The sequence below is a fragment of the Actinophytocola oryzae genome, from assembly GCF_004364325.1.
Lineage (GTDB): Bacteria > Actinomycetota > Actinomycetes > Mycobacteriales > Pseudonocardiaceae > Actinophytocola > Actinophytocola oryzae.
On sequence record NZ_SOCP01000009.1, the window covers coordinates 1 to 57671 of the forward strand.

At 71.5% G+C, this 57671-nt stretch carries 44 protein-coding genes (1 of these 44 running past the window's edge); 16 read left to right on the plus strand and 28 right to left on the minus strand.

What is annotated here, in order from left to right; genetic code table 11:
• Positions 1-185: 185 nt before the first annotated feature.
• Positions 186-629 carry a hypothetical protein gene (locus tag CLV71_RS23780; protein WP_133905073.1) on the minus strand — a complete coding sequence of 148 codons (444 nt, stop codon included), beginning with the start codon at positions 627-629 and terminating at the stop codon, positions 186-188.
• Between the two features lie 287 nt (positions 630-916).
• Here CLV71_RS23780 and helR point away from each other — a divergent pair, with 287 nt between their 5' ends.
• Entirely contained in the window at positions 917-3112 is a 2196-nt protein-coding gene (gene helR / locus CLV71_RS23785; RefSeq protein ID WP_208297721.1) for an RNA polymerase recycling motor ATPase HelR, read from the plus strand.
• A 49-nt stretch (positions 3113-3161) separates the two neighbouring features.
• Here helR and CLV71_RS23790 read toward each other — a convergent pair whose 3' ends face one another.
• Together CLV71_RS23790 and CLV71_RS23795 are read right to left on the minus strand one after the other, a co-directional pair.
• Positions 3162-4367 (minus strand): sialidase family protein, encoded by a 1206-nt coding sequence (locus CLV71_RS23790; protein ID WP_133905074.1) that lies wholly within the window; start codon positions 4365-4367, stop codon positions 3162-3164.
• Between the two features lie 100 nt (positions 4368-4467).
• Entirely contained in the window at positions 4468-6081 is a 1614-nt protein-coding gene (locus CLV71_RS23795) for a peroxidase family protein (protein ID WP_243866670.1), read from the minus strand.
• A gap of 198 nt (positions 6082-6279) precedes the next feature.
• On the opposite strand from CLV71_RS23795, the gene CLV71_RS23800 reads away from it, so the two are divergent.
• Positions 6280-6540, plus strand: a complete 261-nt coding sequence (locus CLV71_RS23800; RefSeq protein WP_133905076.1) for an amphi-Trp domain-containing protein — start codon at positions 6280-6282, stop codon at positions 6538-6540.
• 4 nt (positions 6541-6544) lie between these two features.
• Here the strand turns inward: CLV71_RS23800 and CLV71_RS23805 are convergent, their stop codons facing one another.
• The 3 genes from CLV71_RS23805 to CLV71_RS23815 are packed head-to-tail and all read right to left on the minus strand — an operon-like array spanning position 6545 to position 8065.
• Positions 6545-7489, minus strand: a complete 945-nt coding sequence (locus CLV71_RS23805) for an NAD(P)-dependent alcohol dehydrogenase (RefSeq protein ID WP_133905077.1) — start codon at positions 7487-7489, stop codon at positions 6545-6547.
• 1 nt (position 7490) lies between these two features.
• A complete protein-coding gene (locus tag CLV71_RS23810) occupies positions 7491-7751 on the minus strand; it encodes a hypothetical protein (protein WP_243866671.1) in 261 nt (86 codons plus the stop codon).
• The gene (locus CLV71_RS23815; RefSeq protein WP_133905078.1) at positions 7748-8065 is read right to left on the minus strand and encodes an ArsR/SmtB family transcription factor; all 318 of its coding nucleotides are present in this window, start codon (positions 8063-8065) and stop codon (positions 7748-7750) included. Before CLV71_RS23815 ends, CLV71_RS23810 begins: the two co-directional genes overlap by 4 nt.
• Positions 8066-8181: 116 nt before the next feature.
• On the opposite strand from CLV71_RS23815, the gene CLV71_RS23820 reads away from it, so the two are divergent.
• The 3 genes from CLV71_RS23820 to CLV71_RS23830 all read left to right on the plus strand — a co-directional run bounded on the left by CLV71_RS23820 (position 8182) and on the right by CLV71_RS23830 (position 11233).
• The gene (locus CLV71_RS23820; RefSeq protein ID WP_133905079.1) at positions 8182-9075 is read left to right on the plus strand and encodes a hypothetical protein; all 894 of its coding nucleotides are present in this window, start codon (positions 8182-8184) and stop codon (positions 9073-9075) included.
• A 122-nt stretch (positions 9076-9197) separates the two neighbouring features.
• Positions 9198-10703, plus strand: coding sequence for a glycoside hydrolase family 76 protein (locus tag CLV71_RS23825; protein ID WP_133905080.1), 1506 nt, complete (start codon positions 9198-9200; stop codon positions 10701-10703).
• A 254-nt stretch (positions 10704-10957) separates the two neighbouring features.
• On the plus strand, positions 10958-11233 hold the full coding sequence (locus CLV71_RS23830; protein WP_424923902.1) for a WhiB family transcriptional regulator: 276 nt from the start codon (positions 10958-10960) through the stop codon (positions 11231-11233).
• A gap of 52 nt (positions 11234-11285) precedes the next feature.
• Here the strand turns inward: CLV71_RS23830 and CLV71_RS23835 are convergent, their stop codons facing one another.
• The gene (locus tag CLV71_RS23835) at positions 11286-14336 is read right to left on the minus strand and encodes a glycosyl hydrolase 115 family protein (protein WP_133905081.1); all 3051 of its coding nucleotides are present in this window, start codon (positions 14334-14336) and stop codon (positions 11286-11288) included.
• A 128-nt stretch (positions 14337-14464) separates the two neighbouring features.
• Entirely contained in the window at positions 14465-15091 is a 627-nt protein-coding gene (locus CLV71_RS23840) for a class I SAM-dependent methyltransferase (protein WP_133905082.1), read from the minus strand.
• Between the two features lie 87 nt (positions 15092-15178).
• Between CLV71_RS23840 and CLV71_RS23845 the strand changes: the two genes are divergently transcribed.
• Both CLV71_RS23845 and CLV71_RS23850 read left to right on the plus strand, forming a co-directional pair.
• On the plus strand, positions 15179-15847 hold the full coding sequence (locus tag CLV71_RS23845) for an HAD family hydrolase (protein ID WP_133905083.1): 669 nt from the start codon (positions 15179-15181) through the stop codon (positions 15845-15847).
• 53 nt (positions 15848-15900) lie between these two features.
• Positions 15901-19647 carry a glycoside hydrolase family 2 TIM barrel-domain containing protein gene (locus CLV71_RS23850; RefSeq protein WP_133905084.1) on the plus strand — a complete coding sequence of 1249 codons (3747 nt, stop codon included), beginning with the start codon at positions 15901-15903 and terminating at the stop codon, positions 19645-19647.
• A 2-nt stretch (positions 19648-19649) separates the two neighbouring features.
• Here CLV71_RS23850 and CLV71_RS23855 read toward each other — a convergent pair whose 3' ends face one another.
• Entirely contained in the window at positions 19650-20540 is an 891-nt protein-coding gene (locus tag CLV71_RS23855; protein ID WP_133905085.1) for a LysR family transcriptional regulator, read from the minus strand.
• Positions 20541-20601: 61 nt separating this feature from the next.
• On the opposite strand from CLV71_RS23855, the gene CLV71_RS23860 reads away from it, so the two are divergent.
• Complete coding sequence (locus CLV71_RS23860) at positions 20602-21453, plus strand: SDR family NAD(P)-dependent oxidoreductase (protein WP_133905086.1); 852 nt, start codon at positions 20602-20604, stop codon at positions 21451-21453.
• Here CLV71_RS23860 and CLV71_RS23865 read toward each other — a convergent pair whose 3' ends face one another.
• Positions 21454-24270, minus strand: coding sequence for a helix-turn-helix transcriptional regulator (locus tag CLV71_RS23865; RefSeq protein ID WP_133905087.1), 2817 nt, complete (start codon positions 24268-24270; stop codon positions 21454-21456).
• Between the two features lie 242 nt (positions 24271-24512).
• Here CLV71_RS23865 and CLV71_RS47885 point away from each other — a divergent pair, with 242 nt between their 5' ends.
• Positions 24513-24656: a hypothetical protein gene (locus CLV71_RS47885; RefSeq protein ID WP_166664231.1), complete on the plus strand. Its 144-nt coding sequence runs from the start codon at positions 24513-24515 to the stop codon at positions 24654-24656.
• An 18-nt stretch (positions 24657-24674) separates the two neighbouring features.
• Here the strand turns inward: CLV71_RS47885 and CLV71_RS23870 are convergent, their stop codons facing one another.
• Positions 24675-24974 (minus strand): hypothetical protein, encoded by a 300-nt coding sequence (locus CLV71_RS23870; protein ID WP_133905088.1) that lies wholly within the window; start codon positions 24972-24974, stop codon positions 24675-24677.
• Between the two features lie 660 nt (positions 24975-25634).
• Here CLV71_RS23870 and CLV71_RS23875 point away from each other — a divergent pair.
• Entirely contained in the window at positions 25635-27716 is a 2082-nt protein-coding gene (locus CLV71_RS23875) for a helix-turn-helix domain-containing protein (RefSeq protein ID WP_133905089.1), read from the plus strand.
• Here CLV71_RS23875 and CLV71_RS50165 read toward each other — a convergent pair.
• From CLV71_RS50165 to CLV71_RS23900, 5 genes are all read right to left on the minus strand, one after another.
• Positions 27713-29212: a dynamin family protein gene (locus tag CLV71_RS50165; protein ID WP_133905090.1), complete on the minus strand. Its 1500-nt coding sequence runs from the start codon at positions 29210-29212 to the stop codon at positions 27713-27715. The two genes, CLV71_RS23875 and CLV71_RS50165, sit on opposite strands and share 4 nt — an antisense overlap.
• Complete coding sequence (locus CLV71_RS23885) at positions 29209-31053, minus strand: dynamin family protein (RefSeq protein WP_133905091.1); 1845 nt, start codon at positions 31051-31053, stop codon at positions 29209-29211. The genes CLV71_RS50165 and CLV71_RS23885 overlap by 4 nt, the downstream gene beginning before the upstream one ends.
• Positions 31054-31130: 77 nt before the next feature.
• Entirely contained in the window at positions 31131-31913 is a 783-nt protein-coding gene (locus CLV71_RS23890) for an IniB N-terminal domain-containing protein (RefSeq protein ID WP_133905092.1), read from the minus strand.
• Positions 31914-31915: 2 nt separating this feature from the next.
• Complete coding sequence (locus CLV71_RS23895) at positions 31916-32737, minus strand: hypothetical protein (protein WP_133905093.1); 822 nt, start codon at positions 32735-32737, stop codon at positions 31916-31918.
• A 196-nt stretch (positions 32738-32933) separates the two neighbouring features.
• Positions 32934-33434: a DUF3558 domain-containing protein gene (locus tag CLV71_RS23900; RefSeq protein ID WP_166664232.1), complete on the minus strand. Its 501-nt coding sequence runs from the start codon at positions 33432-33434 to the stop codon at positions 32934-32936.
• A gap of 102 nt (positions 33435-33536) precedes the next feature.
• Here CLV71_RS23900 and CLV71_RS23905 point away from each other — a divergent pair, with 102 nt between their 5' ends.
• The 3 genes from CLV71_RS23905 to CLV71_RS23915 all read left to right on the plus strand — a co-directional run bounded on the left by CLV71_RS23905 (position 33537) and on the right by CLV71_RS23915 (position 36970).
• Positions 33537-35267 carry an Hsp70 family protein gene (locus tag CLV71_RS23905; protein ID WP_133905095.1) on the plus strand — a complete coding sequence of 577 codons (1731 nt, stop codon included), beginning with the start codon at positions 33537-33539 and terminating at the stop codon, positions 35265-35267.
• Between the two features lie 202 nt (positions 35268-35469).
• Positions 35470-35970, plus strand: coding sequence for a hypothetical protein (locus CLV71_RS23910; protein WP_133905096.1), 501 nt, complete (start codon positions 35470-35472; stop codon positions 35968-35970).
• 13 nt (positions 35971-35983) lie between these two features.
• Positions 35984-36970 carry an aldo/keto reductase gene (locus CLV71_RS23915; protein WP_133905097.1) on the plus strand — a complete coding sequence of 329 codons (987 nt, stop codon included), beginning with the start codon at positions 35984-35986 and terminating at the stop codon, positions 36968-36970.
• A 1-nt stretch (position 36971) separates the two neighbouring features.
• Here CLV71_RS23915 and CLV71_RS23920 read toward each other — a convergent pair whose 3' ends face one another.
• On the minus strand, positions 36972-38066 hold the full coding sequence (locus tag CLV71_RS23920; protein WP_133905098.1) for an endo-1,4-beta-xylanase: 1095 nt from the start codon (positions 38064-38066) through the stop codon (positions 36972-36974).
• Between the two features lie 175 nt (positions 38067-38241).
• Between CLV71_RS23920 and CLV71_RS23925 the strand changes: the two genes are divergently transcribed.
• Positions 38242-39291 carry an IS701 family transposase gene (locus tag CLV71_RS23925; protein ID WP_166664233.1) on the plus strand — a complete coding sequence of 350 codons (1050 nt, stop codon included), beginning with the start codon at positions 38242-38244 and terminating at the stop codon, positions 39289-39291.
• A 6-nt stretch (positions 39292-39297) separates the two neighbouring features.
• Here the strand turns inward: CLV71_RS23925 and CLV71_RS23930 are convergent, their stop codons facing one another.
• Both CLV71_RS23930 and CLV71_RS23935 read right to left on the minus strand, forming a co-directional pair.
• On the minus strand, positions 39298-39666 hold the full coding sequence (locus CLV71_RS23930; protein WP_166664234.1) for an RCC1 domain-containing protein: 369 nt from the start codon (positions 39664-39666) through the stop codon (positions 39298-39300).
• 189 nt (positions 39667-39855) lie between these two features.
• On the minus strand, positions 39856-40734 hold the full coding sequence (locus CLV71_RS23935) for an alpha/beta fold hydrolase (protein WP_133905100.1): 879 nt from the start codon (positions 40732-40734) through the stop codon (positions 39856-39858).
• A gap of 68 nt (positions 40735-40802) precedes the next feature.
• On the opposite strand from CLV71_RS23935, the gene CLV71_RS23945 reads away from it, so the two are divergent.
• A complete protein-coding gene (locus CLV71_RS23945; RefSeq protein WP_424923903.1) occupies positions 40803-44174 on the plus strand; it encodes an ATP-binding protein in 3372 nt (1123 codons plus the stop codon).
• On the opposite strand, the gene CLV71_RS23950 is transcribed toward CLV71_RS23945, so the two are convergent.
• From CLV71_RS23950 to CLV71_RS23975, 6 genes are all read right to left on the minus strand, one after another.
• A complete protein-coding gene (locus CLV71_RS23950; protein ID WP_243866673.1) occupies positions 44128-44718 on the minus strand; it encodes an SGNH/GDSL hydrolase family protein in 591 nt (196 codons plus the stop codon). The genes CLV71_RS23945 and CLV71_RS23950 overlap by 47 nt on opposite strands.
• 116 nt (positions 44719-44834) lie before the next feature.
• The gene (locus tag CLV71_RS23955) at positions 44835-47564 is read right to left on the minus strand and encodes an AbfB domain-containing protein (protein ID WP_133905101.1); all 2730 of its coding nucleotides are present in this window, start codon (positions 47562-47564) and stop codon (positions 44835-44837) included.
• Between the two features lie 23 nt (positions 47565-47587).
• Positions 47588-49390, minus strand: a complete 1803-nt coding sequence (locus CLV71_RS23960; protein WP_208297723.1) for a glycoside hydrolase family 76 protein — start codon at positions 49388-49390, stop codon at positions 47588-47590.
• Positions 49387-52170 carry an RICIN domain-containing protein gene (locus CLV71_RS23965; protein ID WP_133905102.1) on the minus strand — a complete coding sequence of 928 codons (2784 nt, stop codon included), beginning with the start codon at positions 52168-52170 and terminating at the stop codon, positions 49387-49389. Before CLV71_RS23965 ends, CLV71_RS23960 begins: the two co-directional genes overlap by 4 nt.
• A 40-nt stretch (positions 52171-52210) precedes the next feature.
• The gene (locus tag CLV71_RS23970; RefSeq protein ID WP_133905103.1) at positions 52211-53194 is read right to left on the minus strand and encodes a LacI family DNA-binding transcriptional regulator; all 984 of its coding nucleotides are present in this window, start codon (positions 53192-53194) and stop codon (positions 52211-52213) included.
• A 74-nt stretch (positions 53195-53268) separates the two neighbouring features.
• The gene (locus CLV71_RS23975; RefSeq protein WP_243866674.1) at positions 53269-54462 is read right to left on the minus strand and encodes a cytochrome P450 family protein; all 1194 of its coding nucleotides are present in this window, start codon (positions 54460-54462) and stop codon (positions 53269-53271) included.
• A gap of 166 nt (positions 54463-54628) precedes the next feature.
• Between CLV71_RS23975 and CLV71_RS23980 the strand changes: the two genes are divergently transcribed.
• On the plus strand, positions 54629-55654 hold the full coding sequence (locus tag CLV71_RS23980; protein WP_133905105.1) for a chromosome segregation protein: 1026 nt from the start codon (positions 54629-54631) through the stop codon (positions 55652-55654).
• 30 nt (positions 55655-55684) lie between these two features.
• On the opposite strand, the gene CLV71_RS23985 is transcribed toward CLV71_RS23980, so the two are convergent.
• The 3 genes in view from CLV71_RS23985 to CLV71_RS23995 are tightly spaced (at most 31 nt apart) and all read right to left on the minus strand, a layout consistent with a single transcriptional unit that may run on beyond the window.
• Positions 55685-56668 (minus strand): hypothetical protein, encoded by a 984-nt coding sequence (locus CLV71_RS23985; protein WP_133905106.1) that lies wholly within the window; start codon positions 56666-56668, stop codon positions 55685-55687.
• A complete protein-coding gene (locus CLV71_RS23990; RefSeq protein ID WP_133905107.1) occupies positions 56668-56883 on the minus strand; it encodes a hypothetical protein in 216 nt (71 codons plus the stop codon). Before CLV71_RS23990 ends, CLV71_RS23985 begins: the two co-directional genes overlap by 1 nt.
• Before the next feature lie 31 nt (positions 56884-56914).
• Positions 56915-57671, minus strand: partial view of an HpcH/HpaI aldolase/citrate lyase family protein gene (locus tag CLV71_RS23995; protein WP_133905108.1) — the 3' portion only. The gene runs 50 nt beyond the window's last position; the window shows 757 of its 807 coding nt (coding positions 51-807); its start codon lies beyond the right edge, outside the window; the stop codon is at positions 56915-56917.

The following is a 57671-nucleotide window of genomic DNA, read 5'->3' on the forward strand; positions in this document are numbered from 1 at the left end:
CCGGCCATCACGTTCAGCTGTCACCATCACTCCACCCAGCAAGCCCAGACCCACCCGCCGACCAGCCAGGACCACCTAACCGACCGGCATTGGGCCTAGCCGCCGGATTCGCCCTCGGTGGACCCGATCGCGGGACGCGGCGGCGTGACCGTGTCGGACCGCCGCCCGCGTCCGCGCGAGGACTACTACTCGTCGTCGCCCGACTGGGCCTCGTCGATGGGCTGCGTCTCGTCGGCCTCGTCGACGGGCTGGGCCTCGTCGGCCGGTGCCGTCTCGTCCGCGGGTGCCTCCTCGGCAGGCGGTGTCGGCTCGGTCTTGTCGCAGGAGTGCGCGGTCACGATGCGTCCGTGGTGGAACCTGGACTGGCAGGTGTACACCGGCTCGCTGGAGCTCGTGAAGATAAACACCTCACCGTCGACGAAGGCGTACTGCTGCTCGTCCGAGTCACAGCCCAGGGCGTCGATGCTGTCCGGCAGGTTCGAGTCGTCCACGTAGTCGCACTGAAGGGTCTGGACCTCGGGGGCGGGTGCTGCCGATGCGGACAACGGTGCGGCCACGGCCATTGCCACCGCGGCGCCCAGTACCGCGGCGTGGGAAACGATCCGACGAGTCAGTCGACGAGTGGTCATCCTCTGTCTCCTCTTGTTGTGCTGGAACGACAGGGCGCGTCCGGCAGTCGCCGAACGCGCCCGTCCCAGCACAACATCACCTCGGTGGCGCCACCACCGGGACAGCCGGAGTCCACCTGACCGGATGACACAGCCATCCGGAGGTTCGCGGATCGTGGTGTTGTCATTCAGCGGCGTTTCACAGGAGCCACTTGACAAAGGGGAGACAATAAAAATTCGGCGCGCCCTCCGGAAACCATTGGAGAACTCGCCGTTCTTGAAGCCAGATTAACTGCTGTGAGGGGCATGTGTCAACTCAGGGGTACGAAGAGGAACTGCGGTCCGAGCGGGGTTACGTGGCCGGGCTCTACACGCGGCTCGACGCCGAGCGCGTGCGGGTGAAGGGCGAGTACGACGCGGCGCTGCTGGGGACCGGCGGGACACCGATGGAGCGGGACGACCACGTGCGTGCGTCGGCCAGGGAGATGAGGCGGCTGTCCGTCGCGGACAACGGGCTGTGCTTCGGCCGGTTGGACACCCTTTCCGGTGAACATTCCTACATCGGCCGGATCGGCCTGTTCGACGAGGAGAACGAGTACGAGCCGGTGCTGCTCGACTGGCGGGCACCCGCGGCGCGTCCCTTCTACGTCGCCACCGCCGTGACCCCGGAGAACATGCGCAGGCGCCGCCAGTTCCACACCCGGGGCCGTCAGGTCGTCGACTTCACCGACGAGGTGCTCGGCAGGCCCGGCGGCGAGGAGCGGGGGGACGCGGCCCTGCTCGCGGCGGTCAACGCGCCGCGCGGCGAGGGCATGCGCGACATCGTGGCGACGATCCAGGCCGAGCAGGACGAGATCATCCGGCTCGACCACCCCGGCGTGCTGGTGATCGAGGGCGGCCCCGGCACGGGCAAGACCGTGGTGGCGCTGCACCGCGTCGCGTACCTGCTCTACACGCACCGGGAGCGGATGGAACGCCACGGCGTGCTCGTGGTCGGGCCCAACCCGTCGTTCCTGAACCACATCGGCCGCGTCCTGCCGTCGCTGGGCGAGTCCGACGTGGTGTTCGTGACCACCGGCGACCTCGTGCCGGGCATGCGCGTCACCGCCGAGGACACGCCGGAGGTCGCGCGGCTCAAGGGATCGCTGCGGATCCTCGACGTGCTCGCCGCCGCGGTCGCCGACCGCCAGCGGCTGCCGGAGCGACCGGTGGAGCTCGACCTGGCGGGCGCCGCGGTGAGGATCGACGCCGAGACCGCGCAGTGGGCCCGGGAGGAGGCACGCGACAGCGGGTTGCCGCACAACGAGGCCCGCGCGGTGTTCACCGAGATCGTCACGTACGTGCTCACCGAGCGGGCGCTGGGGCGGATCGGCCGTGGCTGGCTGTCCCGCAGGGACCGTGACGCGTGGGAGCGGATGCGTGCCGACCTGGTCAAGGAGCTGGCCGAGGACGACACGTTCACCGCCGCCCTCGACGAGCTGTGGCCGATCCTGCCGCCGGAGAAGCTGTTGGCGCAGCTGTACACGTCCCCGGAGCGGCTGCGTGCGGCGGGCGGTGACCAGGCGCTGCTGCGTGCCGACGGCGACGCGTGGACGGTGTCGGACGTGCCGCTGCTCGACGAGCTGGTCGACCTGCTGGGTCGCCACGAGCCCGTCGACCAGACGGCGGAGCGCCGGCGCAGGGCGGAGGCCGAGTACGCGGCCAGGGTCCTGGACAGCCTCGTCAGCCGCCAGGACTCGATGGACGACGAGGACCACCTGTTCGCCACGGACCTGCTCTACGCCGAGGACCTCGGGGACCGCTTCGTCGAACACGACACCAGGGGCCTTGCCGAACGTGCCGCCGCGGACCGCGACTGGACCTACCGCCACGTCGTGGTCGACGAGGCACAGGAACTGTCCGAAATGGACTGGCGGCTGCTGATGCGGCGCTGCCCGGGCAAGTCGTTCACGGTCGTCGGCGATCTCGCGCAGCGCCGCTCGGAGGCGGGTGCGACGGAGTGGGCCACGATGCTGGAGCCGTACGTGCCCGGCCGCTGGGTGTACCGGTCGCTGTCGGTCAACTACCGCACCCCCGCGGAGATCATGACCGTCGCCGCCGCGCTGCTGGCCGAGTTCGCACCGGGGGTGACGCCGCCGGACTCGGTTCGCGCGTGCGGTGTCGCGCCGTGGTCGCGCCGGGTCTCCGAGGACGAGCTGCCTGCCGCGATCGAGGAGTTCGTCCGGGACGAGGCGGGCCGCGAGGGCACCAGCGTCGTGATCGGGCCGCCCGGTGTGCCCGGCGCGGTGGCGGCGTCGGAGACCAAGGGGCTCGAGTTCGACGCCGTCCTGGTCGTGGCGCCGGACCGGATCCTCGCCGACGGCCCGCGTGGCGCGGCCGAGCTGTACGTGGCGCTCACCCGTGCCACCCAGCGCCTGGGCGTCCTGCACGAGGGGCCGCTGCCCGCCGCTCTCTCCGGACTGGTCGAGAGGGGGACACCGGCCGAGGTCCAGCGGTCGGCGTAGCGGCCGGCGTGCGGCCGGTCCCGACCGGGACCGGCCGCGACACGCCGTCCTAGCCGGCGCAGCCCGCGTCGGTCACGCCGCCCTGCACCCAGGCGAGGTTGACCTTGCGGAACGCGATCGACCGGTGGGAGGTCGAGTTGCTCGCGGTGTTCTCGTTCACCTCGACCAGGGCGCCGATGGTGAAGTCGGCGGTCTTCGCGATGCTGGAGTAGCCGCCTTCCTCGTACGTGGCGCTCTCACCGGGGAGCGGGGCGTCCGACAGCGGGCGGCTGTAGCCCCACGTGCGGCCCTCGTCCTCGCTCACGCGGATGCGCATCTTCGTCCGCGTCTCGGTGCTCGCGGAGTTCAGGAACGCCAGTCGGGCGGGTGCGTCGGCGTTGTACCGCATCACCGAGCCCTCGTTCTTCGGGTCGAGCAGGCAGCCGGGCGTCGTGAACGCCGTGAAGCCCGACTCGATCGAGCCGCGTGCCACCCACCGGCGCCGCGCGGTCTCCCACGCCGTGCTCGACGGCCGGTCGTTGCGGTACAGCGTGCCGTCGGCCAGCTCCAGGACCGTCGACTCGCCGGTCTGCTCCATCGCCGCCCCTGCCGTCGTGCGCAGCAGCGCGACCTTCCACGTCGCGCCGTGGTCGTCGCTGTAGATGTTGCGGTGCTGCGCCGGGATCACGAGCCTGCCCGGGTCGTGGACGGTGGTCTGGATGCCGACACCGGGGCCGACCGCGTCCCAGTTCCAGCTCGCGCCCGACGCCAGCGTGCGGGGCTTCAGTGTCGACGACAGGTTCACCGGCGCGGAGAAGCTGACGCCGTCGTTCGTGCTCGACGACACCCACACCTGGCGGTCGTCCCACGAGTCGACCGTGCCGCTGGTCGCCGGTTGGAAATTCATAAACAACCAGATCTTGTTGTTCGAGCGGTCGACCACCGCCGTGGGGTTGCCCCACACGCCCTGCCCGGACCCGACCACCTCGGTGAGCGCCGACCACGTGGCCCCGTCGTTAGTCGAGCGCTTGTACAGCAGGTTGATGTTGCCGAAGTCCCCGTTGTCGTCCGCGCGGCCCTCGGCGAACGCGATCAGCGTGTCGTTGTTCGTCCTGATCAGCGACGGGATGCGGAACGAGTGGTAGGTGACCCCGTTCAGCGACTCGCCGCCGCCGTCGAACAGGATCCGCTCCGAGTGGGTCGCCGCGGCCGACACGGGGACCGGAGCGAGAACGAGCGCGACGAGCGGCAGCAGGACAGCGAGTAGTCGTCTCATGAGGTAGTTATTACCGCACAACCACGGCTTTGAGGTGGTTCACGCCGAAACGGGCCGAGCCGCCGAGGCCCCCTCGCGGGCGCGGCGGCTCGGCCCACGCTCAGTCGCCCAGCGGGTTGAGCAGGTCCGCCTTGCCCTCGAAGGCGAACAGGAGCAGGTCGGTCATCCGGAACGTCCGCCGGTCCGGCCCGAGCGTCGGCCGCCACGACCCGTCCCGCACAGTCGAGATCCGGCTGCCCTCCATCGCGCGGTGGAACAGCTCGGCGACGATCCGCCCGCCGACCGCGCCGAGCCGGCCGTTGTCGAACTCGGCCTCACGCAGCACGTAGAACCACAACGGCGTGTCGGCGCTGACGGCGGCACGCTGCTCGGTCGTGAGCCCGGCGAGCGTCGCGCCCTGGTTGCCGTCCAGGATCTGCGCCTCGGTCAGCGGCGGGACGCCGAACAGCGCCGCCATCTGCTGGCCGCTCGCCAACCGCACCATGTTCGCGCGCGTCAGGTTCCGGAACGCGAGGTTGCGCTGGATCGGCGGGATCTCCGTGCCACGGCCGCCGAACGTGCCCGCGGGCAGCTGCGCGAGCGGGTTGACGAGCAGCGAGTCGATCCGCCGCGCGACGTTCCCGCTGCCCGCGGGCACCGCGAGGTCCGGCCGGTTCGACTCGGTGAAGTCGTAGAGACGGCGGAAGTCCACGATCCAGTTGGTCGGCAGCGTCATCACGGTGCCGGAGTTCGGGTCGTCCAGGTCCGGCAGGGTGGCGGCCCCGTCGAAGTTGCCCGCCACACCGGTGAACGTGAACAGCTGGAACAGCGTCGCGGGGCCGACCGGCCCACCCGTCCTGAACACGCGGTTCCACTGGTAGGCGGCGCGCACCATGCTGTGCCCGAACCGGTAGGCCGCGACCGCGAACTCGAGCGGCATCGTCGGCGGCCTGCCGAAGTGCCTGCGGCCGGGTGCCTCGAAGAACCGCCTGCCGTTGGTGAACACGTCGGCGACGACCGCCGGGTCGACCACCCTCGGCAGGAAGTCGGTCCGCAGCATCCACTGGTAGTGGCGGACGACCTCGTCGCGGGTGGCGTCGAACAGCCGGTTGCCACGCAGCCCCCGGAGTGCGAGCTCGTCCGCGACCCGGTTGTGGAAGCGGATGAACGCGAGGTGGGTCTGTGCGACCGCCAGGTTCTCGTCGTTGCGCAGGTCCGGGATGAGCGGCCGGCGGCGGTCCGCCGGCGTGCCGGTCGTGCCGCCGACCCTCGGCAGGTCGTAGCCCTCGATCTCCCTGTCCACGCCCGCGTCCCCGGCCGGGAAGCCGGCCCGCGAAGTGGTGCCGACCTTCAGGCGCACACCGTCGCGCTGGTAGAAGGCCCGGTCGTGCCGGTCGGCCGGACCGCGCCCGTAGACCGAGTCCAGGTCGAGCGCGGGGGAGCGGCCCTGGTCCAGCTCGTGGTCCGGCACGTCCTCGCCCAGCTCCGCGTCGGTGCGGTCCAGCGTCAGGTCGTGGTCGACGAACTGGCCGAGATAGGTGAACCCCGCGGGCACCTCCGCGTCCCCCTGCGGTACCGCCGCGGTGATCGCCTCGGTGAGCGCGGCGCGTGTCGCCTCGTCGACGGGCTCCCCCTCGGGCCCGAGCCGGGAGAACCGGAAGCGGTGCTCTCCCTTGTGTCGCGCCCGCCTGTTCGGCCGCCCCTCGCGGTCGAACTCGAGCACTCCCTCGTCCACGACGAAGAAGCTGTTTCGTGCGTGTCTCGACATGAATTTCCCCCACTGCAACGCCGACACGGACAGCCGGCCTCGTGACCAAGAGAGTCCTGTCAGGCGGCCGAGATACACCAAGGGGCAAAACTGTGCCTACCCGATCGGGTGATTCAATACGGACAGTGGCGACCAAATCCGGCGTCGCCCTGGTGAGGAGGTCACGTGTCCGACGCGACGAGGGATGTCGAACGCTTCTATTCGACGGCCGAGGTGGTCGCGAAGCTCCGGCGCCTGGCGGACGCGCTGGAGGCGGAGACCCCGTTCCGCATCCAGATCGCGGGCGAGCGCGTCCGCGTGCCTGCCCGCGCCGAGTTCTCCCTGGAACACGAGCGCGGCGACGGGGAGGAGGAGATCGAGTTCCAGCTGAAGTGGAAGCTCGACCCGGGAGCCACCGAGGCGGACGACGACTCCCCGGAGGTGTGACGAGCTAGGGAACCACCACGACCTTGCCCCGGACGTTGCCATCGCGCAGGTAGGTGATCGCGGCGGCCGCGTCGGGCAGGGCGAAGGTCCGGTCGACCGCCGGCGTGACCGTGCCGTCTGCCAACAGCCCGGCGAGACGCACCAGCGACGCCTTGTTCTCCAGGGAGATCGGGGCACGCAGGCGCTGGCTCGTGAACGGGGAGCGCAGCAACGCGCCGAACGGGCGGTCCAGCGCGCCGATCCAGCGACCGCCCTCCTCCGAGCCGATCAACACCAGAGAGCCGCGCGGGGTGAGCAGGCTTCGCAGCACCGGGAACGGGCGGCTGCCCGCGATGTCCAGCACCAGGTCGTACTCGCCGGTCACGTCCTCGGCGCGGTAGTCGATCACCTTCCTGGCACCGAGAGAGCGGACCAGCTCCAGCTTCCTCGGGCCGCACACGCCCGTCACCTCGGCGCCCATGGCCACGGCGAGCTGGACCGCGTACGAGCCGACGCCCCCGCCGGCACCGATCACCAGCACGCACTGACCCGCCTCGAGGTCGCGCAGCGCCGTGAGGGCCGTGCACCCGGACACCGCGACGGCCGCCGCCTGTTCGAAGGTCACGTTCGGCGGCTTGGGGACCAGCGTCCGTGCCGTGGCGTACTCGGCGAAGGTGCCCCTCCCCACCCCGAACACCTCGTCGCCCGGGTGGAAGTCCGTCACCTCCGCGCCGACCTTCTCCACCACCCCCGCCACGTCCATGCCGGGGACCGGGAACCGGGGGCGCCGCAGGCCGAAGGCCAGGCGGCCCAACAGGGGGAGCCCCGAGACCTGGTGCCAGGTGCCCTGGTCGACGCCCGCGGCGCGAACCCGGACGAGGACCTCCTTCGGTCCCGGCACCGGCAGGTCGATGTCGCGTAGCTCGAGGACGTCCGGCTCGCCGTAGCGGTCCTGTGTCATCGCCTTCATGTCATTCCACCGTTCTCAGAATCTGCTCGACCGCGGCCGTGCGCGTGCGCAGCTCGGCGAGGTCCGCGGCCGCTCGCTGCTGGGCGTCCAGGGTGTTCTCGGCCAGTTGCTCGTAGCGGTGCACGAGCTGGCGAAGGCCGTCCTCCTGGTCTGCGACGATCCGCGCCTTGCGCAGGTCGAGGAAGGTGGACAGCGCGCCGCCGATGATGATGATCACGACGACCATGGCGCCGAGGATGATGGCTGCGTTGGGCCAGGTCACGTCTGCTCCTTGCGTGCCGGTGGGGTGAGGGAGTCGGCGGCGTCGGCCAGCGCCGCCGCGGTGAGGCGCACGTCGAAGTCGGTGACCTCGAAGTACTTCATGGCCTTGCCGTCCGCCGACAGCTCGAGGCTGCCGGACACGAGGCCCGCGGCCTCCAGCTTCTGCAGGTGCATGTGGAGCAGTGGGCGGCTGACGCCGATCTCGCGTGCCAGCTGGCTGACGTACTGCCGGCCCCCGGCCAGCCTGGCGACGATCCGCAGCCGGATCGGGTTGGCCAGCGCGGCCAACAGCTCCACCAGGTCGTCGCCGGTCATCTCTCTCCTACACCTGTCATAATTCTCTGACAGGTGAAAGGCTAGCGCGACACGCATCGAACGCACAAGTCGCAGAATGCACGTAACAGGACGCTTGGTGCACCGATGCAACGGCCATGGTCGAGAACTCCACCTCGGGTCTGGCGATGGTTGCCGCCGAGGTCGTCGTCACCGTCACCCGCGAGGAACAGCACCAGGACGCGCTCGCCGGCTACGCACCCGCGCCGGGAGGCCGGCGGCGTGTCGCCGTCGAGCTGGCGTGGTGCGTGGTCGGTGCCGGGAAGTACAGGGGAGAGCACGCGATCGAGGTGCGGCTCGACGGGCGACGGGTGGGGGAGCTGACCTACCCGATGTCGCAGCGGTACGCGCCGCTGGTGACGTGGGCACGCGGACAGGGTGGGCGCGCGGGCTGCGAGGCGGTCGTCGAGGGTGGGGAGCGGGGACTGCAGCTGACGCTGCGCCTGCCGCGTGACCTCGACAACCTGCCTGCCGTGGCCACCGCCGCGACCGAACCGGCGACAGCCGTCCACGCTGTCCCGAACCCGCAGGGCACGTTCGCGCGACACCGCAGGGCGTGGGTCGTCGCGGGTGCCGTGACCGCCGTGCTCTTCTTCGTGGCCATCGCCAACGGCGACGAGGACGCCGACGTCTCACCGTCCGCGGCGGACGAGACCACCACGACCGCGGCCGTCCCCACGACGACCGAGACCACCACCACGACGACCACGCCGCCACCGACGACGACCACGACCACCACGACGACCGTCGTCCCCCCACCGCCGCCCGCGCCGCCGCAGACCCAGGAGCCCGTCGCGCCGCCGCCTGCCGTCGAGCCCCCGCCGGTGTCGCAGTGCGACCCGAACTACAGCGGCTGCGTCCCGATCGCCTCCGACGTCGACTGCGCGGGCGGCAGTGGCAACGGCCCGGCGTACGCGGACGGCCCGGTCACCGTGATCGGCAACGACATCTACGACCTGGACCGCGACGGCAACGGCGTCGCCTGCGAGTGATGCGGGTTCATTGACGCCCCCACGGGACGTGACCTAACGTCAACAGTGCGTGAGAGCGCTCTCACCCCTGCTGGCGGCCGTAACCCCTGCGCGGCCGCCGGAGCGCTCCCCGGGAGGTCTCGATGCCGAGATCCGTGCTGGCCGCTGCCCTCGTCGCGATCGTCGCCACGTTCGTGCCCCACCAGGCGGCCGCGGCCCCTGCCGGCCAACCTCCCGCCCCACCGGCCAAACCGAGCACGGTCCAGCAGGCGTCGCCGACGAGCGGGGTGAACCCGCTCGCCGTGATCTGCAACCGCTACTGCGACTCCCGCGACCCCGCCCTCGCGGGAAGCGACCGCGAACCCGTGTCGTCGACCCTGTACGGACGCCGGTTCTCCCTGCATGTCAACGACAACGACGCCATGGGGTGGGCCGCCGTCACCGGGGGCAGCCCCGGTGACGAGGCGTGGCTGGACCGATCCTTCGACGGCGGCCGCACATGGGGATCGGGCAGCCGCCTCGGCGCCGTGCGCATCCCGGCGGGCTCGACCGGCTGGCGCACCGCGATGTTCAACGTCGACGACTGGAACAACCGAGGTGTCGGCGCCCTGCGCGCGTGCGGGAAGGCCGCCGACCGGCCCGAGATCGCCTGCACGCCGTGGGCACGCAGCAACTGGAACGCCTGGGACCGCCGGACCTCGGCCGCCACCGCGCTGATGATGCTGTACCGCAACGACACCGGCCTGTTCGACACCACCGGCTGGTGGAACTCGGCCAACGCGCTCACCGCGATCATCGACAACATCCGCGTGTCCGGCATGTCCAGCTACAGCTACGCGATCGCCAACACCTACGACCGCAACGTGAACTCCGGCCTCGGCCAGTTCCGCAACGACTACGTCGACGACACCGGCTGGTGGGCGCTCGCGTGGGTCGCCGCCTACGACCTCACCGGCGACGGCCGCTATCTCGACACCGCCCGCGCGGGCGCGGACTACATGAACTCCTACTGGGACGGCACGTGCGGCGGCGGCGTGTGGTGGTCGACCGCCCGCGGCTACAAGAACGCGATCACCAACGAGCTCTACATCCAGGTCAACGCCGCGCTGCACAACAGGATCGGTGGCGACGCCGAGTACCTGCGGCGCGCGAACGCCGGCTGGAGCTGGTTCTCGGCCTCCGGCATGATCAACAGTGGCAACCTGGTCAACGACGGCCTCGCCAGTGGGTGCGCCAACAACGGCCAGCCGGTCTGGAGCTACAACCAGGGCGTCCTCCTCGACGCGCTCGTCGAGCTGAACCGGGCCACGGGGAACGCGGCGCTGCTCACCCGGGCCCGCCAGCTCGCGAACGCCTCGACGACCAACACGGGCCTCAACCCCGGCGGCATCCTGCGGGAACCGTGCGAGCCGTCGAACTGCGGCGGCGACGGGCCGTCCTTCAAGGGCGCGTACGTCCGCGGCCTCGGTTCGCTGAACGCCGCGCTCGCCGACCACCCGTACACGGCCTACCTGCGCCGCCAGGCCGACTCCGCCTACGCCACCGACCGCACCGCACTCGACCAGTACGGACTACGCTGGGCGGGGCCCGTCGACCAGCTCGACGCCGCGCGCCAGCAGAGCGCCACTGACCTGCTGAACGCGGCGTGATGTAGCTGACGGTGGAATAACCCGAGCGTTTCCGCGTGTTAGCAAGTACGCTGTTATAGGGACGGTGTCACCACCGTGTCCACAGGGGTTGACTTCTGTGCCCCATGGGTACACCACCACGGCTGTCCGGCTTGTGACCAGCACTCGCGCGCGGGTGCTGTACGGGCCGAAAAGGGACGAGTTTCGTTCCTGCGCTGTTCCGCGCCCGCGTTCAGGGCGCGTGACCAGGGCAAACGCTATGACGAACGAGAACCATGCTGCGATTGGAGGCGGCTGACATGAACATGATGGACGACTGGCGAGACCGCGCCGCCTGCCGAGACGCGGACCCGGAACTGTTCTTCCCGGTGTCCGACATGGGTCCCGGCGCACGACAGATCGCGGATGCCAAGGCCGTGTGCGGCCGTTGCCCGGTGCGCACGCAGTGCCTCGACTACGCGGTCGAAACTGGTCTGGACCACGGCGTCTTCGGTGGCACCACCGAGCGCGAGCGGCGTGAGCTGATCCGCCGCCAGCGCGTGGCCTCATAGAGCGAACAGGCACGAGGCCCCCGGGGAACTCCCGGGGGCCTCGTGCTGTGTCCTAGCGAAGGCGGGTGCTCGACGGCGGTCCGAGGTAGCTCGGCGCCAGCCCACCCGTGTCGATCACGATCTTCTGCACGATCACCGTCGGATCGACCGCCCACACCTTGAGCACGTGCTCACCCGGCCGGTCGATCACGTGCGTGGTGGCCGTGCGGTTGACGTTGTCGGACGTGTTGCGTTCCCACTGGCGGTTCATGGCTGTGTCGTCCGCACCGGTCGCCGTGGTCACGTTCACCTTCCTCGGCGCCTGGCCGTCCAGCGACACCGCGTAGGTCAGCCCGTCGGTCGGGTGCACGTTGTTGCGTGGCGACACGTACACCCACACCGTGACCGGCCCGGTCGTGTACACGTTCACCGTGTACTCCAGGCGAGGACCGGTCGGCTCCCGGCGCGGCGCGGTCACCGGCGAGGGCTCCATGCCGTCGCCGTCGCGGCCGATGTCCGGGATGCGCTGCCAGTCCCCGACGACCCGGCTCGTGGCGTCCGCCGGGATCGACACGTACCCGTTCGCCTCGACGAAACCGTGCTTCGGCCGGTGCGCGGGATTGTCCACAACGGCCTCGACGGCCACGCTGCGGCCCGCGCCGGTGATCGTCAGCGGCACCCGTGTCGTGCCGCGTGGCGCGTGCTTCCAGTCGACCGACACCTCGACCCGCACCTGCTTGTCGACCGTGCCCCGGGACCTCGACACCGACACGTACGGCTTCGCGGAGGTGATCCGGTAGTCGAACGCCGTCGCACCCCGGTTGAACACCTCGACGTACTGTCGCGGCTGGCTCTGGTAGGGGCTGAACGTCGGCAGCACCGCCGGTGTGGTCGCGGCCGGCCACCACTGGTCGGAGCCGTCGACGGCCACCCCCAGCTCGGCCGCCTCCGGCACCTGGATCCGTTGCACGGCCGGGAAGACCTCGTCCGGCAGTGCCTGGTTGTTCAGCTCGGGCTGCTGCCACGGCGCGTTCGGCCCGTAGCGGGCCACGTCGCCGTAGCCGATCTTGGGCTGTGACTGGAAGTTCTTCCACTTCCCGCCGGCGAGCCCGGTGTTGTAGTAGTCGTTCAGCGCCTGGTCGTCGGCGAACCTGGCGTCCGTCTCGTCGGCGAGGTCGTTCGTGGCCGCGCGGCCCTGCCTCGCGTAGAGGATGTTCGTGAACTCCGCGCGCCGCAGCGAGTACAGGTTCGCCGTCGCCGCCGTCGCGTACCCGACGAGCTGGAAGTAGGCGTCCTGGTAGGACCTCGGCAGTCCTCTCGCGACCCGTTCCGAGCGGGCCGCGAGCTGTTGCCAGTCCGCGGTCACCCGGTCCATCTCGCGGTAGTTCTCCAGGTAGTACGGGGTCATCTGGTCGTCGTAGGTGACCGTCGTGCCCGGACCGCCGGTGATGCGCCGGTTCAGCAGCTCCGGCTTGCGGCGCGCCTGCAGCACGCCGTACTCGTGCAGGACCTCGGCGATCTCACCCGACAGCGGACCCGGGAAGTTCTCGGCGGCGTAACGCTTTTCCCACTTCGGGACATCCCTGAGCGGGATGGGTTTCCACGCGTAGTCGAGGAAGAACTGCAGCGGCAGCTCCTCGTTCTTCATGTCGCCGACGTTGACCACCCAGAGCTTGTCGACGCCGTAGCTCTTCGCGGCGTTGAGCTGCTCCCACGTGTTGGCCATGTTGATGGTGTCGACCCACTTGTAGTTGCGGCCGCCACCCACGTAGTCGAAGTGGTAGTACATCCCGTAACCACCTGAGCGCGGTGGCAGCTGCGGGTCGGGCAGCTTGCGCATGTTGCCCCAGTTGTCGTCCGTGAACACCACGGTCACGTCGTCCGGTGCGCGCAGTCCCTTGTCCCAGTAGCGTTGTACCTCCTTGTAGAGCGTCCACACCTGCGGCACGTCGGTCATGCCCTTGTCGGCCAGGATCTGCCGCTCGCTCCCGAGGATCTCCTGCATCAGCTCGATGCCGTCGCCGTCGGGCAGACCGACGTCGCCGTTGCCGCGCATGCCGAGCGTGACCACGCCCTCGAAGTCCTCCTGCTTCATGCGTTCGATGCCGTCGGTCCAGTAGGCCTTGATCGCGTCGGCGTTGCGGCGGAAGCTCCACTCGCCCGTGCCGCCGTAGGGGTCGTGGCCCGGCGTCACGATGTTGCCCTGCGCGTCACGCACCGCGGGCACGGCGTGCCGGTTCCACTCCTCGATGCCCCGCATCATCGGCGCCTCGTGCGAGGTGCCCATGACCACGCCGTAGAGCGACGCGGTCGCGTGGTTGGCCGGGTCGTCCTCCGCGAACGCGCGGCCCCACACCGCGGGCCACAGGTAGTTCGCCTTCAGCCGCAGCATGACCTCGAACACCCGCGAGAAGAACTTGCTGTTCAGCCCGCCGGGATAACCGGGGGCGAGCCCCTCCCCGAACTGCGTCCGCGCCCACCGGTCGAGCGCGGGGTTCTCGTCGTTGATGAAGAACCCCCGGTACTTCACCGCGGGCGTGCCCTGCGAGTGCCTGCCGGGCAGCACGTACAGCTCGTCGGCGTGCTTCGCGGGCACGTCGTCCCACCAGTACCACGGCGAGACGCCGATGCGCCGGGACACGTCGTAGGCGCCGTAGATCGTGCCGCGCTGGTCGCTGCCGGCGATCACCAGTGCCTGTCGCACGCCCGGCAGCGGGTCGCGCACCACCTGCTGCAGCGAGGTCTCCCACTTCCCGGCGATACCGGACACGTCGAGCTTCCCGCGCTGCACCAGGCGGTCGATGAGCGGGCTGCCGACCGTGCCGACGAGCACCGGCTCACTGCCGCGCGGCACGTCGTCCAGCACGGTGGCCGGCCGGACCCCGGTGACCCGCGCCACGTCGTCGCGGAGGTCGCCGACCACCCTGACCACACCGGGATAGTCCGCCTCGCTCACCACGATCGGCGCGGCTCTTCCCTTCGCCACCAACGGGAACGAGCCGGGCCTCGGCGCGGTGACCACATAGGACTCCTCGGCGGCTCCCGCGGTCGCCGGTTCGGCGACGGCCGGGGTGATGGCAGCGGCGAGGAGCGGGACCACGATGAGGGCGGCGGACCTTCGCATGTCGATCTCCGTACTATCGCAGGGCGGAGCCGAAATTTTCGGAACACTTCCGTAACCCGCCCACGATAACCAGAGCACCGCCCGGAATCCAGAGTGCTTACGGCGCAACGGATTCCGAAACTTTCGGCCTAGGTCTTCTTCTGTGCCTTGAGAACGACGTCGTTGACGTGCGGGGTGCCCTCCGGTGCCGGCGACACCCTCGGCCGGGTCTCGTTGACCGACACCGTCCACGAGTCGTCGAGCAGTTCGGCGATCTCGGTCGGCTGGTAGAAGTCGTGCGGGTCGAAGGTGGGCCCGTTGTCGTGCTCGCCGTCGTGCTCGCCGTCGTGCCCGTGGCCGTGCATGTCGTTGATGTCGTGGCCGCCGATGAGCAGCGTCCCACCGGGTGCGACCGCGGCCAGCATGGCGAGGACGGCCCGCTCGGCGGTGTGGAGATACGCCCCGTACATGCAGGACACCAGGTCGAAGGCGCGGGCGGGCGGGGTGAACTCGGTGAGGTCGGCGTGGATCCAGTTCACCTTCGCGTCACCCGCCACGGCCGCCGCCCGTTCGAGCGCGACGCGTGAGATGTCCACGGCGGTCACGAGCCAGCCTCGCCCGGCCAGCCACAGGGCGTCGCCGCCCTCGCCGCAGCCGAGGTCGAGTGCCTGACCGGGGGGCAGGTCGGCGGCCTCGGTCACGAGCACACCGTTCGGCGCGCCGCTCCAGAGTCTGTCCTTGGTGGTGTAGAGGTCGTCCCAGAACTGTTGGTCCATGCCCCGCACCATGCCCCGCCCGCCTGAGGGCGGCAACCTTTGTTGCCGGTTCGGCAACTGGTCACCCTCGTTCCGTAGGGTTGGGGCATGATCGACGGCGTCCTCTTCGACTTCTCCGGCACCCTGTTCCGCTTCGAACCCGGTCCCGGCTGGCCGTCCGGCGCGGCCGACGAGGCCACGCGTGAGCGCCTGGTGGCCGTGCTGACCGCGCCGGTCATGGCGACCGACCACCTCCCGCCCGACCTGCGCCACGCGTGGACCCGCCGCGATCTCGACCCGGGCCTGCACCGCACGGTCTACCTGGGGGTGCTCGGGACGACCGGCGTCGATCTGACCGAAGAGGAGTCCGAGGGCGTGTACACGAGCCTGACCGACCCCAGGGCCTGGAATCCGTACCCGGACACCGAGGACGTGCTCCGCGGGCTGCGGGCGGCCGGTGTCCCGGTCGCCGTCGTCAGCAACATCGCGTGGGACATCCGGGGCATCTTCGCCCGCCACGGTGTCGAGGACCTGGTGGACGAGTTCGTGCTGTCCTATGTGGAGGGCGTGGTCAAGCCGGACCCCAGGATCTTCCGGATCGCCTGCCGGCGGCTCGGGATCGCGCCGGAGCGGGCGCTGATGGTCGGCGACAGCCCCGAGGCGGACGGCGGCGCGGCGTCCGCCGGAGCCGCCGTGACGATCGTCGAACCGCTGCCGACCGCGCGCCGTCCGGACGCCTTGCGTCATTCGGTGAGCGCGTTGCTACGGAGTGTGTAGGGTAAGCGTTGACTTTTGACTCCTGTGTCGTCGCAGCCACGGAGGTCGGGGACATGCGCAACCGGGTGGTCGTCACCGCACTGGCTCTGGCCGCGGGGGCGGTGACGGCACCGAGCGCCGCCGCCGACCCGGTGCCCGCCCTACGGGGTGGCGACGTGTACTCCTACCTCGAGAACCCCGGGATGACGGGGGAGGGGCAGCGCCCGCACCACGCGTTCCTACGCCCCTACGCCGACACCGCGAGCGCGGCCCGCGAGGACGACCGGAGCCCGTACGTGCGCTCGCTCGACGGCGAGTGGCGCATCGCGATGGCCGACCTGCCGGAGCACGTGCCTGCCGGCTTCCAGGCCCCCGGCTACGACACGTCCGCGTGGCGCCGGGTGAACGTGCCGCACACCTGGCAGACCGACGGGCTCGACCACCCGATCTTCCGCAACATCGCCACCGAGCTCCAGCCGGACGACCCACCACACGTGCCGAGGGACATCAACCCCACGGCCGCCTACACCCGGGACTTCGACCTGCCCCCCGGCTGGGGCGGCCGGTCGACGTTCCTGCGGTTCGAGGGCGTGACCTCGGGCTATCTCGTGTGGGTCAACGGCAGGTACGTCGGCTATGACCAGGGCGGCTACACGCCGGCCGAGTTCGACATCTCCTCGGCGCTGCACCAGGGCCGCAACCGGCTCGCCGTGCAGGTGCACCGCTGGACCGCCGGCTCCTACCTGGAGGACTACGACCAGTGGCGGTACGCGGGCATCTTCCGCGACGTGAACCTGTACTCCACGCCCGCGACCCGCATCGAGGACGCGACGCTGCGCACCGACCTCGACGCCGGCTACACCGACGCGACACTGTCGGCCGCGGTCGAGATCGCGCACGACCCGGACGGCACGACGGGAGAGCACCGGGTGACGGCGAGCCTGCGGGACGCGCACGGCCGCGAGGTCGCGAGGGCGAGTGTCGCCGTGGACGTGACCGGGCCGACCACCGCCCGGCTGTCCATGCCCGTCCGCGCCCCGGCCAAGTGGAGTGACGAGACACCGAACCTGTACCGGGTGGTGCTGACGCTCGCCGGCCCGGACGGCCGCGTCACGCACACGACGAGCGACGCCGTCGGCTTCCGCGAGATCGAGATCCGCGACCGGGTCCTGCTGGTCAACGGCAGGCGGGTGCTGTTCAAGGGCGTCAACCGGGCGGAGACCGACCCCGAGCACGGCAGGCACGTGCCGAGGCAGGCGCAGGAACACGACGTCGCGCTGATGAAGCAGCTGAACCTCAACGCCGTGCGGACCTCGCACTACCCGTCCGACCCGTACTTCTACGACCTCGCGGACGAGCACGGGCTGTGGATCGACGACGAGGTCGACATCGAGACCCACGACCACGAGAACTGCGCGGTGTGGTGCGAGGCGAACCAGCCGGAGTGGCGCGACGCGTTCCTGGACCGGTTCACCGCGATGGTGGAGCGGGACAAGAACCACCCGAGCGTCTTCATGTGGGACACCGGCAACGAGGCGGGGCTCGGCTCGGCGCACTTCGCGATGGCGGACTGGCTGGCGGCCAACGAGCCGACGCGGCCGAAGTACCACCAGTCCAACGATCCGGACGGGGACGCCCCGTACGCGGACGTGTGGGGGCCGAGGTACCCATCGCCGGAACGGTTCGCGCAGCAGGCGGCGACGACGACCAAGCCGCTGATCTTCGGCGAGTACGCGCACGCGATGGGCAACAGCCTCGGCAACTTCGGTGAGTTCTGGGACATCATCCGCGCGCACCCGCAGACACAGGGCGGGTTCGTCTGGGACTGGGCGGAACAGAGCATCCGCACGCCGCTGCGGATCGTGCCGGACTCGTCCGGCAACGGCATACCGGCGCACCTGTCCGGCGCGCCGTCGCTCGTGGACGGACATCGCGGCAGGGGCCTGTACCTGTCCGGCCTGGACGACTTCGTCGAGGTGTACCGCGACCGCAGGCTGGACCTGACCGGCACCCTGACGCTCGACGCGTGGGTGCGTCCCGAGGCGTGGACCGGCGAGTTCCACATCCTGGGCAAGGGAAACCACCAGTACGCGCTCCGGATGGCGACGCGGGACACGGTGGAGTTCGTCGTCCAGGGCGGCAGGGCGCGGTCCGTGCGGGCGAGGGTGCCCGGCGACTGGTACGGCAGCTGGCACCGGGTGAGCGGCACGTACGACGGAGCCGTGCTGCGCCTGTACCTCGACGGCCGCGAGGTCGGGAACCTGGCGTACGGCGGCCGGGTCGACTTCACCTCCGGCGAGGTGAACATCGGCCGCGACTCGGAGACGGCGTGGAACGACCCGTCCACCATCGGCCGCCTCGCGCACGGCGTCGTGGACGACGTCCGGATCTACGACCGCGCACTGCGGCCGGACGAGCTGACCGGGGACAACTCCGCGCCCAACGCCGTGCTGGCACTGGACTTCGACCGGATCGAGGAGCGTGGCAGCTACCTGTCCTACGGCTCCACACTGTCCGGTCTGGACGGTCTGGTCGGGCCGGACCGTTACCTGGAGCCCGAGACGACGCAGCTGGCGTGGGTGCAACAGCCGCTGCGGTTCTCCTACGCGGCCGGCACGCTGACGGTCGGCAACGAGCGCCAGTTCGCCGGAACCGACGGCCTCCGGCTGCGCTGGCGGGTGACCGAGGGGGCCAGGACCGTGACCGGCGGCGAGGTACCGCTGCGAGTCGGGCCCGGCGAGACCGGCACGGTGCCGATCCCCGTGCCGGGCAATCCCCGTGACCGGCAACGGTTCCTGACCGTCGAGGCGGTCACGCCGTCCGGTGACGCGGTCCTGCCGCGAGGCCACGTGGTGGCACACGACCAGTTCTTCCTCGACGGCACGGGGGTGCCCGGCCTCGACCCGCCACCGAGCGGCCCGGTGCGGACGTCCGAGGACGAGTCGAGGGTGGTGGCCGCGACCGGCGACACCCGGTACACAGTGGACAAGGCCACCGGTGCCCTGTCGTCGATCACGGTGCGGGGCAGGGAGTTGCTGACCAGCGGCCCGGCACTCGACGTGTGGCGGGCGCCGATCAGCAACGAGACGTTCGCGTGGGGCCGTGCCGAGGGCGAGGACTGGCGACGCGTGGGCCTCGACCGCCTGGCGACGACGGTCACCGGCGTGTCCGTCGAACCGCTGCCGTCCGGGGTGCGGGTGGCGGTCACGTCGCGGGTGGCGGCCCCGGACGTCGCGAACGCGTGGTTCGACCAGACGATGACCTACACCGTCGACGGTACCGGCACCCTCCGGTTGGGACACACGGTGACCCCGCAGGGCGACGTGCGCATGCTGACCTACCTGCCGAGGATCGGGGTGCGGCTGGCGGTGCCGTCGTCCTACGACCACTTCGCCTGGTACGGCAGGAAGGCGGAGAGCTACGTCGACCGCCGCGAGGGATCGCCGGTCGGCGTGTACGAGTCCACTGTGGCCGACCAGTACACGCGGTACTACCGGCCCCAGGACAACGGCAACCACACCGACGCGCGGTGGGCGCTGCTCACCGACGGCCGCACCGGTGGCCTGCTGGTGGCAGGCGCCGACGACGTGAGCGTGTCCAGGTTCGACGACCTGGACCGGGCGGCCTACCCGTTCCAGCTGAGGCCGAACGACGGCTGGACGACACTGCACGCCTCGCACGCGGTCACGGGTGTCGGCGACACGCCGAACCCGGTGCGTGAGCACTACCAGGTACAGCAGGACCAGACGTACTCGTACACGCTCACACTGCGCCCGCTGTCCGCGGGGGAGGCGAGAGCAGGCCTGCCCTCGGGGGCGTGAGGTCAGTCGACGGCCGCGGTCCGCAGCGCGTCCCCGAGGCGGGCGGCGGGTTCGGTGAGCGGCTCGGCGAGCCACGCGAGCACGAGGCGGCGCGGTTCGCCGTCGACCTGCCGCACGGTCACGCCCGGGGGCACGACGGTCGCGAGTGCGGCGGGCACGGTGGTCAGGCCCGCGCCTGCCGCGACGAGGTTGAGCTTGGCGAGCCAGTCGCGCGCGGTGTGCGTGACGAACGGTCGCTCGTCGAGGCCGGGCCACACCCCCATCTCGCCGGCGGCCGGGCTGGCGACCCACTGCCTGCCCCGCAGGTCCTCGACCGACACGGACGGCGCGGTGGCGAGTGGGTGCCCCGGCGGCACGGCGACACACAGGTTCCGCTCGGCGAGCGTCGACGTGCGCAGGGGCGGCGACGTGGTGTCGAACGGCCGGAACGGCGGTGCGGCGGCGAGGACCGCGAGGTCGAGAGTGCCCGCCCGCAACGCCCGCACGAGGGCGGGCGTGCTGCCTTCCCTGCCGACCACGGTGATGGCGGGATGCGTGCGGCGCAGGGCCGCGAGTGCCCTCGGCACCAGCACGGCACCGGCACTGGCGAACCAGCCGAGCCGCACGGTGCCGCCCTCGTCGGGCTGCCCGCGCAGCTCGCGGACCACGGCGTCGAGCTCGGTGAGCACGGTGACGGCACGCCGCAGGACGACGTGGCCTGCGGCGGTGAGGCGGACGCCGTCGCGGCGGCGTTCGAGGAGGGTGGCGCCCGCGGCGTGCTCGAGGGCCGCGATCTGCCGCGAGACGGCCGACTGCGTGTAGCCGAGCGCCTCGGCCGCGGCGGTGAGCGTGCCCCGCTCGGCCGCCTCGCGGAACACCCGCAGCCCGGTGATCGACATGTCCATGACGTTCACGCATACCACTATTGCGGAAGTCTCGTTGGCCGCATGACCGGGATGTTCGTAGGTTGGTGACATGACACGCATCGCTCTCGTCACGGGTGCCAACCAGGGCCTCGGGTACGCGCTGGTCGAGGAGTTGGCCGCCCGCATGGACCCGGCCGACCTGGTACTGCTGACCGGCCGCGACCCGGACCGGGTGAAGGCGGCGGCCGACCGGGTGCGAGGCCGCGCCCGGGTGGAGGGGCGGGTACTCGACGTCGCCGACACGTCCGCGATCATCGCACTGGCAGCCGAGCTGGGCCGGACGGACATCGTGGTCTCCAACGCCGTGGCCCCGCTGGTCCCGGACCGTCCGCAGACCGAGCAGGCGGACGAGTTCGTCGCGGTCTCGAACACCGCGACGCACGCGGTGCTCCGGTCGTTCGCCCCGACCCTGGCGCCGGGTGGCAGGCTGCTGGTCGTCGCCAGCAGCCTGGGCACCCTCGGCCACCTGGAGCCGCGCCTGCACCCGCTGTTCGACGACGTGCCACTGGAGTCGGTCGAGACGGCGGTGGCGGACTGGCTCGGGGCCGTGCACGACGGCACCGCCCAGGAGAAGGGCTGGCCGAAGTGGGTGAACGTGCCGTCGAAGGTGGCGCAGGTGGCCGCCGTCCGCGCGGTAGCCGTGTCCAGGCGTGCCGACGACCTGGCGGCGGGCCGCCTGATCGCGGCGGTGTGCCCCGGCCTGGTCGACACCCGCGCGTCACGTCCGTGGTTCGCCGACTTCAGCCAGGCGCGGAGTCCGCGGCAGGCCGCGGCCCCGATCGTCGACCTGGCCCTGAACCCGCTCGACCCGTCGACCTACGGCGAACTGGTCCGCTTCGGCAAGGTCCTCCCGTGGCACGACGGCGAACCACCGAGGCGGCAGGACGAGCTGGTGAGCTGATCAGGCGGTGGTGCGGTCGTGCTCGGCGGCCTCGCGCGCGATGTCGATCCGCGACCGCACCCCCAGCTTGGCGAGGATGTGGGACACGTGCGTCCCGACGGTTCGCGGTGAGAGCACGAGCACCTCGGCGATCTGCGGGTTGGACATCCCTTCCGCGACCATCCCGGCGATCTTGGTCTCGGTGGGGGTGAGGGCGTTCCAACCGGCCTGGACCTGCCGGTGCTTGGCACGGGGGCCGCGGCGGATGCCGTGCTGGCGGAGCTGGGCACGCAGGTGGGCGAGGTCCCAGTTGGCGCCGAGCCGGTCGTAGAGTTCGTCGGCGCGGGTGAAGGCGCCGCGCGCGGAGTCCTTGTCACCACGGGTGGCGAACCCGATGGCGGCGGCTTCGAGTGCCTTGGCGCGCAGCAGGGGTCGGCCGGCGTCGTTGTACCGGTCGGCCGCGTGCTGCAGCAGGAGCGGGTCGCGCTCCAGCAGACCGCGGCAGTAGGCGGCGGTCCCGAGCCGGTGAGGCACCTGCGACCGCCGCGCCAGGATGGCCGCCTGCTCGGCGACCTCGGCCGCGGCCCCGGCGGTTCCCGTGTTGGCGGCGAGCCGGGCCGCCTCCGGGAGGAGGTCCTCGACCTCGTCCAGTTCCTCGGCGTCCCCGGTGACCCGGTCCGTGAGCACGGCCAACGCTTCGTCGGGCTGGTCGGCCACCTCGTGGTCGAGACTGCGAGCCAACATCAGCGAGGAGACCACCCGGTTCCCGATCTGCTCCGCACTGGGCGCGGCCAGCTCGAGGTGCTGACGGGCCTTGGCGGCATCCCCGCGGTGGAAGGCGATCACCGCGGCGATCCCTCGGTCGCAGCAGGTGGCGCCGGGATCCTTGAAGTCGTCCGGCAGGGTGTCGACCTCGGACTGCGCGTCGTCCCAGCGACCCACGTGGAAGAGCAGCTGTCCCAGGGCGCTCTGGGCCTGCGCCAGCCTGACCAGGCTGCCGGTGCGGTCGGCGAGCTGGCGCACCCGGGTCGCGGTCCCCAACGCCTCCTCGTACCGGTCGAGGTTGCCGAGCGCGACCGCCTTGTTGATCTGTAACAGCAGGCTGAGGTCGTTCAGCGACGGGTCGTCGCCGACGACGTCGAGCGCGCGGTCGAACAGGGGGAGCGCGACGGTCACGTCACCCTTCATGATCGACACGACGATCAGGACGTGTAGGGACCAGCCCATCGCCCAGGTGTCGCCTGCCTCCTCCGCCGTGGCCAATGCCTTCGTGGCAACGCTTCCGGCCACCGACACCTCGCCGAGGTCCCGGTGGGCCCTCGCCGTCAGCACGAGCAGCCGTGCCCGCTGCTGAGCAGAGATGGCGGCCAGGTCGTGTGCCTGCTCCAACGCCTCGAGGGCCTCGTCGGACTGACCGAGCAGCGATCGGCTCTGCGACATCGTCCAGTGCAGGTCGACGAGGAGGTCGGGATCCTCGACCACGGTCATGGCCCGGCTGGCGACCCGGACCGCCTCGGCGCACTCGCCTGCCCGGTAGAGGGCCTCGGCCAGCCGGGACGCGAGTATCGCGCCACGCGAGGTGCTCGCGGGGGACCGGCTGGACGCCTGACGCAGCAGGGCGATCGCGTCCTTGGGTGCCTGCGCGATCAGCGACGCCGCCGCGTCCACGGTCCAGTTCAGCAGCGACTCGTCGAGCGGGTCGGCGCTCGGCACACTGATCGCGTGGAGGAGCTGCCGGGCCACCCGCGGCGTCGGTACCCCCGCCTCCGCGAGCGCGCGTGCGGCGTCGCGGTGCCACGCGGGCCGCACCGCCGCGGCGATGTCGTCGTAGAGCGCCGACCGGATGAGGGGATGCCGGAACGACAGCTTGTCGCCGATGTCCTTCAGCACCCCCGCGGTGCGCGCGACGTCGATACCCCTGACGAGGTCCGTCACGCGGCAGCCCTGGACTATCGCCAGGTCCGTCACGAGGAACTCGATGCCGAGGAGCGCGGCCGCCTGGAGCATGGTCCTGACGTCCTTGGGCAGGAAGTCGAGGCGGTCGGTGATGGCGGCCACGAGCGAGTCGGGGACGGGACCGCTGGTGACGTCGACGGCGCCGCCCTCGGTGACGGTCAGGCGCTCGGCGCGGACGAGCGCGTCCATGAGCTCGGTCAGGTAGAGAGGGTTCCCACCCGCCTCCGCGGCGAGTCGTAGCAGCTGCGCTCCCGGCTCGCCGGAGGACATCGTGGCGACGAGCTCGGTGACGGCGCTGTTGGTCAGACCTTCGAGGCGGACCAGACCGTGCTGGCCCACCATGCGGCGGATGGCCACCAGCTCGTCGCGGTGCGGGACGGGGCGCACGATGCCGATCAACAGCATCGGCGTGCGGCCGACCATCCGGGCGAGCCACTCGAAGACGCTGATGGTCGCAAGGTCGGCCCACTGCAGGTCGTCGACCACGAGAACGGTGGGGGCGGCGCCGGCCAGCTCCTTCATCAGCGCCAGCATCTGCTCCGCGGCGGCCATCGCGGGATCCGCGACGCCGGTCAGCTCACCACGCAGCAGGCGCTGGACGGTGTCGAGCCGCGGCTGGGTGCTCTCCATGCCGACGAGCGCGTCGAGCAGGGGCTGGAGGGGGAGGGTCTGCCCCAGCTCGTCGCACTCGGCCCAGTACACGGAGAACCCGCGTTCTACGGCGGTGGCGATGGTGGCGTGTGCGAGCGAGGACTTGCCGATGCCCGGCTCGCCTTCGAGCAGAATCGCGTGGCCGGCTCCGGTTGCGAGGTCGCTGAGCCACCCGGTAAGTCGGGAGAACTCGGCGTCGCGGCCCACAAGGGTGCGGCCCTCTCTCGGCATACCTCGACAGTATTGCGTGTCGCGGCATGGAACAACGGTCGGCGGGCAGGTTACGCCAACCGTGGTCGTGCTCATTCCGTTAGCCGTTCGTTAACACTCAGTTATTACCCATTACTTCTGGTATGCGATCCTTTTCTCAACAAATAAGTTCGGCCATCAATCTACCCTCGCGGCGATAGCGCACGCCAATTCTGCGCACCCAATTTTCCCGTACCCAGGAGGATGAGGAATCAGGAGGCACGATGAAAGTCGCGCGAATAGTGATCGCCGTGGTGGCGACCGTGGCGGCGGCGCTTGCGGTGGTGGGCACCGCAAGCGCTGATCCACCTGGTATGACGTACAACAGCGGCGTTCCTGACATGACGTACAACATGACCTACAACTGACAGTGTAGCAGTCAATTGTCAGCGTGTCTGCAATTGACTCCGGGTCGCGTGACCTCGGGTGCAGGGCGTTTCCGAGATGGTGCCAGCCTCTCGGTGACGCCCTGCCGCTCTGTGTACGGCCCGGTCCTGCAATGCGTACCCCAGATTCACGAGCCTGCCGCCCAGGCGGCATTCGTCGGCTACGCCTATACCTTCGTTGCGTTGGGCGTCCGTGTCGAGCATGCGTAGCACGAACCGTGCGATCTGGTTGTTGACGCTCGACATTTCAGCAACGAGCACCAGTTCGTCGTGCCAGTCCTCCGCGGCCACCACATTCACCCCGTGAATTCTGTTCCCAGACTTTTCTGACAATAGACAGTCTGCCCGGCGGGGGTGACGTGAGACATCGGTCAAGTGACGGATGTGCGAAGGGCAGTTGCCGGGAGATCGATTACGCCGAACGTGTGAACACGCGGGCCGAAGTTGCAGCTGCACGAGCAGGTGCAACCTCGGCCCGTTTCGCGATCTTGTAATGGTCTACGCTCCGTCACCGACTCCAATAGTGTGGCACTTCCAATGGCGGAGCGGCCCGCACCCGCGGAACCCGCATTCCCCGCTGCGGGCCGGCTCTTCCGCCAGCTCGCGGCCTTCCCTGCCGACGCACTCACCGCCGCCGTCGTCGGACCCGGTGGAACCGGCAAGTCCGCCCTGCTCAGGGCCATCGCCGCGAGCTACGAACGGGCTGGTAGCGCCCCCATTCGCATCCAGCCGGACACCGATCTCACGATCATCGACAACGCCTCGCCAATCCTCGTCGACGACGCCCACCGGCTCGATTCCGCCGCCCTGGAAACGCTCCGGCAGCGGGCAAAAGACCCGGGTACGCGAATGATTGTCACTTACCGTCCGTGGCCGCGGCCCGGTGGACTCTCGGCACTCGGGGCCCTGCTCTCCCGCCACCATTCCCCGATCGTGCTCGGACACCTTGACAAAGACGAGGTGGCAGTACTCGTGGAGCGGCGCGGCAAATGTCAGGCCACTGACGCGCTGGTTGCCGTCGTCCTGGAGCAGTCCGGCGGATCACCGATGTTCGCCGGCCTCGTGACCCAGGCACTGCTCGACACCGGCAGGCTCGACCCGCGCCAACCCGAGCGGTTCCGCCGCCCCAACCGGATCTCCGTGTCACCCGGCCTCGCCGAACGGCTCCGCTACCTGCTGGAAGCCCTCGAACCGCCGATCTACCAGCTCATCGAGGCACTCGCCCTCGGTGCGCCACTTGACGCCGACGTGCTGGCCGAGCTACTCGGCACCGACCCGGCCGGGCTGACCGACACCGTCGAGGCCGCCCGCGCCACCGGCCTGCTCACCGACTCGGGCGAGCTCATCGTGTTCGTCCGCAACCTCATGCTCCGCCTCATGCCCGTGCTGCGCGCCCGCGACATGCAACGACGCCTCGCGGAGATCCAGCTTGGCAACGGCGGTCCCGTCCTCGCCGCGGGACGACGGCTCGCCGACGCCCACGCCACCGGCGCCCGCGCCTCCGAGGTGCTCGCCGCCGCGGCGGACGAGGCGCTCCGCACCTCACCACAGCTCGCGGGCGAACTGTTCGACGCCGCCGTCCGCGCTGGTGGCAGCCCTGTCACCGCCCGGCACGCCCAGGCCGCGGCACTCGCGGGCGACCCGGCCCGCGCACTGCGGCTGGCCGACGAGACGCTCGCCGCCAAGGACACCACGCAGGCCGACCGCCGCCGCGCCGTCGAGGTCACCGCCGCAGTGCTCGCCCAGCGCGGCTTCGCCTGCCGCGCCGCCGAGCTGTACCAGAGGCTCGGCGAGGCCGACGCCATCATCGCCGTGCCCGCCCTGCTCGCGATCGGCCGGCTCGACCGGGCCCGCGCGGTCCTCGCACACGCCCCGGCCAGCGAGCACGACGCCCCGACGCTGACCGCACCCGCCGTGCGCCTGCTCGCCACGGGCCTGCTCGCGACCGTCGACGGCGACCTGCCGACCGCCCTGTCCGACCTGACGAGAGCCGCGGGACTGCTCGAACCGGCGGGGGAGTGCGTGCTGCTGCCCTACAGCCCGGCCGAGATCGCGGCAACTGTCGCGGCACAGTGCGGAGAGACGGCGTTGGCTGACGCGACGCTCGGGCAGGCAGTTGCCGGCAAGGTCGGCGGCGGGCTGGCACAAGCCGGTCTCCTGCTGCTGCACGGCTGGAACGCCCTCGCCCGGGGCACCCTCGACACCGTCCGGGAGGTCCTCGACCGGGTCAACGGGCCGCTCGAGCCCGCCGACGAGGTGCTCGCCGCCGCGCTCGCCGCCGGCCTGGCCCGCCGCACCGACGACACCCCGGCCCTCGCCGAGTCCTTCGCGCGGGCCAGGACCGCACTGATCCGCCACCCGGTCGACCTCTACCTCCTGCGCCCCCTCGGTGAGCTGGCGGTCGCGGCGGCGCTGCTCGGCGAGCCGGCCATGGGCCCGCACCTCGACCGGGCGCACGCTCTCCTCGCTGCCCTCGGCGACCCGCCCCTGTGGGCCGCGCCCCTGCACTGGTCCCTCGTGCACGCGGCGCTGGCCGCGGGCACCCGACCCGAGTCCGCCCCGCTCGAGGCGCTGGCCGCGCGTGCCCCGCACGTCCGGTGTCTGGCCGAGGCCGCGATCTGCTGGCGCAGGGTGGCCGCCGGTGACGTCGACGTGGCGCAGGTGCGTGCGGCGGCGACGGGCCTGCGGCAGGCGAACCTCGACTGGGACGGCGCCCGGCTCGCCGCCGCGGCGGCCAACCGCGCGACGGGGGACCGCAAGGCCACCGCCGACCTCATGGCCTGCGCCAGGGCGCTCGGCGACACCGTGGACCCGGCACCCGCGAGGGAGACCGTGGACGACACCGCGACGCCCCCGCTGAGCGAGCGGGAGCTGGAGGTCGGGCGCCTGGTCCTCGCGGGCCTGACCCACAAGCAGATCGGCGCAAGGCTGTTCATCTCCGCGAAGACCGTGGAGCACCACGTGGCACGCATGAAGACGAGACTCGGCGTCGAGAGCCGCGACGAGCTGTTCAACCGGCTGCGCGTGCTGCTCGCACCCTAGACGGACACTGCTGCGAGGCCCGCGACGATCCCCTCGCAGCTGCGGGCCACCGCCCGGTACACCCGCACCTCCTCCCGGGAGGCGAACGGGTTCTCCGCGCGGCGCCGCCAGCCGTCCAGCTCCGCCAGCGCCACCCGCCGGGCCTGCGCCGCCGGGGTGTCGGGGGTGAGCGCCAACCGGCGGGACACCGCGACGCCCTCGCCGCCGAGCAGTCGTTCCGCCACCCCGGCGTCGGACTCCGGCAGCGCCACGTCGCCACTGCGCAGCGACGACAGCAACCGCAGCTCGACGAACTCGTGCGCACCCGAGGAGATGCGCTCCACCTCCGCGGCGAGCCGCGCCACCGCGTCCGGGTCGGTGCCGGGCACGTCGGCACGCAGCACCCGCTCCACGGCGAGCAACCCGGTACGCGCCTTCAGCAGGTCCCGCCGCTCGGTGAACCGGGCGTGCAGCACCTCACGCAGCTCCGCGATCCCGCTGCCCCGCAACAGCTCCGCCGCGAGCGCGCCCGCGTCGTGGCAGCCCTGCCGGACGTGCATCATCGACAGCCTCAGCCCGTAGAGGCCGAACCGCCCCAGCAGCGCGTGACGGTCCTCCGTGGACAGGGCGGCCAGCGCGGGCACGCGCGACGAGCGCAGGAACCGGGACGTGGACAGCAGCACGTCGTCCATCTCCTCGCGGGGCGACCCGGCGAGTGCGGCCAGCGTGGCGAACTCGTGCTGCCGCAGCGTCTTCCCGGTCGCCGCGAGCAGCCCGGCCACCGGCAGCACGGTCTGGCACAGGCCACGCAGCGCGGGGGAGGTCCGGTAGCGGCGGGCGATGCGCCGCGCCGACAGCATCGCGTCGACGCGGCCGCCACCCACCTCGTCCGCCCGCGACACGACCGCGATCGTGTTCACCGCGCTGGCCCGCGCGACGCCCTGGTCACGGAAGGACTCCAGGAACTCCGCGTCCGCGACGTGCAGGTGGCGCATCAGGTACACCACGGCGTCCGCCTCGGCGGGCCCGTCCTCCTCCGGCGTGAGCAGTGTGAGCGTGCGCCGCGAGGTCGCGGTCGACGTCGACGCGATGCCCGGGGTGTCGATCAGCGTCATGTCCCGCAGGCTCTGCGACGGCCAGTCCACGACCAGCCTGCGCAGCCGCTCGGCGGGCACGCCACGCAGCCGGACCGAGAGTCCCTCCGCGGACCGGTGGACGGCCAGTGGTTCCGGCGGCCCACTGTCCGGATAGGACACCACGCGCGGCGTCGGTCCGTCCCGGTACCAGGTGACGACCCTCGTGCACTCGCCTGCGTCGGTCGGCGCGATCAGCTCGCCGACCAGCCCGTTGAGCAGCGTCGACTTGCCCGCCTTGACCTTGCCCGCGATCGCCACCCGCAGCGGCTCGTCCAGCCGGTCGAGCTGGGCCCGCAGCGCCTCGGCGACCTCCGGCGCCGCCGCGAACACGTCGACGGCCCGCCCCAGCACGCCGCGAACGGCCTCGGTGAGAACGCTCACGACGCCGCCTCCAGTACCCGCCGCCCGCCCGGTGTCAACGCGAGCGCCCTGTCCCGCAGGTCCCCGAGCCTGCGCAGCTCGGCGGGGATCTCCGCCAGCCGGCGTTCACGTTCCTCCTTGGACGACCGCACGGAACGCTCGGCGGAGGCGAGCGACTCCTTCAGCGACCGGTTGGTCTCCTCGGCGCGGTCGGTGTAGTAGTCCCGCAGGTCGCGCTGCACCCGCCGGAGCAGCTCGCGGGAGTCCTTGCCCGCCTGGAAGATCACGTCGTCGGCGTACCGCCGGACCGCGGCCTTCGCGTCGACCTGCCGCTTCGTGTAGACACGCCTGCGCTCGTCGGTGAAACCCTTGCCGCTCAACAGCAGGCCGGCGCCGACCGAGAACGGGTTGATCAGCGGCATCCCCACCAGCGTGCCGAGCATGCCGAACATGAGCACGCCCACATAGCCGCCGCGCAGCCCGGACAGTGCCTTCTGGCCGATGCCGAACGGCTCGCCGATCCGCAGGTCCATCGCGCTCACCCGCTCGAGCGGGTCCTCGGCGTCCGTCCGGATCCTGGGCAGCAGCTCCTGGTCCCCGGAGAAGTGCTCGGCGACCTGGCCCGCGAGCCAGCGTGCGCGTTGGGCCGTCCACAGGAAGTTGGCGGCGACCGCCGCGCTCACCTCCTGCTCGACCCACGCCGCGAGCTGGTCCCACGTCCTGCGCGGGTCGCCGCCCCTGCTCACCTCCTCCTCGGCCTCGCGGACGATGTCACGCATCCGGTCGCGCAGGTCGTAGTCGATGTCGGCGTTCAGGTCGGCGACACCGTCGCTGAGCGTGTGCTGCCAGCGGGCCGACCGCTCCTTCAACGCCACCGCCTGCTGTTTGGCCTCGGTGAGCCTGCGGATCACCTCCGCGGCCGCGTCCGGGTCGGTGAGCCCGGCCTGCTCGGCGAGCAGCGTCGTCGCGAGCTGCTCGGTCACCGCCACCACGTCGTGCGCGGTCGACCGGCGTGCCAGCAGCTCGGCCTGCCCGACGACCCGCTCCCGCAGGTACTCGACCAGCTCGCCGAAGCCGGACTCGCGGTCGGCCTCCTCGTCGTTGTGTTTGACCGCGTGCACCCGCAGCGCGGAGGACACGACCAGCAGGTCCGCCTCGACGCCCGCCCCCGCGAGGTGCCGCCTGTCCAGCTCGGCGATGCGCTGCCACTCGGGGTAGAGGTCCGCCTTGGACAGTACGCAGAGGACGTTCGGGCACATCGCCGTCGCCTGCTTGAGGAACTCCAGCTCCGGCGCGGTGTACTCCTGCGAGGCGTCCGACACGAACAGCACCGCGTCCGCGGACGGCAGCTCGGCCATGGTCGCCGCGCCGTGCACGGAGCTGAGCCCGCCGACGCCGGGGGTGTCCACGATCTCCAGCCCACCCGCGAGCAGTGCGCGCGGGAGGCCGATGTCCGCGTTGCGCCAGCGTTCCCGGTTGCCGGGGTTGCCGGTCTCGCAGAGGTGCCCGGCGAGCTCCTCGATGGGCACCTCGACCCGCGCCACCTTCGCGGCGGCCGGGTCGCCGTCGTCGGACTGCTCCACCACCCGCACGAGCGCGGCGCTCGGCTCGGCCGCGTACCGGACCACGGTCGGCACGGACGTGGCCACGTCGTCGAACACCGGGCACACCGGCGCCTTCACGAGGCCGTTGACCAGAAGGCTCTTTCCCTGCTTGAACTCGCCGACCACGAGAACCCTGACGCGGTCGGTGCGCAGCCTGCCCGCCGTCTGCCGCAGCCGTGCCTCCAGGTCGGGCCGCCGGTAGTGCGCGATCACCTCGAGCGCGGTGTCGACGGTGTCGACGGACTCTGCGCCTCGCATCTGTTTGCCTCCAACGTGTGTGCCGACCGCCCGGGGTGTGTGTGCGGTTACTGGGGCACCCCGGGCGGTCGTGGTGGTCAGCCGGACACCGACGCGTCCGCGTCGAGAGCCTCACTGGCGTCGGCGTCCACCACCGGCCACAGGTCGCCGGACTCGTGCAGCGCGCTGGGCGCGGAGTCGGCGATCGGGTCCGCCTCGGTCGCGACGTCGACGTGCGTGTCGACGAGGTCGTCGTCCGAGACGTTGCCGGAGAACGACCCGTCGACGTCGGTGTCCGTGGACAGGTCGGTCGAGGTGTCGGTCACCGTCGTGTCGTGCGAACCGGTCATGGTGGCGTCGTCGTCGGAGTTCAGCGACGACGTGGTGTCGTCGCCGGTGACGACGCTGTGGTCGATCGAGCCACCCTTGTTGTCCACCCCGTCGTTGTCCTGGTTGAACGAGTCCTGGATCACGGTGATGTCGTTGTCCTCGTTGAAGGAGTCCGTGATCGTGAGGTCGCCCTCGGAGTGGATGCTGACCGTGTCGCGGTCGTCGACCGTGATCACGAGATCGCGGTCGTCGACGTAGTAGATGTTGTACTCGTTGGTCGTCGGCCGGATCGTGAGGTCGTAGTGCCTCGTCAGCACCGAGATCTCACCGACCGGGTCGTCGCCACCCGCGAAGTGCGGGTGGCCCGACCCGTGCACGCCGGCCTGGTCGGCCACCATCGGCCCGGCGTCCCTGATGTCCTCACCGCACGTGCCGTCCAGACCGTACTGGTCGAGGACACCCTCCGGGTCGGCGCGGAAGTCCGACTGGAGGTCCTCGTCGCCCAGCAGGGCCATGAGGAACTCGATGAGCGAGGAGATCGTCGCCGTCATCGCTAGTGGATGTCGACGTCGACGTCGTCGATGTCGAGGTCCAGGTCGAAGCCGTCGTTGTCGAACGTGTTGCCGTTGAACGAGTCCGTGTAGGACGTGTGGTTCGACTGGTCGGTGGTGTTCTGCGTCAGCGTGTCGTTGTAGGAGTCGCGGATGTCCACGTCGTCGTCGGAGTTGAGCGAGTTCGAGATGTCGTCGCCCGCGACCACGCTGTCGGTGATGTGCCCGTGGCTGTTGTCGAGCCCGTCGTTGTCCTGGTTGAACGAGTTCTTGACGACCGTGAAGTCGTTGTCCTCGTTGCCGACGTTCGCGAACGAGTTCGACACGTTGATGTTCTGCGACGCGCCGACGGTGGCGTCCCCACCCGCGCCACCGGCGCCGCCGCTCGCGTCGACCGGCCCGGAGCTGGTGGCGTTCGAGCTGTCGGCGTGCGCACCGGCGTAACCGGACCCGCCCGCGGCCGCGCCACCCGCCGCGCCGACGCCGGAGCCGCTGCCCGCGCCGCCGTCACCGGCGTCGTCCGCCTCGGCGCCGTCGCCACCGTCCCCACCGAACCCGAACGGCCAGCCGCCGAAGCCGCCGAAACCGCCGTCACCGGTCGTGGTCGAGTCGCCGCCCGCGCCGCCGTTGCCGGCGCCGCTGCCGCTGCCACCCGCGCCACCCGCCGCGGGGCCACCGGTCGCGGTGCCGCCGTCGGCGTCGGCGTCGCTGTACCCGAAGCCCAGGCTGCGGCCCTCGCCGCCCGCACCGCCCGCACCACCCGCGGTGCTGGTGTCGACGTCCTGGACGGGCGCCACGTACTGCTGGAAGTTGAAGTTCGCCATCGTTGGTCCTGTTCCTTGTTCAGATGGGCGGAGGAGCTGTTCGTCCCCGACGGAATCCGCCCGGCATGGAACAAAATCTATGGGCCCCTCGCCTTCCGGTAATCGGGGTTTCTCCCTCGTCCCCGGACGGCCGCCGACGGTGGCGTGGCGCGGCCGTTAGGGGATTTGCCCCCAAACGGACGGACCGGTGAAACACCTAACCGGTCGCGGGGAGTCGTTCGATGACGACGGTGAGCAACTCCTGCAGCGCGCTGCACGAGTCGGGCTCGCCCGCGCGCATGGTGGCCACGATGGCCTGGTCCTGCGCCACCCCGACGTCGTAACGGCAGAACTCCCCGCGCGAGGTGAAGGTCTCCAGCGCGGGATAGCCGAGCAGCCGCACCCTGCTGGTGCTCGAGTCGCGGTCCCTCGTCAGGTCGGACAGTCCTTTTCCGCTGGTGAACGCGGTCAGCTGCGCGGAGACGGCGTTCTCGCCGCGCCAGCTGCAGTTCGCCCCCAGCTCGTCGGTGCCGGGCACCCCGGCCGCCAGTCCGAGCGTGCCGCGCGCGGTGTCGTCGAGCAGCACGCACGGGTCGATGCCGACGAGTCCCTTCGGCGTCTCGACCGCGGGTACGGTCGGCTCGGGAGGCTGTTCGCCGGAGCCACAGCCGGCCGCCACGAGCACTGCGGCCGCGGTGACCAGCAGGCGAATAATCACGGGATTTCCCTCCGCCATGTCATTTGTCGTCTTGTCCGGTTTTCTGTAACGTTCGCCGGTCGCTTTACGTCTTCACTAGCAGCGTTTCGCTTGGAGGCGAGGATGGGTTACCGGCTCGGAATCGATTTCGGCACCACCTTCACCGCGGCAGCGGTGCACCGCGACGGTGAGCAGGTGACCGAGCTCGTTCCGTTGGGGGACAACAGGGCGGCGGTTCCGTCCGTCGTGTTCGTGGCACCCGACGGTGGGATGGTGATGGGGGACGCGGCCGCACGACGCGCCGTGACCGACCCCGATCGGGTGATTCGGGAGGTCAAACGCCGCATCGGCGACGAGACCCCGTTACTCATTGGCGGTCTCCCCATCGAGGCACACACGATCGCGGCGTGTTTCGTCCGCTGGGTCGTGGACCGGGTGAGCGAGCGTGAGGGCGCGCGACCCGAGGGGCTGGCGTTGACACACCCGGCCTCGTGGGGCAGGCACAAGTGCGCGTTGTTGACGTCGGCTCTCGTGGAGCAGGGCATCGCCACCGTCCGGCTCGTGCCGGAGCCGGCCGCCGCGGCGTTCGCGTACGCGGCGTCGCGCGACGTGCCGCCCGGTGCCGCGGTCGGGGTGTACGACCTCGGTGGCGGCACCTTCGACGCCGCGATCGTGCGGCGGCTCCCGGACGGCGGGTTCGTCCTCGCCGGACGTCCGGAAGGGATCGAGTCCCTCGGCGGGGTCGACTTCGACGAGGCGGTGTTCGCCCACGTGCGTGCCGCGGTCGGTCCGCAGTGGACGGGGCTGGACTTCGACGACCCCCTCGTGCGGACGGCCGCCGCGGCGTTGCGTCGCGAGTGCACGGAGGCCAAGGAGGGTCTGTCGGCGGACACCGAGGTGACGATCCCGGTGATGCTGCCCGGCGTCAGCATGCGGGTGCGGATGGTCCGCACGGAGCTGGAACAGCTTGTCGCCCCCGCGATAGCGGAGACGGTCGAGGCGTTGCGGCGGGCGTGCGCGTCGGCGGACGTGCGGGCCCAGGACCTGGCCGCGGTGCTGCTGGCGGGCGGGTCGTCGCGGATTCCGCTCGTGGCACAACGGGTGTCGGCCGAGCTGGACCGCCCGGTCACGGTCGACGCCGACCCGAAGTCCGTGGTGGCGAGCGGCGCCGCGCTGTCGATCGCCCCGGTGGTGGTGTCGCCGGTGACCTCACCCGTGCCGGAGCGGACGGTCGTCGTGCCCGCCCCGTCGAGCCGCTGGTCGCGCCGCGGCCTCGCGATCACCGCGGGCATCGCGGCGTGCCTGGTCGCGGTGGTGGCGACGGCGAGCACGGTCGGGTCGGACCTGACCGACAGCGGCACCCCGGTCGGCTCGGCCGACACGTCCGACCTGCCGCGCGAGGTGGTGGACCGCGCCCCGGTCGGCGAGCCCGGCGAGACCGACCCGTGGACGGGTGAGCCGTACCGGGAGACGACGCCCCCCGGCCCGAGGCGCCCCGGCGCCAAGCCCGCGCAGACGACGCCCGAGTCCCTGACACCGGCCCCCACGACCGGCGGCGACCGCGCCGACCAGATCGCGGGTAACCCGCCGCCGACCCAGACGGCGCCCACCACCGGGGCACCGGGCAGCGAGAGCAACCACGACGGGGACATCGTGCGGTCGTCCGACACCCCGTCGCAGACCCCGCCGCCCGTCGGGGAGAGCGACCCGCCGGTGGTCAGCGAGGAGCCGTCGGTGCCGCCGCCGGACGACCCGCCGGTGGACTCCTCCACCGAGCCCCCGCCGCCGCCACCCGAGGACCCGCCGGGTGAGACGACCGGTGAGACGACGGGTGAGACCTCGGAGACGCCGTGAGCGAGGGTCCGCGCCGCCGCACCGCGGCTCGCCCGGCCGGCCGAGCCGTCCAACGGGCACTCGCGGCGGAATGCCGCGGTCGTGCGCGGTCCGGCGGGGAAGGATCGCGCCTGAGGTGTGCTGCGCGAGGGGTCGCCGAGAGTGGCCGCGCCAGGTGGCAGCCGCAGGCCGGGACCGGCCGGGTGCCGGGTCGGGAGGTCTCGTGACCGCGGGTCCGCCGCCTCCCCGGCCCAGCACCGCCCGGTTGTCGGCGCCGCCCGTCGCGGCCCGGCGCGAGGCACCCCGACCGAGGGTCGTCGCGCTGTCCTACTGGCTCTGGTGGGTGGCCGCCCTCGTCGCCGTGGTCACCGTGGTGCTGGCGCTCACCAGGATCGACGCCATGCAGGACGAGCTGGCACGTATCGCCCGCGAAAGCGACCCGGATGCCACCGACGACACCGTCGACCGCGTGGTGGACCTCTCCGTCCTCGTGATCATCGGGGGCGGGATCCTGCTCGGCGTCGTCGGCGCGGTGCTCGCGGTCGGGATGCGGGCCGGGCGCGGCTGGGCACGGGTCACGTTGATAGCGCTCACGCTGCTCGCCGTCGCGTACGCGCTGCTCGTGGTGTCGGCCACCGGCGGTCTCGTGCTGGGGTACGCGGCGGTCACCGTGGTCGCGGCCGTCTGCATGTACCTGCCGGGCGGCAAGCGGTGGTTCGGCTGACTACGCTTGGCCCGTGGAAGATCGAGTACTCGGCAGGACCGGTAGGAACGTCTCGGTGGTCGGCCTCGGCTGCTGGCAGCTCGGCGCGGACTGGGGGCAGGTCGACGACGCGGACGCCCTCGCCGTCCTGCACGCCGCCGTCGACGCCGGGGTCACCTTCCTCGACACGGCCGACGTCTACGGCGACGGTCGCAGCGAGCGGCTGATCAGGCGGTTCCTCGCCGAACGCGCCGCGGACGTCATGGTGGCCACGAAGTGCGGCCGCCGCGCCGACCCGCACGTGCCCGCGGCGTTCACCCCCGAGAACCTGCGTGCGTGGACCGACCGGAGCCGGGCGAACCTCGGCGTCGAGCGGCTGGACCTCGTGCAGCTCCACTGCCCGCCGACGCCGGTCTTCTCCGGCGACGAGGTGTTCGACGCCCTCGACGAGCTGGTCGCCGAGGGCAGCCTGGCCGCGTACGGGGTGTCGGTCGAGACGTGCGACGAGGCGCTCACGGCCATCGCCCGCCCGAACGTCGCGAGCGTGCAGATCATCCTCAACGCCTTCCGCCGCAAGCCACTCGAGCAGGTCCTGCCCGCGGCACGCGCGGCAGGCGTCGGCATCATCGCGAGGGTGCCGCTCGCCAGCGGCCTGCTGTCCGGGAAGTACGACGAGCACACGACCTTCGCCGCCGACGACCACCGCACCTTCAACCGCCACGGCGAGTCGTTCGACGTGGGCGAGACGTTCTCCGGCGTGCCCTACGAGGTGGGGGTCGAGGCCGCGCGGTCACTTGCCGAGGTGGCCGAGGGGCTCGGGGTGTCGACGGCGGCGCTCGCGCTGCGGTGGATCATCGACCAGCCGGGCGTGAGCGTCGTCATCCCTGGCGCCCGCAACGCCGACCAGGCCAGGGCGAACGCGGCGGCCGAACAGCTGGACCCGCTCGCCGAGGACACGCTGGCGGCGATCGAGCGTGTCTACGACGAGCGGGTCCGGGCCCACGTGCACGGTCGCTGGTGACTCAGCGCCTGCCTGCCAGCGCGAGCACCGCCTGCAGCTCGCGGTAGCCGGGCTTCGCGGCGAAGTTCTCGTCCAGCAGGTTGGCCGCGCCCTCGCCGTCGAAGAAGCCGGGCACCCACGAGTACTTGTCCGTGAAACCCCACACCGTGAACGAGTTGCAGCGCTTTGCCAGCAGGCAGCCCTGCAGGAGCACGCTGTAGCCCTGAGCCTGCGCCTGGAGCTTCACGGTGTCGGTCGGCATGAGCATGCGCACGTCGGCCTCGGTGATCGCGGTCTCCAGGCCGAGTGCCTCGAACCGGCCGAGGTTGGTGGCGACGTCGGAGGCGGCGTGTAAGCCGTACTGCACGCCGTAGTGTCCCTGCGCGCCGAAGCCGTGCACGGGAACCCGTTGTGCCAGCAGGTCTTTCACGAGCGCGAGGTAGGCGTCGCTCTTCGCGCTGACGCCCTCGACGTTGTAGTCGTTGAGGAACAGCTTCGCCTTCGGGTCGGCCTGGTGCGCCCAGCGGAAGGCGTCGGCGATGTAACCGGGTCCCAGCTCACGCAGCCACAGCGTGTCGCGCGGCCGGCCGTCGTCGTCGATCACCTCGTTGACGACGTCCCACTGGTAGATGCGGCCGCGGAAGTGTCGTGCCTCGTCGGTGATGTGCTTGCGCAGGATGCCGCGCAGCTCGGTCGCGTCGATGTCGCCCGACTCGACGCCGGAGGTCAGCCATGCGGGCAACTGGTTGTGCCACAGGAGAGTGTGGCCTCGGACCTGCTGGCCGTTCTTCCTCGCGGCGGCGATCAGCTGGTCGGCGGCGGTGAAGTCGAGCTGCCCCCGGACCGGCTCGACGACCTCCCACTTCATCACGTTCTCCGCGGTGATGGAGCTGAACTCGCTGCTGACGCGGGCGCGGTAGGTCGCGTCCGAGGTGTAGGCCGCGTGGTCGACGGCGGTCCCGACCAGCAGATGGCGTCCGGCGAGGTCGCGCAGGGTCCGGTCGGGGGATGAGGCCCCGGCCGCCGGAGCGGGTGAGCCGGCGGCCGGGAGCAGGGAGGCGACGACAAGAGCGCCGGCGAGGAGGCCTGCGGCAGCGACGACACGGGACACCTTCATTGCGGGGCTCCTCGACGACAGTGGCGGGAACAGGGTCGAAAGTTTCGGCGTTTTGTCGGTATCGCGGAGGCAACGTTAAGACGCGATCCGGCTTAGGTCAAGCAGGGAAAGCTGTTGTGCCACCGAAACTTTCAGCCTTGAGCGACCTTTGAACCGCGACCGGGACAGTAGGGGGATGGGGAGGACGACGCTGGACGAGCTGTGCGAGGTGGTGTTCGCATCCCTGCCGCGCGCCGACCAGCGCGCCAGGGGAGCGGCGTACCTGCGGGGGCTCCTGGCCGCGCCCGGCCGCAAGTCGATCAGGAACATCGCGGCGGCCTCGGGTGGGCCCGAACAGGGTCTGCACCACTTCGTCAGCGACTCGACGTGGCCGTGGGTGCCGGTCCGTCGCGCGCTGGCCGGGTTCGTCGCGGCACGGGTCGAGCCGAGTGCGCTGGTGGTGCGGACGATGGTGGTTCCCAAGGCGGGCAAGGAGTCCGTGGGTGTCGGCAGGCGGTTCGACGCGGCGCTCGGGAAGACGTTCAACGCGCAGCAGGCGGTCGGGGTGTGGGTGGCGTCGGAGCGCGTGAGCAGCCCCGTGGCGTGGCGGCTGCACCTGTCCCGGACGTGGCTCGCCGACGACCGCCGCGGCGCGGAGACCGTCGGCGAGTGCGCGGTCGCGGCCCTGCGCGAGGTGCCACGACGGCTCGCGCGGCCGGTGGTGCTCGACGCCCGCGCCACGCCCGCCGCGGCGACCGTGCGGGGCCTGGCACGTGCCGGGGTCGCGTTCGTGGTGCGCGTCGACACCACGCTGCGGCTGTCCGTGCCCGGGCCGGTGCTGCCGGGCCACGAGTCGGTGCCCGCCGACTGGCCGATGGCGGCGGTCAGGGATCTCCGGCGCCGGGTGGGCTGGGTCGACGTGACGGGTGTGCCGCGCACTGTTCTGGCCGCGGTCGTGCCGGTCACGCTGCCGGGAGCAGGTGCGCTGCGCCTGCTCGGGGTCGCGGACAGGGGTGCGTGGCCGGAGGAGCTGTGGCTGACGAATCTCCCCGCACCGCCGGCAACCGTGCTGCGGCTCGCCAGGCTCACCGGACGGGTGGACCACGACCGCGCCGAGATCGCCGACCGGGTCGGCATCCGTGACTACGCCGGAAGGTCCTTCGCCGGGTGGCACCGACACGTCACGCTGGCCTCCGCCGCACACGCGGTCGTGGCCGTGGCGCCCCGGATGCGGCTTGCGTCGTGAGTGTCCTCAGGGGTCGGGCACGAGCGCGAAACCGGTCTGCCAGCCTGCGCCGATCGCACGAACACCCGCCAAGCCTCCAACCGGCACCGGCGACGGCGCGTGGTCGACGACGTCGGCGTTGCCCAGTTCGTCGGTCCGGTCCGAGCCCCACCCCCACACCGAACCGTCGGCCCGCAATGCGTACGCGCCGAAGGCGAAGCCCTCGACCCCGCTCACGTCCGTGAGGCCGGCGACGCGCACCGGCACCCGCGACTCGCACGCCGGCACCTGCCCGCACCCCTCGCCGTTGCCCAGCTGCCCGGCGCCGTTGTCACCCCAGGCCCAGACCGTGCCGTCCCCGCGCAACGCGTAAGCCCCCTTGTCGCGCCCCGCCACCGCCGTTGAACAGGCTGACCTGCCGGTTCGCGCCGACGGCGACGGTGACGAGGTTGGGCCTGGTGTCGCCGGCGGGCACTCACATTCGAGGCGGTCGGCCGGTTGGAGCCCGCAGGCCACGCGGTGACGAAGGTGCTCGCCGTCGCACGTGCGTCGCCCCCGGAGAGCCGCGGACCAGCTGTCACCGTACTACCGATTCCCGGCTTGGCGCGTCAACAGGTCACGCAGGTGTTTGAGCACCTCGGCGGGCGCCTCCTCGGCCATGAAGTGACCGCACGAGACCGTCACGTGGGTGAGGTCGGCCGCCCACGCCTCCCACAGGGCGGTGGCGTCGTAACCCAGCGCCGCGCCCCAGTCCTGCTGCAGCACGGTGACCGGCATGGTGAGCCGGTTTCCGTCGCGCCGGTCCACCTCGTCGTGCTCCACGTCGACCGTCGCCGACGCGCGGTAGTCGGCGACGATCGAGGGCACGGCCGCGCGGGACGCGGCGAGGTAGGCGGCGCGGACGTCCGGCGGGATGGCGTCGGGGTCGCGGGCCCAGAGGTCGAGGAAGTGGCCGAAGAACGCGTCCGGGGCCGAGGAGATCATCGTCTCGGGCAGGCCGGGCGGCTGGGCCATGAGGAAGAGGTGGAACCCGACGGCGGCGGTGGTGCCGCGCAGCACGTCCCACATGTCCAGCGTCGGCAGCACGTCCAGCGACGCCAGGTGGGTGATCCTGTCGGGGTGGTCGAGGCCGGCTCGGATCGCGACGAGGGCGCCCCGGTCGTGCCCGGCGAGCGCGAACGTCTCGTGCCCGAGCGCCGCCGCGACGGCCACCACGTCGGCCGCCATGGTGCGCTTCGAGTAGGTGTCGCCGCTGTCCTCGGGCTTGTCGCTGCCGCCGTAACCCCGCAGGTCGGGGCAGATGACCGTGTGGTCACCGGCCAGGTCGGCGGCGACGTGGCGCCACATCAGGTTGGTCTGGGGGAAGCCGTGGAGGAGCACGACGGGCGAGCCGCTGCCCCCGTGGGCGACGTTCAGCTCGACGCCGCCGTGGCCGGGGACGCGTTCGTTGGTGAAGTTCCGCATGGTGTGAGCGTTGGACCGGGTGATCAGCGGCGGGTCAGCGGTGACGCAGCGAGCTAGGCTGAGCTGCGGTGATCACGTTTCGGGTGCTCGGGCCGCTGGCGGCGTCGGACGAGCGCGGCCAGGTCGACCTGAGGGGACCCCGGCACCGCGCGGTACTGGCGCGGCTGCTGGTCGCGCGCCGCCGGGTCGTGCCGGTCGGGCAGCTGGTGTCCGACCTGTGGCCGGACCCGCCGGGCGGGGCCGTAGGCGCGGTGCAGACGTTCGTGGCGGCGCTGAGGAAGGCACTGGAGCCGGACAGGCCACCGAGGACACCCGCGCGGCTGCTGGTGACGTCGGGTCCCGGCTACGCGTTGCACGCGGAGTCCGTGGACGCATGGGACCTGGAGGCGGCGGTCGGGTCGACGGGGTCGCCGCAGGAGGTCCTGGCGCGGGTGGCCGCGGCGCTGGACTCGTGGCGCGGACCCGCGTACGCCGACTTCGCCGACGAACCGTGGGCACGCGGTGAGATCGCGCGGCTGGACGAGCTGCGGGCGCTGGCGGTGGAGCGGCGGGCGTCGGCGTTGTTGGACGTGGGCCGGGCGGCGGCCGCCGTGCCCGACCTGGAGGCGCACGTGGACGGAAGCCCGCTGCGGGAGGACGCGTGGCGGCTGCTCGCGTTGGCGCGTTACCAGGCGGGCAGGCAGGGTGACGCACTCGAGACGCTGCGCAGGGCCCGCGCGGTGCTCGCCGAGGAGCTGGGGGTGGATCCAGGACCGGCGTTGCGACAGGTGGAGGCGGACATCCTGGCGCAGGCTCCGGCCGTTGCCCCCCACGGGGCGGGGGCTGACCGAAACGCGGACGTGGTGGCACGTGGCGCGGATCCCGGCGCGGGCAGCGGTACGCCCGGCACGCGCGGCGCGGGCACCGGGGGTCTCGCTGCGGACGGCGAGGACCAGGTCATTCGCGGCGCGGGTGTCACGGCGGGCAGGGCAGGGGACGTGGCGGCCCGTGCTGACGTCGTCGCGAGTGGTGCCGATCGCGTCGCAGCGGGTGGTCGCGTGGCTCATGGCGCCGACCTCGGTGCGGACAGCGGGGATCGGGTCGTCGGCGGTGCGGATCCCGTCGCGGGCGACGTGGTTCGAGTCGTGGGTCGTGGGTCGGGTCCTGGGGATCTCGTGGCGCGCAGTGCGGGTCACGAGACGGATGGCACCGACCTCCTCGCTCGTGGCGCCTTGTTCGTTGGCCGTGGCGGGGAGCTCGCCGGGCTCTCCGCTGCCGCGGCCGAGGTCGTCGAGCGGGGGCGGATGGGGCTCGCGCTGGTCGCGGGGGAGGCCGGGGCCGGGAAGACCGCCCTGGCGGAGGCGTTTTCGGCACGTCTCGGCTGGACCACCGCGTGGGGTGACAATCCCGACGACGAGGGCCTGCCCGCCGCGTGGCCGTGGACCCGGATTCTCGACGGACTTCCGCGCACGGCGCCGTCACCCGAAGCGGGTGGCGACCCCGCCGTGGCGAGGTTCCACTGGCACCGGGCCGTCGCCACCTACCTCGCCGGGCACGCCCCGCTGCTGCTCGTGCTCGACGACCTGCACTGGGCGGGCGAGGAAACACTGGCACTGCTGGCCTCCCTGCCCGACACGCCGGGCGCCGTGCTGATCGTCGCGACATACCGGACCACCGACGTCCCCGGCAGGCTCGCCGCCTTCCTCGGGCGGGTCGCGCGGGCCGAGCCCACACGCGTCTACCTCGGCGGCCTGTCCGTCGAGGCCGTGACCACGATGGTCGGCGACCGCGCCGACGCGGCGGCGATCCACCGGCGCAGTGGCGGAAACCCGTTCTTCGTGCGGGAGCTGACCCGGCTGCTGACCGCGGGCGGCGACCTGTCGTCGGTGCCCGCCGGCGTGCGGGACGTGGTGCGCCACCGGCTCGCGACCCTGCCTGCCGACGTCGTGACGGTGCTGCGGCACGCGGCCGTCCTCGGGGCCGACGTCGACCTCGACCTGCTGCCCGGCGACGTGCTCGACGCCCTCGAGGCCGCGACGGAGCGGGGGTTCCTCGTCGAGGCGGGCGCCGGGCGGTTCCGGTTCGCGCACGCTCTCGTCCGGGACACGCTCTACCAGGACCTGTCCCGGTCGCGCCGGGCCCGGTGGCACGCGACCGTCGCCGCCGCGCTCGAACGGTCGCGGCCCGACGACGTCGAGGCGCTCGCCCACCACTACCTCCACGCCGGGGACGCGGCCAGGGGCGTGCCCTACGCCAGGACCGCCGCCGAGCGGGCCGAACGCCGCTTCGCGCCGCACCACGCGGCCAGGCTGTGGCGTGCCGCCCTCGACAGGGTGAGCGCCGACTCGCCCGAACGCCTGGCGTTGCTCATGGGGCTGGTGCGCAACCTCGCGGTGTCCGGGGACCTCGCCGCGGCGCGCAGGCTGCGGGCGGAGGCACTGGACCTGGCCGAGGCGGTGGCCGACCCGTCGCTGACCGCGCGGGTGATCGCGGCGTTCGACGTGCCGGCGAGCTGGCCGGAGTCCGACGACCCGGCGCTGGCCCGCCGGATCGTGTCGCTGACCGAGCGCACGCTGGCTTCGGGGGCACACGCACCCGCGGTCCGCAGCAGACTGCTGTCCACCATCGCGTTGGAGGCACGCAACGCCGGTGGTGAGCGCGCCCACGAGGCGGCCGAGGAGGCGGAGGCCGTCGCGAGAACGCTGGACGACCCGGCGGTGTTGGCGTTCGCGCTGAACGCGCGGTTCATGCAGTCGTTCGCCACTGCGGGCGGTGCGCCGACGCGGCTGCGGATCGGCACGGAGCTGGTCGCGCTGGCGACCCGGCACGCGCTGGTGGCGTTCGAGGTGCTCGGCCACCTGATCGTGATGCAGGCCAACGCCGCGCTGGCCGACGTCACGGCCGCCGACCACCACGCCGACGCGGCCGAGCGGCTGGGTGAGGACTACGAGATCCCACTCGTGAGCGTGCTCATCGACGGGTACCGCGCGATGCGGGCGGGTGACCCGGTGCTGTACCGGGCGGCGGCGACCCGGCTGGCGGGCGCGGGCATGCCGGGCATGTCGGAGGGCATCCTCGGCCTGGCGCTGCTGTGTGAACGTGTCCGACGCGGTGAGCAGGCCGTCGGCGGGGACTTCGGCGCGTACGAGCCGTGGTGTCGGCCCCTGGTCCTGCTGGCGGCGGGTGACGTGGCGGGCGCGCGGGCGGTGGAGGTGCCGCCGTCGCCGAGGGACCTGCTGTTCGAGGCGCGCACGTGCCTGCACGCGCTGTCGGCGATCGAACTCGACGACCGCGAGACGATGACCCGCCTGCACCGCGCGTTGGCGCCTGCTGCCGACGAGGTGGCGGGTGCGGGGAGCGGCCTGGTGACGCTGGGCCCGGTGGCGGACTACCTGGCGAGACTGGCGACGGCGCTCAGCAGGCCGCCGCGAGCACGTGCGGCGCGAGCGCCTGGGCGATGACGGCGTAGCCGGCCGCGGACGGGTGGAACCGATCGGCGGAGAACATCCGCTCGTCGGCGGCGAACCGCGCGAACACGTCTGCCCCGACCTGCGCGACGGTGGCCCCGGCCGTGGTGGCGGCGTCGGCCTGGGCCTGCCCGTAGGCCCGGCTGGCCTGGGAGACCAGCTCCCGGAAGGCGGGCGGCACATGGGTGAGCACCCCCATGTCGGGCGCGGTGACCACGACCACCCGCGCCCCGGCCTCGGCGAGCGCCTCGACGGCGTCACGCAGCAGCTGCGCCCCGACCGGGGGCGGCACCAACCGGGTGAGGTCGTTGGCCCCGACGACGACCAGCGCGAGGTCGACCCCCTCACGCGTGGCCTCCCGCACCTGCGGCGCGAGATCCGCCGACCGCGCCCCGGGCACGGCATGTATCCGAAGCGTGACGTCATGCCCCGCCCCGCGAAGCCGCTCGGCGAGGAGATACCCGATGCTCTGCTCGACGAGCGCACACCCCACCCCGGCGGCGAGCGAGTCCCCGAGCACGTGAAAACGAAGGTTCATCATCATCAGGTTCAACGCCCGGAGGGCTCGTGATGATCCCCGGGCGCTACGCCTTCGGTGAAACCCGGGGGACCGCGGCGGCCGCCCGCCACTGGCGGCCGCCGCGGTCTATTCGGTTAGCCCAGGGGGGTTGCCACCGTCCAGCTCGTGTCCTCCGCGTACGAGGAGGGGTTGTCGTAGGGGTGGGTGCCGCTGTTCGAGGCCACCCACACCTCCTCCGCGTAGTGCCGGACGTTCGTGCCCAGCTCGTTGACCGACGCCAGCCGTACGCCGCCCGTGCCCGGTTGGGCGCAGAACGTCGCGTCCTTGCGGTACAGGTCCGTGTTCTCGTTCGCCGCCAGTCTCAGGCGGTACGCGGCGTGGCGTAGGTAGCTGCCCGGGTAGTTGCGGGACTCCAGCGAGTAGCAGCTCGGGTCCGCCAGGCCCGGCCTCACGACGAACGTCGCGTCCTGTTTGGACACCGTGTCGCTCGACGTGGTCAGCACGTCCGTCCTTGCCAGGCTGTCGCGGTGGCGCAGGTAGCGGTCCGTGAAACCCGGTGTGGTCACCCGGAACGACACCGCCTGGTTCGTCGGCAGCGACGCCGCGCTTCGCCACAGTGGGATCGTCGCCGCCCACGTCGTGTCCTGTGTGAACGACGTCGCCGTGTCCCACGGGTTCGGGCCGCCTGATCTCGCCAGGTACACCGTCTCGTTGAAGTGGCGGACGAACGCGCCCGGGTTGTTGTACGACTCCAACGCCGTCGCGCCCCAACCGGCACGGGGGCAGAACGTGGCGTCCGCCGCGAAGCCTGCCGAGCCGTCGTTGGGGTCGCTGCGGATGAGCCAGTTGGCGTTGCGCAGGAACCGTCCCGGGAAGTTCCGCGACTCGAACGACACGCACGACGCGCTCGCCAGGCCCTGACGCACCCAGAACGTCGCGTCCTGCTTCGTCACCTCCGTGCCGTTGTCCGGGTCCGTCCTCGCCGTCCCGTTCTGGTGGCGTAGGTAGCGGTTCGTGTAGCCCGGCGACGTCACTCGCAGCGAAACCAGTTCGTTGCGTGGCAACCCCGTGCCCGACGCCGCCGCCAGTACGCTCTGGTTCACCGCCAGGACCCGCGACGCCGTCATCTTCAGCACCCTGCGGTCGTAGGTGTAGAAGCCGTTGACCTCGTTCTCCACGTCGTACGGTTCCGTGTACACCGACGCCGACAGGCCGCGCGTCTGCACGAACCGGCCCACCTCCGACGTGATGTTCACGTACCTCGTCGTCAGCGAGTTCTCGTCGGGATACAGGTCTCCGTAGGCGAAACCCGCGCCTGGCTGCCACTCGCTGCCGGTCACTCGCCTGCCAAGGCCGCCGTACTCGCCCAGCACGGCGATGTGCGTCGCGTCCGGGGTTCTCGTGCCGCTCGACATCTGGTAGGCGTGGTCGTCGATCACGTCACCGTTGGTGGGGCTGGGATCCGACACGCAGCAGTTCGAGCCCGAGTTGTGGTTGATCAGCCGTGTCGGGTCCATTCCCCGCACCAGGTCCACGATCCGCGCGTTGTCGTACTCGCCCCAGCCCTCGTTGAACGGGACCCACTGCACGATCGACGTGGTTCCCTTGAGCTGGTTGACGATCCGCGACAGCTCCGACTCGTAGTTCGTGTGGCTCGCCGCCGACGTGTCGTCCACCGCGTCCAGCGCAGGCATGTCCTGCCACACCATCAGGCCCAGCCGGTCCGCCCAGTAGAACCAGCGTGCCGGCTCCACCTTGATGTGCTTGCGGACCATGTTGAAGCCCAACGCCTTCTGGCGCTCCAGGTCGAACCGCAGCGCCTCGTCCGTCGGCGCCGTGTAGATGCCGTCCGGCCAGAAACCCTGGTCCAGTGTGCCCAGCTGGAACACGAACTTCCCGTTCAGCAGCGGGCGCATCACGCCGCCGACTACCGCCTTGCCCAGCGACCGCATGCCGAAGTACCCGGTCACCGTGTCCGTGCCCATGGTCACGCGCAGGTCGTACAGGAACGGGTCGCTCGGCGACCACAGCCTCGCGTTCGGCACCGGCACCCGCAGGTGCGCGCCGGACGTGCCCGTCGCCGCGCCGACCACGGTCCCGCCGGTCAGCACCTCCGCGCGGACCTGCTGTCCCGCGGTGCCCTGCACGACCAGGTCGAGCACGCCCGCCGGGACGTCCGGGGTCGTGTCGAGCCTGGTGATGTGGTTGGCGGCCACCGGTTCCAGCCACACCGTCTGCCAGATGCCCGACGAGGCCGTGTACCAGATGCCGCTCGGGTTGCGGCGCTGTTTGCCGATCGGGAAACGGTTGCCGTCGATCGGCGAGTACGCGCCGACGATGATCTCGTTGCTGCCGGCGCGAAGCGCGTTCGTGATGTCGAACGAGAACGCGTCGTAGCCGCCGGTGTGCGTGCCGACCTGGGTGCCGTTCACCCACACCCTGGTCTCCCAGGTGACCGCGCCGAAGTTCAGCTGGACGCGCCGACCGTTCCACGTGGACGGCACGGTGAACGTCCTGCGGTAGAACATGTTGTCCTCGTGCCGCTGGATGCCCGACAGGCCCGACTCGATCGGGTAGGGCACCAGCACGCCCTCGGGCAGCGTCTGCCCGACCGGCGGGGTGTTGATGTTGGCCGCGCCGGTGAACTCCCACACGCCGTTGAGGTTCTGCCAGTCCGTGCGGACCAGCTGCGGGCGCGGGTAGTCGGGCAGGGCGTTGGTGGGGGAGACCTGGCCCGTCCACGGGGTCGTGAGCGGGGGTGCCTTCGGCTGCCACGTCGCCGCCTCCGCGGCGGGCGTGATCGCCAGCACCGCGGTGGTCGCGACGAGGAAACCCGTTGCGGCACCGAGTATCCGTCTGAACATGGCTTTCTCCTGGTGCAGGGGGTTTACGCGGCGACGAGCGCGCCTAGGCCGCTCGCCTGTGTTCGCCAGTCGACCTGGTTGGGGCTGCCACCCACCCAGCGCTGGCCGATCCGGTTGAGGTTGTCGCGGTCGCGGGACCAGATCGAGTCCGCCTGGGTGCGGGCGAACGCCTGGTACGCCGTGGATCCGGTCACCGAGGCCAGGTCGGCCAGGTACCGGCTGAAGATCCCCTTGAACTGCTTCTGGTTGTCGTCACACGAGTTCGAGCCGGTGTCGCACGACTCGGTCAGCACGCCGTTCTGGGTGAGGCCCGTCAGTGCCGCGTCGGCGAGCCTGCGTGCGGTGGTGAGCAGCGTGGTGTCGCCGGTCGCGCGCCACGCCTCGACCAGGCCGCCGATTCCCAGGCCCTGGTTGTAGGTCCACACGGTCTGGCCGTTGTTGCGGCAGTCGCGGGTGATGCCGTCGTTGACCAGGCCCGCCGAGTTGATCATCCCGGAGCCGGCGTACCAGGTCGCGGCCGTGCGGGTGCGTTGCAACCACACGGTGTCGCCCGGGGTGCGGTTGTGCACCGACGCGGACAGGCGCAGGTACAGCCCGGCCGTGACCGCGTTCTTGTAGGTACGTTCCCGGTCCCACCACACGCCGCCGCCGCACGTGCCGGTGTCCCAGTACTGTTGCACGTAGTTCGCGATCGTGGTGGCCATGGCGAGGTAGCGCTGGTCCCGGGTGCGGTCGTAGGCGGCGATCCACGCCAGGCCCCACCACGCGCTGTCGTCGATGGCACGGCTGACGAAGTTCCCCTCGATGGCGTCACTGCTCCGCACGCCCGCGGCGAAGACGCCCTTGTTCTGGTCGAAGGTGCGTGCTGTGACCCAGTCGTAGGCGGGGTCGCCGTGGTCGATCAGCGTGGTGAGCGTGGCCGCCGTGTTCCACCAGCTGCTGGGCCACCACCCGGGATACGGGTCGTAGGAGTACATGAGCGCGTCCGCCGCGGCGCCGTCCCGTGTCGGCGCCGGACGCGCCCAGGAGGTGCAGCTGCCGCTCTGGCCCGTCACCGCACGGCCGCAGGCGCGGACTACGCCGCCGTAGTGCCGCCCGCGCGGGTCGCGGGTGGCGAACATCGTGGTACGCGTGGACGTCTGGCCCGCGGCCGTCGACACCCGGCCCAGCGACGAGCCGTCCGGCCAGGTGGCACCGGCGTCCCACGAGCGGTCCAGCCAGATCTCGTCGCCCTGCGTGCCTGCCTCGACGCTGCCCCACGCCATGCCGTTCTGGTCGACGTGCAGCCGGATCACCCGGCCGGACAACGACACCGAGGGCACCGGCTGGAGATCGCCGTTGGCCTGTCCCGCGTCCGTGCGGTCACATCGGACGTCGCAGACCGTCGGGTACACCCAGTCCGTGCAGGCCACCCCGGCGGCGTCCCCGCACGCGCGGAGCACACCCCGTTCGTGGTTGCGCGGGTCGGAGATGTTGTACATGAGCGTTCGGGTGCCCGTCCACGTCGAGGGAACGCTCGCCTTGCCGAGCAGACCCTCCCACGTGCGGCCGCCGTCCCACGACCGGTCGAGCCACACCGAGTCGCCAGGCACGCCGTTGTCGATGCTGCCCCACGCCATGCCGTCCACATCGGACACGTGCAGCACGAGCCGCCGCCCGTTGAGGTTCCGCTCGGGCACGGGGAAGATCTCCTGGCCGGTGCGCGACGGGTCGAGCGTGTCGCAGGACAGGAAGCAGACGGTCGCGTCGACGCCCACGTCCGCGGTGGCCGCCGGGACCCCGAACACGCCGGCCACGAGCACGAGGACGATCAGCAGGGCTTTCACAGCAGCCGCCACACGTGGTCGGCGGTGCCGTTGTCCGCGAACTGGACGACCTGCGCGGAGTCGGCGTAGGACATCACGTCGACGCCGAGCATCTTGCCCGAGTTCGCGTTCTGCAGCCGCCACAGCCCGTCCCAGTCGGCACGCAGCCGCCACAGGTGGTCGCGGGTGCCGGTGCCGCCGAACTGCACGACGACCGCCGAGTCGGCCGTCGACATCTGGTCGACGCCGAGGACCTTCCCGGAGTTCGCGTTGCGGATGCGGAAGTACCCGTCCGCGTCGGGCAGGAAGCGCCACAGGTGGTCGGCCGTGCCGTTGTCGGCGAACTGCACGACCCGCGCCGAGTCCGCGGTCGATGCCCCGGCGACCGCCAACACCTTGGTGGAGTTGAGGTTCTGGATCCGCACGTCGCCGTCCGGGATGATCCGCCACAGGTGGTCGGCGGTCCCGTTGTCGTCGAACTGCACCACGTGTGCCGAGTTCGCGGTCGACATCTGGTCGACGCCGAGCACCTTGCCCGCGTGCCGGTTGCGCAGCCGGAACCAGCCGTCGCCGTTGTCGAGCAGCTCCCACACGTGGTCGGTCGTGCCGTTGTCGGTGAACTGCACGGCGTGCGCGGAGTTCGCGGTCGACACGCCGTCGATGCCGAGGACCTTGCCGGACAGCCCGCTGAGTACCTTCACCCGCCCGTTGCCGAGGTCGACGAGGCGCCACAGGTGGTCGGCGGTGCCGTTGTCGTCGAACTGGACCACGTGCGCGGCGTCGGCCGTGGACTGCTGCTCGACGGCGAGGACCTTGCCGCTGTTCTTGTTCTGGAGGCGGCAGGCCGGGCCCGGCGTGCCCCACGTCCTGGTGCCGCCGGTGCGCGGGAAGGTCGCGATCCGCAGCCGCGCGGCACCCATGGGCACGAGCGCCACCCGCTCCACCGGCGTGTTCGTCGACACCTGGCCGCCCTGGAGCGTCCCGACCACGTTCTCGCTGTCCGTGGTCCAGTCGGGGATCCGCTGCGCCGACACGGTGAGCCGCACCGGCGCGTTGTCCGGGGTGAACGGGTCGTCGACGTTGCCGCCCGTCGACACGGCCGGCGCCGGAGTGGTGGTCAGACCGTAGTTCCAGGCCGTGCCGGACGTGACCTCCCACTCCGGCCACGCGTCGGTGCCCGCATAGCGCCGCCACTGCTCGTCGAACCGCAGCGCGAACGTCAGCGCGCCGTGCGAGACCGACACCGCGCCGCTCGACCACTGCCTGGTGCGCGGGGTCATCGGTAGCGTCAACACGACGACGTCGCCGCCGCGCCACGTCCGGTTGACCGTCGCGAACCGCGGGCCGCCCGAGATCGCCACCGCGCCGCCGTTGACCGTGAGCGCCGGGTTCGCACACCAGCCCGGCACGCGCAGCGCCAGCGGGAACGTGGCCGGCGTCGCCATGGTGAACGTCAACGAGATGGTGTCGGCGAACGGGTAGCTCGTCCTCTCGGTGATCGTCACCCGTGTCCCGACGACGGTCGTGGTGAGCGTGCACGGCCCGTAGAGCGCCGCCGCGAGACCGCCGTCCGGGGTGCCGAGCCACATCTCCTCGACGAAGTACGGCCAGCCCTGCCCGTAGTTGTGCGGGCAGCAGCGGTAGTCCCGGATGCCCGGCTTGTAGGCCTGCATGGCGAAGCCGTTCTGGAACTGCCGGTGGGTCTTCGCCGCGTTGTCGAGGCGTACGACGTTCGCGCTCGTCACGTAGTGCGTGACCCGGCCTGCCGGGTCGAGTGCGGCGGGCAGCGAGTTGAACGCCAGGTCCTCGGTCCGATCCGCCCACACGGAGTCGCCGGTGAGCCGGGTGAGCAGCTCGTGGGAGGCCATGAACTCCACCACGCCGCAGGTCTCGAACCCCTGGCGGGGATCACCGAAACCGGGGCGCGCGTTCTCGTCGCCGGCGAACCCGCCGCCGGGGAACTGGCCGTAGGTCGCCATGATCGTGTCGTAGTTGCGGTAGGTCGCGTCGCGGTGCGTCGTGTCGCCGGAGAGCTGCCAGTACTGGGCCGGCTCGCGGAAGCCCTGCGCGATGTTCACGTTGTGCGGGCTCGCGATGCCGCCGGTCCAGTTCGCCGACAGCCGGTGGATGCGGTGGGCGAGGTCGAGCAGCGCCGGGTCGTTCGTGCGCCCGTACAGCCAGACGATCACGTCGAGCGTGTCGCCCCAGCGGGTGTGGCCCCAACCGTCGACGAACACGGCGTCCGGCTGCGCTGCCGTGAACTGGAAGAACCTGCCGAGCACGTTCACCACGCGGGCGTCGTCGTGGTACTCGGCCCACGACCGCAGCGCGTGCAGCATCGGCATGTGCGGCCACAGGTCGGCGTGGCCGCGTTCGGCGGTGCGCAGCCGGGTGGGCCCGAAGAAGCCGTCGGACGCTGACGTCGCCAGCACCGCGTCGACCCAGCATTCGGTGGTCGCGAGAACGGTGGCGTCCCCGGTCACGTAGCCGAGGTCGCCGTACCCGCGCAGCCAGTACGGCAGCTCCTCCCAGCCGTCGAGGTCCGGGTGGACCCAGCCGGTCTGGTCGAACCGCAGGTAGTCGGACACCTCGGCGTAGCGGCCGCCCAGACCGTGGAGCTGCTTGTCGAGCTGTGTGGCGAGCCAGCCCTGTGGGCGGACGGCGCCGGGTGGGAGGCGGCGGAAGGCTGCGGGCCGGAGCGCGGCCCGGTCGGTGGCCGCTGCCGCCGGGGTCGATGGCAGGAGGGCGGCGCCGGTGGCCAGCGCGCCGCCGATGAGGAACGTACGTCTTTGTACCGTCATGGCTGCTCCAGGTGCAGGGGGTTCCTGGCGCGTGATTCGGTTATGGGGTGGTGCTCTCCCTGACCGCCAGGGCGAACGGGATCCGCACGTCCTGGGGCGGGAAGTCGGTGTCGCCCGCGGCCCGGCGACGCACGAGGTCGACCGCGGCGCGGGCGAGCGCGGCCTTGTCCGGCGCGATGGTCGTGAGCGAGGGAACGCTGTAGGTGCTGTGTTCGGTGTTGTCGAAGCCGACGACGGCGAGGTCGTCCGGGACTCGGCGACCCAGGTCGACGGCCGCGCGGATGGCGCCGAGCGCGAGCATGTCGTTGAAGCAGAACACCGCGTCCGGCGGTTCGGCGAGCGCCAGCAGCTCCGTCATCGCCGCCGCACCGTCGCGGTGGTGGTAACGCAGTGCGGACGCGACGATCTCCGGCAGCCCCGCCTCCCGCAGCGCCTGCCGGTAGCCGGCCAGGCGCTGGGTGGCGGTGCCGCGCGTCGGGTGCTGACCGATGACCGCGACGCGGGCGCGGCCCAGCTCGACCAGGTGCCGGGTCGCGGTGTAGGCGGCGGTGACGTTGTCGATGCCGACGTGGTCGAGCGGCAGGGCGAGCGGGTGCTCGCCGAGCAGCACCACCGGCACGTCGGGCATCGCGACGTCGGCGGTCTCCACGGCCTGCGGGCTCACGATCGCGCCGTCGACCATGTGGGGGCCGAGTGCCGCGATGGTCTCCCGTTCGCGGCCGCGGTCACCCTGGGTCTGCTCGATGAGCACGTTCCAGTCGTGCTCGGCGGCGGCGTCGATCACGCCGCCCGCCAGCTCGCCGAAGTAGGGGATGGACAGTTCCGGCACCACGAGCGCGATGAAGCCGGTGCGGCCGCGGCGCAGGTTGCGGGCACCGATGTTGGGCCGGTAGCCGGTCGCGGTGAGAGCGTCCTCGACGCGGCGGCGGTTCTCCGGCTTCACGAACGCGTACCCGTTGACCACGTTCGACACGGTCTTCACCGACACTCCGGCGAGCACCGCGACGTCCCTCAGGGTGGCCATACCATGCTTTTTACAACGTTGTGCCAACGATGTAAATGCCGCCGTTCGGCGTAGCGGAGGCGGGTAGTGCCTGGTCAGCGCAGTCGGACGGGGAGTGCCCTCAGCTTGTTGAAGAGCAGCGAAGGCTCGCGTTCGAGGCTGCCTGGCTCGCGCGCCAGCACGAGGTCCGGGAAGCGTTCGGTCAGTGCCTGGAGTGCGATCCGTCCCTCGAGACGGGCCAGCGGGGCGCCGACACAGTGGTGGATGCCGTGGCCGAAGGCGAGGTGGGCACCGTCCGCACGGGACAGGTCCAGCTCGTCCGGCTTCGTGAAGCGGGCGGGGTCGCGGTTGGCCGCCAACAGGGACACGATCACGACCGTCTCGGCAGGCACGGTCGTGCCCGCGATCTCCACCGGTTCCGCCGTGGTGACCGGGATCGGCACCTGTGCCGGGCTGTCGAACCGCAGCAGCTCCTCGACGGCGGCAGGCCACCTGGCGGGGTCGGCACGCACGTAGGCGAGCTGGTCAGGGTGGGTCAGCAGGGCCAGTGCGCCGTTGGAGACCAGGCTGACCGTGGTGTCGGTGCCCGCGACGAACAGCAGCTGCACCATCGAGGTCAGCTCGTCCTCGGTGAGCCGGTCCTCGCCGTCGCGGGCCTCGATGAGCGCGGTGAGCAGGTCGTCGGCCGGGGTCCGCCGCTTCTCCTCGACGAGGTCCCTCGTGAACGCCAGCATGCGGCGCGCGGCGGTCGCGTACGCGTCGAACGTGTCGACGCCGCCCTTGAGGAGCGGGGCGACCCAGGTGCGGACGTCGGTGCGTGCCTCCGGCGGGATGCCGAGCAGGTCGCAGATCACCGTCATCGGCACGGGATAGGCGTAGGACGCCAGCAGGTCCGCCTCGCCGGTCTCGGCGAGTTCCTTCGCGACATCGTCCAGGAGGGACGCGGTGAGAGTCTCGATCTTCGGCGTGAGACGCTCCACCTGGCGGCGGGTGAAGGCCATCGACACGAGCCTGCGCAGGCGGGTGTGGGTCGGCGGGTCGGCCGTGAGCATGTGGTGGTTGAGCCCCGCGGAGGTCTCCGGTTCCAGCTCGGCGACGAACGGCGCGTTGTCCGGACCGCCCTTGACCAGCCGTGGGTCGGCGAGCGCGGCCCTCGCCTCGGCGTAGCCGGTGATCACCCACGCGGGCACGGAGGTCGGCAGCACGAGGTGGTGCAGAGGGCCGGTGCGTGCGAGCTCCGCGAGTGCGTCGTGTCGGGCACCGTCGGGCACCGCCGCGAATGGATCCATGGTATTCATCCTGCCATTGATCGAGTCGTGATCGACATTGACCGCGCGGGGCCTTTACTGCCTGCGGTGATGACTGGTAAAGGTGGAGTCGGTAGGTGTACCGCCGCTCACTGTCCACAAAGGACAAATGCAAGAATTGTTCTGTGGCGAAAGGAAGTGATGGCCGGTGAGTGAGGTCCAGGAACTGGTGCCGCTCCGCACCGACTTCGATGTCGTCGTGCGTGGCTACCGTCGAGGTCAGGTGCGTCGCTACGTGCGGGCGGTCGAGGAGGAGCTGCGGCTGCTGGCCGCGGACCGCGACGCCAACGCGGCACTCGCGGAGTCCCTCTCCGCCGAGGTCGAGCACTTACGTGCGCAGAACGCACGCCTTACCAGGCAGCTCGAGGAGATGTCGAACAAGCCCGTGACGCCGGACTCCGTGCCGCCCCGCCTGCGGCGCATGGTGGAGATCGCCAAGGAGGAGGCCGCGGAGATCACGGGGAGGGCACAGGCTGCCGCCGAGCACAGCTGGGCCGCCGCCGAGGAGGCCGCGGCGCGGTTGCGTGCCAGGTACGCCGACGCGTTGAGCGAGGTGGAACGAGCCCGTCGCGAGATGGAGATCGAGCACCGGACTCTCCTGCGCCAGGCTCGGGCGGACGCGTCGGTGATGGCGACCGAGGCGGAGCGGATCCGCGACGAGCTGGACGAGAAGGCCGCCAGGCGAAGGGAACAGGTCCAGTCGGACTTCCAGCTCGCCATGGTCCGTCGTCGGGCGGAGGCGATGAAGGAGTTGGCCGCGCGGAAGTCGGCCGCGGAGCAGGAGGCCACCCGGCTGGTGGACACCGCCGCCGCCGAGGCGTCGCGGTTGGTGGGAGACGCCACGTCGGAGGCCGACCGATTGGTCGGGGACGCCAGCGAGGAGGCTTCACGGCTGGTGGAGGAGGGCACCTCCGAGGCGTCGCGGCGCGTCGACGAGGCGACCGAGGACGCGCAGCGGCGGATCGACGAGGCGACCGAGGACGCCGCCGCGCGCGTGTCCGCCGCGGAGGCGGAGGTCGGGCGGCTGCGGGAACTGCGGGGGCGGATGGCCACTCAGCTGCGCGGGGCGCGGGAGGCGCTCGCCGGAGTCGGACCTCTGTTGGAGACGTCCTCAGGGGACAAGAAGAAAACGCCTATTCCCGGCCCCCGGGTTTCCGACAAGGCTCCGGTCTGACCTTTTCGTGCCGGGCCGGCCGCGAAATCGTTACCTGAGGTTGGTCCGGCGTTCTGTTTCCACCGTAATCCTGCGGCGCAGGTCGGCGTCCATCAGAGCCGCTATCGGGGCCATGCGCCGCCAGAGACCGTGCTTTTCCACTGCTCTTACCAGCTGGCCCAGAGTGTGGGGTTCCGACAACGCGGGCAGCGTCAGCACTCTCCTCTGGGCGTTCTCGCCCATTGCCGACACCGCGAGCAGCAGTTCCCGCACGGCGCCGTCCTCCACCGCGGTGCGCAGCAACGCGGTCAGGTGTTCGTCCTCGGCCTGCACCACGAACTCGGCGAGCCGACCCCGGAGCGCCTCGTCGGTCAGCCGACCCATGAGGGACAGGCCCGCCGACCTCAGCTCCCTCGGACCCGTGAGCGCGTCGCGCACGATGCGGTGCAGGCGTTCTTCGGGGAGCAACGCCACCGCCCGCGTGAGGTGGTCGTCCGACTCGGCGTAGAAACCTATGCGCAGCAAGGCCTCTGTCGGGGCGGTGGCCGAGACCTCGCGGACGATCGGCAGCGTCGCGGTGTCCAGGAGACGGCCGAGGGTGATGAAGTCCCCCCGTTCGATCAGTGCCGCCACCACCGCCAGGACTCGTGCCTGCTCGATCCGGTGGATCAGCGGGCCGGCGCTGCGGGGGTCCAGGTGCACGCACGCCTCGGTCAGGTACTCGACCGGCATGCGGTTGGCCAGTTCCGCCGCCTTCTCCGGCGGCATCACGCTCGCGATGCGCGCGGAGAGCATCGGCGAGAAGGCGCGTAGTGCTATCCGGACGTTCACACCGGTCGGCAGTACGCGCGTGATCATCGCGACCCGTTCGAACGCGGCGCGGTGTTCGTCGTAGAGGGCGGCCACCGCGTGCTCGCGGACCAACCGGATGGTCGCGGGCGGGAGCGCCGCGGCGAACTCGACCTCCTCCGGCGTGGTGCCCAGGACCCGGGCCAGCTTCACCAGCTCGACTCGTGTGGCAAGGTCGGATGCCATCAGCGCCCCAGGATTCTGCTGACGGTGACCCGCAGCACCGGCGGCATCTGCCGCAGCGCCTCGTCCGACGCCGACCGCAGAGCCGAGGCCTGACGCTTTCGCGCCGACACCAGCGCGTCGGCCAGCTCGCCCAGCGACTCCTCCGACAAGCCCTCCACCGCGCGCACGTCGCCCCCCAGCCACTGCGTCAAGACCTCGCGTACCTCACCGCGCATACGGGCACTTTGTCATGGGCGGCGTGGACAATCACGTGCGGTGTGCAATTTTCGGCGCCGAGCGGGAAAGAACGGCACGCGCCCGGCCCAGCATCGCCGGGTCCACCATCTCGCCAGACGGCAGGGTCGTCACGCCCTTCGCGCCCGCTGCCAGCACTTCCTCGGCCCAGCGGCGTTCCTCGTCGGACGGCCGGAACACCTCCGCGATCACCGGGAGCTGGCTCGGGTGGACGGCCACGCGGCCGACCCAGCCCAGCGCGCGACCCCGTTCCGTGTCGGCACGCAGCCCCGCCAGGTCCCTGATGGCCGGGTACGCGGACAGCATCGGAGCGGGGAGACCCGCCGCCCTCGCCGCGTACAGCAGCCGGACCCTGGCGTGGTCGAGGACGGCGTCCGTGCGTGTGCCCAGCTCGCTCGCCAGGTCCGACTCGCCGAGCCCCAGCTGTGTCACCGCCGGGTGCGACGCCAGCCGGGTCGCGTTCTCGACGCCGTACGCGCTCTCCACCAGCGCGGTCACCGGCACGCCCGGCAACGCGGTCGCCACGCGGTCGATGTCGGCAGTGGACTCGACCTTCGGCAGCCGCACCTCGTAACCGGTCAGACCACTCAGTGCGGCAAGGTCTTCCGCGTCGTTCGCGTTGACCCGGACCTGCAGCACGGCGTCGACGTCGGCCTTCGCCAGCCAGGCGACGACCGCTTCCCTGGCGAACGCCTTGCGGTCCGGCGCCACCGCGTCCTCGAGGTCGAGGATCACCAGGTCCGCGCCCGTCGCGACCGCCTTGTCGAAG

Bases quoted from the DNA above. Each gene is read 5' to 3' on its own strand.
- CLV71_RS23955 (WP_133905101.1), bottom strand. From the start codon at position 47,564: ATGTTCAGACGGATACTCGGTGCCGCAACGGGTTTCCTCGTCGCGACC.
- CLV71_RS23820 (WP_133905079.1), top strand. From the start codon at position 8,182: ATGGTCGAGAACTCCACCTCGGGTCTGGCGATGGTTGCCGCCGAGGTC.
- CLV71_RS23950 (WP_243866673.1), bottom strand. From the start codon at position 44,718: ATGAACCTTCGTTTTCACGTGCTCGGGGACTCGCTCGCCGCCGGGGTG.
- CLV71_RS23905 (WP_133905095.1), top strand. From the start codon at position 33,537: ATGGGTTACCGGCTCGGAATCGATTTCGGCACCACCTTCACCGCGGCA.
- CLV71_RS23925 (WP_166664233.1), top strand. From the start codon at position 38,242: ATGGGGAGGACGACGCTGGACGAGCTGTGCGAGGTGGTGTTCGCATCC.
- CLV71_RS23985 (WP_133905106.1), bottom strand. From the start codon at position 56,668: ATGGCATCCGACCTTGCCACACGAGTCGAGCTGGTGAAGCTGGCCCGG.
- CLV71_RS23835 (WP_133905081.1), bottom strand. From the start codon at position 14,336: ATGCGAAGGTCCGCCGCCCTCATCGTGGTCCCGCTCCTCGCCGCTGCC.
- CLV71_RS23840 (WP_133905082.1), bottom strand. From the start codon at position 15,091: ATGGACCAACAGTTCTGGGACGACCTCTACACCACCAAGGACAGACTC.
- CLV71_RS23805 (WP_133905077.1), bottom strand. From the start codon at position 7,489: ATGAAGGCGATGACACAGGACCGCTACGGCGAGCCGGACGTCCTCGAG.
- CLV71_RS23990 (WP_133905107.1), bottom strand. From the start codon at position 56,883: ATGCGCGGTGAGGTACGCGAGGTCTTGACGCAGTGGCTGGGGGGCGAC.
- CLV71_RS23890 (WP_133905092.1), bottom strand. From the start codon at position 31,913: ATGACGGCGACGATCTCCTCGCTCATCGAGTTCCTCATGGCCCTGCTG.
- CLV71_RS47885 (WP_166664231.1), top strand. From the start codon at position 24,513: ATGAAAGTCGCGCGAATAGTGATCGCCGTGGTGGCGACCGTGGCGGCG.
- CLV71_RS23920 (WP_133905098.1), bottom strand. From the start codon at position 38,066: ATGAAGGTGTCCCGTGTCGTCGCTGCCGCAGGCCTCCTCGCCGGCGCT.
- CLV71_RS23845 (WP_133905083.1), top strand. From the start codon at position 15,179: ATGATCGACGGCGTCCTCTTCGACTTCTCCGGCACCCTGTTCCGCTTC.
- CLV71_RS23860 (WP_133905086.1), top strand. From the start codon at position 20,602: ATGACACGCATCGCTCTCGTCACGGGTGCCAACCAGGGCCTCGGGTAC.
- CLV71_RS23825 (WP_133905080.1), top strand. From the start codon at position 9,198: ATGCCGAGATCCGTGCTGGCCGCTGCCCTCGTCGCGATCGTCGCCACG.
- CLV71_RS23970 (WP_133905103.1), bottom strand. From the start codon at position 53,194: ATGGCCACCCTGAGGGACGTCGCGGTGCTCGCCGGAGTGTCGGTGAAG.
- CLV71_RS23885 (WP_133905091.1), bottom strand. From the start codon at position 31,053: ATGCGAGGCGCAGAGTCCGTCGACACCGTCGACACCGCGCTCGAGGTG.
- CLV71_RS23815 (WP_133905078.1), bottom strand. From the start codon at position 8,065: ATGACCGGCGACGACCTGGTGGAGCTGTTGGCCGCGCTGGCCAACCCG.
- CLV71_RS23780 (WP_133905073.1), bottom strand. From the start codon at position 629: ATGACCACTCGTCGACTGACTCGTCGGATCGTTTCCCACGCCGCGGTA.
- CLV71_RS23935 (WP_133905100.1), bottom strand. From the start codon at position 40,734: ATGCGGAACTTCACCAACGAACGCGTCCCCGGCCACGGCGGCGTCGAG.
- CLV71_RS23865 (WP_133905087.1), bottom strand. From the start codon at position 24,270: ATGCCGAGAGAGGGCCGCACCCTTGTGGGCCGCGACGCCGAGTTCTCC.
- CLV71_RS23975 (WP_243866674.1), bottom strand. From the start codon at position 54,462: ATGGATCCATTCGCGGCGGTGCCCGACGGTGCCCGACACGACGCACTC.
- CLV71_RS23830 (WP_424923902.1), top strand. From the start codon at position 10,958: ATGCTGCGATTGGAGGCGGCTGACATGAACATGATGGACGACTGGCGA.
- CLV71_RS23895 (WP_133905093.1), bottom strand. From the start codon at position 32,737: ATGGCGAACTTCAACTTCCAGCAGTACGTGGCGCCCGTCCAGGACGTC.
- CLV71_RS23965 (WP_133905102.1), bottom strand. From the start codon at position 52,170: ATGACGGTACAAAGACGTACGTTCCTCATCGGCGGCGCGCTGGCCACC.
- CLV71_RS23850 (WP_133905084.1), top strand. From the start codon at position 15,901: ATGCGCAACCGGGTGGTCGTCACCGCACTGGCTCTGGCCGCGGGGGCG.
- CLV71_RS23790 (WP_133905074.1), bottom strand. From the start codon at position 4,367: ATGAGACGACTACTCGCTGTCCTGCTGCCGCTCGTCGCGCTCGTTCTC.